The following is a 55,994-nucleotide window of genomic DNA, read 5'->3' on the forward strand; positions in this document are numbered from 1 at the left end:
ATCGCGCGCAAACTCCTGCGGATCGCGTACGGGGTATGGCGAACAGGTCAACCCTTTGATCCAGAGAAATTGCGACCTACGACTGCTTGACCGAGACCATAGAATCTCGTCCGCCTTCGGCTCCCTTCGGTTTCCGTCGGGCGCATCTAAACGCCCCGCCCACCCCAGGCCCACGCCACACCGGGCTCGAGTTGCTTGAGCTTTACGGGAGCTGGGGCGGCTTGAGTTCTTAAGGTTCTTGCACACACTTGAGAGGAAGAGAAGCATCTTGCGGGGCCCGCCCCCGGGCGGCCGCGCGGGCGGCCTTCGTGGGCTTACGCTGCGTCTTGCGTCGAAGCGATGACGCTTCGCGCGTAGCTGCTCCTGCGCCAGGTGTCTGACACCCTGGCGAAATTTGCGTCATGCCAAGTCCGACTCCCAAAGGTGTCAGACTGAGCTAACCCGGGTTTTCCGGACACTCGTAAAAGTAGACAATACTTGAAGGAGGTGTCCCATGGATAAATCCACTCCCGACGGCAAGCCCGACGATGCCGAGCGCCAGCGCTATAGCCGAGAGTTCAAGATCGAGGCGGTCCGCCAACTGGAAGAAGGTAAGGTCAGTGGCGTCCAGCTGGCGCTGATGCTCGGCGTCAAGCGTTCGATCCTTTACCGATGGAAGAAGGAACTGGCCACGCACGGGCCCGATGTTTCGTTCCCCGGTACGGGTAAAGTGCGCACTGACGAGCAGGCTGAGATCCGACGTCTCAAGCGCGAGTTGGCTCAAGTTACTGAAGAGCGGGACATCCTAAAAAAAGCGGCAGCGTACTTTGCGCGGGAACTGCCGTGAGGTACGCCTTTGTGCAGGCTCATCAGCAGCAGTTCCGAGTCGCACGGCTATGCCGAGCTTTGCATGTGAGTCGCAGCGGATACTACGACTGGCTGCGCCGAGTACCTTCGGCACGACAGCAAGAGGACGTAAAGCTGCTCGCCGCCATTGAACAGGCTCATCGTGCCTACCGACAAGCGTATGGCGCAGAGAAGACTTGGCGTGCACTTAATGCCAATGGCATCGCTTGTGGCAAGCATCGCATAGCGAGGCTGCGGCGTCAGGCCGGCATCGAGGCGCTGCGCAAGCAGCGTTTCCGCCGCCTCAAGAAGCACTCGTTGCTAGACCCGGCGCCTAACCATCTTCAACGTCAATTCACCGTGAACTGCCCAAACAAGGTCTGGGTGGGCGATATCACGGTGATACCAACGCGGGTGGGTTGGTTGTACCTCGCAGTGTTGTTGGACCTTTACTCCAGATCCGTAATTGGCTGGAGCATGGCTGAAAAGGCAGATCGCAGCTTGTTGATTCATGCGCTCGAGATGGCTCTTGCTCGGCGCAACCCCGCACCAGGCTTGATGCACCACAGCGATCGCGGCGCCCAGTACAGTTCTGCGGAGTACCGACGGTTACTGACCGAAAACGGGGTGACCATCAGCATGAGCGCGACGGGCGACCCCTATGACAATGCCGTCGCGGAAAGCTTCTTCAGCAATCTGAAAAATGAGTTGACGCATCATCAAGTCTTCCAGAGCCGGGAACACGCGCGACTGGCGATCTTCAACTACATAGAGGTCTTTTACAACCGCCAACGACTGCACCAGGGGCTAGGCTATAAAACCCCAGCCCAGGTCGAGGCCAATGTGTCCTAACCAAACTGTCCGAGAAATCCGGGTTAGCTCAGACACCGGCAGCGATGACGCTTCGCGCGTAGCTGCTTCTGCGTCAGGCGTCTGATACCGGCAACGGCAGACGTTCTCGCCTACCTCAAGCGGCGCGTCCCCAATCGCCACTTGAACTCCAGTGCCCGATGGGCGGCGCGAACAGGTCGGCAGGTTGTGGCGAATCGTCGCGGCGCCGCCCATCACCGCCCCACCCTCCGTGACGGCGGACCATTAGCAAACCAATCCCCGCCAGCGCGAAGCGCACCCCGCCACGACGCCCCACCAACCCAATGCCGGGTTGCCGCCGCCCGGGCGGCAGCAACCCGGCGGCCCCGCAGATCTCCTTCCCTGACCACAGGTCTTGTAGCGCCCCAAACCAAAGACCCTCGTAGCACGGCGTCGTGGTCACCGGGGAGGCGAGCGCCGTCGATGCGCCCGAGGGAATCTGAAGGCAGTCGCCGAAGGCGACAACGAAGATGACGAAGGGGGAGTCCGGAGCGAAGGCTCCGGACCGCAATCGTGGGCGATCGCCTCCCCGGTGACCACGGCGTCGGGCGACCTACGGAAGCCACTGCGTCGGGCGACCCGCTGCGCCCTAAACCTCGGCCGACCTACAAACGTTGGTGCATACCAGGCAACACCGTGATCCCCTGAACGGACCTACCGCCCCGCCCCCCACGCTCCTACGATAAGACCCATCACCCCACCAAGGACAAACCATGTCAAAGCTCACAAAATTCGTCTTGCCCTTCATCGCCACAGCGACGTTGCTCAGCCAGCCCACCCAAGCCGCCTCCCATCACGCCCAAGCCACCCCCAAGCCAACCGACCCCATCGTCACCGAAGTAATGACAAAGGCCCTTCCCGACATCCCCGGCAAGGAAGCCCTGATGCTCGTCGTCGACTACCCGCCCGGCGGCGCCGACCCCGTCCACCGCCACGACGCCTCCGCCTTCGTCTACGTCCTGGAAGGCACGATCGTCATGCAGGTCAAGGGCGGCAAGGAAGTCACGCTCAAGCCCGGCCAGACCTTCTATGAAGGCCCCGAAGACATCCACACCGTCGGCCGCAACGCCAGCCAGACCGAGCCGGCCAAGTTCGTGGTCGTCCTCATCAAGAAGCAAGGCGCGCCCGCTCTGACACCAGTCAAATAGGGACGCCGGGCGGACCCCGCCCTTCAGAACGCCAGCAGGCCTTCCCAAAGCGGAAGGCCTTCTTTTTTTTGCGCCCCATGTCACAAGATTGCGGCGCGCGCCGTCTTAGCTGTAGGATCAACCCACTTGCGGCGCCGCCACCATGTCGACACCCTACCCTCCCTCCTCCGACACCCCTTCGAACGGACCGGATTCCCTGGCCGACAGCTTTGCCACCAGCTATGCCGGTGTCATGGCTTTCATTGCCGTCGCCGCCGAGGGCAACTTTGCCAAGGCGGGCGACCGGCTCGGCATCGGCCGCTCTGCCGTCAGCCGCAGCGTCCAGAAGCTCGAAGACCAGCTTGGCACCCGCCTCTTCGTGCGCACCACGCGCAGCACCTCGCTCACGCCCGAGGGCCAGCGTTTTTACGAACAATGCCACCCCGGCGTCGAGCGCATCATCCAGGCCCTGGACGACATGCGCGATCTGCGCGAAGGCCCGCCGTCGGGCCAGCTTCGGGTGTGCGCCACCGTGGGTTTCGGCCGCAAGGTCGTTGCCCCGCTGCTCATGGGGTTTCGTGAGGCCAATCCCGGTATCTCGGTCGAACTGCTGCTGGACGACGGCCCCACCGACTTCACCACCGACCGGGTTGACGTCTCCTTCCGCAACGGCCGCATGGAAGACAGCCAGGTGATCGCCAAAAAGATCATCCCGATGCAGATGATGCTGTGCGCCTCGCCCGCCTATGCCGCCGCGCACGGCCTGCCCACCAGCGTCGACGACATCGCCGATCATGCCTGCGTGAACTTCAAGCTGGCGTCGGGCCGCGTTTTCGAGTGGGAATTCAAGGTGGCCGGCCAGCTGCGCAAGGTGGCGCCGCCGGGCATGCTGACGTTCAACGATGCCGACCTGGTGCTGCAATCAGTGCTGGATGGTCACGGCATTGCGCAGATGGCCGCTTACCAGGTCTGCGACCACCTGCGCGCCGGCACGCTGGTCGCCTGCCTGCCGCAATATGCGCCCGAGGACCGCGGCCATTACCTTTGTTTCCTGAGCCGCCAGCACTTGCCGGCGCGCATGCGCGTGTTCATCGATTACATGACCGAACACATCCGCGCAATGGACCTGCAGATACTGGACAGCCTGCTGGCGAAGCAGGCGTGAAGAAAGACGCGCTACTGCGTCAGCGCGACCACGCTTTCAATGCCGCCCTGCGCCATCTTGGAATACGGACAGAGGCGTTCCGTATTGCGCACCAGTTCTTCGGCAAGGGCCTTCTCCAGGCCGGGCAGGTGGATGTTGACGTCGGCGGTCAGCGCAAACAAGCCATCGACCGGATCTCGCCCGAACGAAATGGTGGCCGTGACCGAGGCTTCGGGAATCGACAGGCCCGACCGCTCGGCCAGCATGCTCAACGCGCCATGGAAACACGCCGCATAGCCGGCGGCAAACAGCTGTTCGGGGTTGGTGCCCCCGCCCGTGCCGCCCAGCTCCACCGGCAGCCGCAATTCCACGATCAGTTCGCCATCGTCCGAGATGGCAATGCCGGAGGCGCGCCCGTGCGCGGCCTCCCCGCCGCGCACCGTCACGCTGGTGGTGTACAGGGGACGGAAGTCGCCGCCCCGGTACTTGTCCAGGAGGCTTTGGGGAGGAGGCCGCAGTTTGCTCATGTGGGTCCTTGTGCCCGCCGCTACTTTCTTGCGCCCGAACGGCTGAACCAGGTTTCGAAGTCGATCTTGCCCAGGCGGGGGCCGGATCCCGGCACCAGCGTGTCGTCGTCGAGCAGCGCGCCAAAGTAGCGCACGCCGGCGTCCGCCTGCACGGTGCGAGTGTCCCCGATTCTACCCATGTACCGTTGCGCCAGTTCCGACAGCCTGACCTTTTCGGGACCGGCGATCTCCACGATGCCGTTCACGGGCGCGCCCAGCGTGGCGTCGGCCATGGCGAGCGCCACGTCGTCGGACGCGATGGGCTGCACGTAGGCGGACGACAGCCGCACTTCCTCGCCCTGCGTGCCGGACTGCACGATGCCGCCCAGGAACTCGAAGAACTGGGTGCTATGGACGATGGTGTACGGAATGCCCGCCGCCTCGATCAGATCTTCCTGCGCGATCTTGCCGCGGAAGTAACCGCTTTCGGCCAGGCGGCGGGTGCCGACGACCGACAGCGCGACGTGATGACGCACGCCGGCGCGCTTCTCGGCGGCCAGCAGGTTGCGGCCCGAGGTCTGGAAGAATTCCAGCACGGCCTTGTCTTCGAAGGACGGCGAGTTGGCGACGTCGACCACCACGTCAACGCCGGCCAGGGCCGCATCCAGGCCTTCGCCCGTGATGGTGTTCACGCCGGTCGCGGGCGAGGCGGCAATGGCCTCATGACCGCGTTCCGTAAGCAGCTTGACGAGCTTGGAGCCGATCAGGCCCGTGCCGCCGATGACGAGGATTTTCATGATCGTTCCTTAGTTGAATTGGGCCTTGTCCAGCCCGTATGCCTTGTCGGCGGAGCCCGGCACCGTCTGGAAGCCCACGTTCAGGCGGTTCCAGCCGTTGATGGCCATGATGGCAAAGCTGAGGTCCGAGATTTCCTTTTCGGACAGTTCACCGCGCACGCGCTCGTACACCTCGGTCGGCACGCCGTGAACGCCCAGCGTGGTCAGCGCTTCGGTCCAGGCCAGGCATGCACGCTCGCGCGCCGAGAACTGGTTCGATTCGCGCCAGATGGCGACGTGATGCAGGCGCAGTTCGCGTTCACCCGCAATCTTGGCCTGCTTGATGTGCATGTCCAGGCAGAACGCGCAGCCATTGATCTGCGAGGCGCGAATGTCGACCAGGGTCAGGATGGACTCCTCGATCGCGCCGGCCTTGGCCAGCATGCTGAATTCGACAAATTTCTTGAACAGTTCGGGCGACTGGGCAAAGGCGTTGAGACGTTGGCTCATGGTGACTCCTGGGTGGGTTGGGCGCTGCCCCGATGGGGTTATCGGGTTTTGCGCTGGCTTGTTCGACGCCCAAATCGTAGGCCGGCGCGCAGCGCGGCAGTAGCCCCGGCGCAGGGACCACGATGTTGCCGCAATGACAACAATCGCCCCGCGCGATCACCCCGAAAATACCCAGGCAATCAAGGCTCGCGCCCGGAAATCACCATGAACAGAAACGTTATCTCGATGCAGGACATCCATTACTTCGTGGAAGTCGCCAAGCGCGGCAAGCTGTCCGCCACCGCCGCCGAACTCGGCCTGCCCGTGGCTACGCTGTCCCGGCGCTTGACACAGCTTGAGCAGACGCTGGGGTACAAGCTGCTGAACCGCACCACCCGCAGCGTCAGTCTGACCGCGATCGGCCAGCAGTATTTCGACCAATGCGCGACGCATGTCCAAGCCGCCCTGTCCGCGCACGAAAGCATCCATTCCGGCCTTAACCATCTGGCCGGCACCCTGCGCGTGTCGGTGATGCCGGGACTGACCATGATCCTGCCGGCGGTGCTGAAGGACTGCGCGAAACCTATCCGCAGATCTCCTTCGAGGTGGAGCTAGGCTCGGCCGGCGCCGCCCGCAGCGGCCATCCCTTCGACCTGATGCTGCGCACGGGAGAGCTCGAGGATTCCGCGCTGATCCAGAAACACGTGGCGCAGGTGCAGTGGATTCTCGTGGCGGCCCGCAGCTATCTGGACCGCTTCGGGCGTCCGACCTGCCCGGAAGACCTGGGCCTGCACGAGCGCATCGTCACGGGCGGCCTGCCGGACTGGACGCTGGGGGAAGGCGAAAGCCTGCTGAATGTTCGCGGACCGACCCACATCGGCACCAACAGTGCGGCGCTGGGCGTGCAGCTGGCCACCGCCGGGCTGGGGATCGCCTGGATGCCCAGCCATCAGGCGCTGTCGCAAACGCTGCAGGAACTGGCGCTGGAACAGATCCTGCCCGATTGGAAACTGCCGCCCGCCACCATCTACGCCCTATCCGACAACCGCGTGACGCCGGCGCGGGCCAAGGTGTTTCTGGATACGCTGCAACGGCATTTGCGGGTGAATTAGGCCCTGCCCGCCTACCCCAGCAGATTCTCCCTGACGTGCACCAGATGCCGCCGCACGGCCGCCATGGCGCGGTCCGCGTCGCGGTCGTGCAGCGCCTCGACGATCTCGCGGTGCTCGACCTGATATGCCGCGCGCCGCTCGGGCGTCAGGCTCTTGCGCTTGAGTGCGCCCCACGTCGCCTGCGAGCGCGCCGCGGTCATCAGCGCAAACACCTTTTCGATGAAGAGGTTGTGCGTGGCCGTGGCCATCAGTTCGTGCAGTTTCGCGTCCCAGACTTCGAATTGTTCAAAGCTGGCCGCGGCCTCCGCTTCATCACAGGCGTTCTGCATTGCGGCGAAGTCCGCCGGCGTGCCGTGCTGCACGACCAGCGCCGCGATGGCCGGCTCCAGCACCAGCCGCGCCGCCATCAGTTCGGCCGGACTGGTGGACAGCACCTCGCCGCGCAGCAGCGCCTCGGTCTGCGCCAGCGCCGAGGGCGGGTTGGCGTAGGTGCCGCTGCCCACGCGCTGCGAAATCAGGCCCTCTTCCTTCAATTGCGTCAGCGTCCGGCGCACGGTTGACCGGCTGATGCCGAATTGCTCGCTCAACGCGCGTTCGGTCGGCAGGCGGTCGCCCGGCGCCCATTCGCCCGACTGCAGGTTTTCGATGATGACCGCCCGCATGGCGGAGGCTTTGTCCATGGATACTCCCGGATGATGACGCCGCGAATGATACCAAAACAGACCAATAAATTCTTTTCATCCGCGAATTAGCCGATTCGCCAAGGCACGATTTTGGTTTATCCTGCCCAGCACCAGCAATTGGGCCTGAGAATCGGCCGATTGGTATCTTTTGGTATGTCATCACGGGCGGCCCCGGCCGCCGTAGGAGCAAGCATGAAAATCGCGGTATTTCGAATCAACGGCGAGCGGCGCGTGGGCGTGGTGTCGGACGAGGGCGGCACGGTCACCGCGCTGGATTTCCCGCCCCAACTTGCGGCAGCCGGCGCGCTGACGGCGGTGCAATGGCTGGCCGAGGGCCGCGCCCTACCCGCGCAAACGGGTCCGGCCTATCGCTGGGATCAGGTCGAGCACGAAGCGCCCCTGCCCGCGCAGCCGCGCAACCTGTTCTGCGTCGGCCGCAACTACCACGCGCATGCCAAGGAACTGCGCGATTCCGTGTTCAAGGACAACGACGCCAATCCGGAATCCTGGCCCATCGTTTTCACCAAGGTGCCGCAGACCGTGGTCGGCCCCTGGTCCGACGTGACGCTGCCCACCGGCATTTCCGACAAGATCGACTACGAGGCCGAACTGGCCGTCGTCATCGGCAAAGGCGGCCGCAACATTTCGCGCGCCGAAGCCATGAGCCACGTCATTGCCTACACCGTCGTCAATGACGTCACCGCGCGCGACGTGCAGATGCGCCACCAGCAGTGGGACCTGGGCAAGTCGTTCGATACCTTCTGCCCCATGGGTCCGTGGCTGGTCACCGCCGACGAACTGGACGGCCGCCAGACGCGCGTGCGCTGCTGGGTCAATGGCGAACTGCGCCAGGACGGCAACACGGAAGACCTGATCTTCGACATCCCCACGCTGATCGAGACCTGCTCGCGCGGCATCACTCTGTACCCCGGCGACGTCATCGCCACCGGCACGCCCGCGGGCGTGGGCCAGGGCCTGAACCCGCCGCAGTTCCTCAAGCACGGAGACGTCGTCCGGATCGAAATCGACGGCATTGGACGCATCGAAAACCGATTCGTCTGACGCCCGCGTAAACGAGCGCCGGTCACAAGAAACCGGCGCCGCGCAGCAAAAAACCTAAGGAGTGAGACATGAACCTGCGCTGCAAGCATGTAGCCAGACGGGCGGCCGCGGCCGCCTTGCTATGCCTCGGGGCCACGGCCGCGACGGCCGCCGGGTATCCCGAGCGGCCCGTCACGATGGTGGTGCCCTTCCCGCCCGGCGGCGTCGCGGACACCATCGCCCGGCCGCTGGCGCAGGCCCTGGGCGACAAGCTGGGCCAGCCCATCGTCATCGAAAACAAGGGCGGCGCGGGCGGCGCCATCGGCATTGGCCAGGCGGGCCGCGCCAAGCCCGACGGCTACACGCTGTTGCTGAGCCTGTCGTCGATCTCCATCCTGCCCGCCGCAGACCGCCTGCTGGAACGCAAGCCGGCCTATCAGCTCGACCAGTTCGTGCCGATCGCCCGCATCACGGCCGACCCGACAGTGCTGGTCGTGCGCGCGGACGCGCCATACAAGACGCTGGACGAGTTCATCGACGCCGCTAAAAAACAGGGCGGCAAGCTGAGCTACGGCAGTTCGGGCATCTACGGCACGATGCACGTGCCGATGGAAATGCTGCAGAACGCCGCGGGCGTCAAGATGATGCACGTGCCGTTCACGGGCGCAGGTCCCGCGGTGCAGGCGCTCGTCGGCGGCCAGGTCGACGCGCTGGCAACCGGTCCGTCCAGCGTCATGCAGCTGATCCAGGCTGGTCGCGTGCGGCCGCTGGCGCATTGGGGCGACGGCAAGCTGGACAGCCTGCCCGACGTGCCGTCGCTGACGTCCAAGGGCTACGACGCCAGCTTCGTGCAGTGGTCTGGCGTCTTCGCGCTGGCCGGCACCCCGCCCGCCGTCATCGACAAGCTGCGCCAGGCCGTCAAGCAGATTGCGGCCGACCCGGCCGTGCAGGCGCGCATTGCGGGCACCGGCAGCCCGATGCAGTACCTGGACGCGCCGGCATTCGACGACTACTGGAAAAAGGATTCGGCCTCGTTGGAAGTGGCCGTCAAGCGGATCGGCAAGGTCGAATGACTGACGCTTGAGCCATGCACACGCAAGGGGGGCATCGCGCCCCCCTTTCGCATTTACTGCACCGTCTCCCGCGCCGCCGCCTGGCGCGCCAGCGCCTTGCGGTCCACCTTGCCCACCGCGTTCTCGGGCAGCCGGTCGATCCAGCAGACGTCGCGCGGCACATAGATCCGGCCCAGCCGCGCCAGCACCTCGGCCTGTATCGCGGCCGCATCCGGCGCGGTTTCGCCATTGCGTTGCACGAAGATCACCGGCGTCTCGCCCAGGTCATCGTCCGGCGCCCCCACCACGCAGCAGGCCGCGATGCCCGGCATTCCGGTGACCACGCCTTCGATCAGCGCGGGCGAGATGTTCTCGCCGCCCCGGATGATCACGTCCTTGATGCGGCCGGTGATGGTCAGGTAGCCCTGCGCGTCAAAGCGGCCCAGGTCGCCGGTGCGCAGCAGCCGGGGCGCGCCCGCGTCCGCGCTGTCCACACCCAGATAGCCCAGCATCAGGCTGTCGCCCGCGATGCAGATCTCTCCTTCCGCGCCGGCCGGCGCCACGCTGCCATCGGGCAAGCGCAGGGTTACGTCCTGTCCTTGCAGCACCGTCCCGACCGATCCCACGCGCCGCGCATCGGGCGGATTCATCGTGGACGTGCAGGTGGCCTCAGATAGCCCATAAGACACGACGAGCGGACACCCAAGAAAGGCTTCGATCCGCCGATGCAAGGCCTCGGTGATGGGCGCCGATCCGCACCGCGCAAAACGCAGCACGGCGAGGCTGTCCGGATCGAACGTCAGTTCCAGCATGCGCGCATACATCGTCGGCACGCCGGTGATGATCGTGGGCCTGAAAGCGTCCAGCAGACCGGGCATGTCCTGCGCGCGGAACCGGCCGGCCAGCGCCACACTGGCGCCGGCCAACAGCGGCGTGAAAATCTGGTTGTTCAGCGCGTTGGTGTGATGCAGTGGCATGACGTGCAGCAGGCGATCCGAAGGCGTCAGCCCCGTGTGCGCCAGCACGCCGCGCGCGTTGTTGACCAGGCCTTGATGGGAAAGCAGCACACCCTTCGGATTTCCCGTGCTGCCCGACGTGAAGAGCAGCAGCCCCGGCGCCTGCGGCGCAATGTCCGCGCCCGCCCAGTCCGGGGTATTCGACGCCACATTCGACGCCACCTTGGCGGCATCCAGCACGCGAGCTTCCGGCAGGCCGCAGGCGCTGGCCGTGGCGGCGTTGTCGGCGTCCGCCAGCATCCACGTCAAGCCCACCGCCGCCACGCGCCGCGCGGTTTCCTCGACCGACAGCCGCGGCTCGAGCGGACACGGACAAGCGCCCGCCGCCATGACGCCCAATAGGGAAACCACCTGCGCCAGCGAGCGCTCCATCGCCACGCCGACGTAATCGCCCGGCGCGACGCCGGCGGCGCGCAGGCCACCCGCTGCCTGTCCCACGCGGCGGCGCAGGTCCGCGTAGCTGACCGTTTCCTCGGCGGTCACCAGCGCAGGGCGCGCTGCCCATTCTGGCTGGTCCCACAAGCGCGCAAACGCCGCCACGATCGTGGCATCGGCAATCGTCATGATTACTCCCCCTGTACCGAGCTCGTTGATGCGTGGCGCTGTCAGCGCAATGCGACGGCGGCGTCGCGTTCGAACTGTCCGTCGGCATCCAGCTCGCGCAAGGCGCGCGCTTCCTGCTCGGTCGGCGGTTCGGTCGGGCCCGCGCCGCTGGCGTCGAACTCGAAGCCGGTGCGTTCGCGTACTTCAGACAGGCTGGACTCCGGATGCCACGACTGCAGGGCCAGCCGGCCGTCGCGCTTGATGAACACCGCAATCGGCGTCACCACGCCATGAAAACCGCCCCACGACGTCATGAAGTCCAGCGTGGGCACGAACGTGCGGCGCGAATGCTCGGTGCGCCAGGTGCAGGCGCGCTTGGCCGTGGGCAGCATCACCGCCCCGCCGCCCCCGCCCGGCAGCCGGACCTTGGGTTCATGCCAGTCGCCGATGCACGAGTTGTTGGCGCAGCCCGCGCCGTCAATCTGCGCGGCGCCCAGAAAGGTCAGGTCCATGCGGCCGCGCGTGCACAGGTCGTAGAAATCTTCGTTGGAAAAGATCGACGCGGTGTGCTCGGCCAGCACCGGATCCGAACTGGACAACGGAATGTGCGACGGCCGCGGGTTCACGCCGCCCGCCACGTTGATGTACACGAAGTCCCAGTCGTACGCGCGCTTGGCCAGCAGGCACGCCAGCATCGGCATAGTGGAATTCACGCCGCTGAAGGTGATTTCGTCAGGACGGATGAATCGCGCCAGATTGGTGACGATGTACGAAAAGCCCGACCATTGCTCAGCCATGATTCCCCTCCCGCGCTTCGGGCGCCGCGGCCATATGCGCGCGCAGATCGCTGTTCTTGTCCATGTAGGTTTCCACCGCCGGATAGTCGATGGCGTAATCGGGCCAGCACGAACCCGGCCACGCGCCCTGCGGCACGACCGCGAAGGCTTGCACCATGAAATACGGCACCAGCGTGGACTCGGGCTGCGCCTCGAACACGGCGCTGTCCACCTGCTTTTCGGCCACGACCAGCACGCTGCCCGCGGCGCGCGACATGATGCGGTCCCAGTGCGCCGTGCCCTGCACGCGCACGTTGCCCAGCGCATCCACTTCGGACGCCTGGATCACGGCGAAGTCCGGCCGTATCGCCGGCACCACCCAGGTCTTCTCGCCGCTGCCGTACGGATCGTCCAGGCATTTCCAGCCGTTCAGCTCCGGCAAACCGCTGCCATGCAGACCGCCGCAGGGCTGGAACGGCACGCCAAAGGCCGCCGCGCGCAGCCCGGCCGTCAGGCTGGCGCAAGCGTGTTCCTCAAGTTCGATCTCGTGGCGCTCCACGGCGCGCCGATACCACGGCGCCAGCCCGAAGTTGCCTTCCATCGCGACGATGCCCGCGCGTACGCGGCGCAGCACGCCCGCGCGGCACAGGATGTCCACGTCATAGCCCGGCGACTGCTTGATCAGTTCAAGATCGCGCTTTTCCTGGCGGATCAGTTCGCGCACGAAGGCGAACGGTCCGCGGTGCAGAAAGCTGCCGCCCAGCGCGATGGACGCCCCGTTGGGCACCAGCGCCGCCAGTTCCTGCAGGCTGCACTGCTTGTTCTTCTGGTTGAATCCTGAAGCCATTGTCTTCCTCCTGCTTGATGGGACGCGCCTAGCGCGCCTGCAGATACGCCGCCACGCGGTCCTTCAGGCCGGGCGCCGCCGCCGAACGCACCAGCCGCGCCAGATCCGTGTCGGGCGTCTCCTGCGACAGGGCCGCGTAGAGCTGCGTGCGGCTCGCGTCGGTCAGCGCGCTCGCCGTTTCCAGCGCAGCCTCGCTGATCTGCGGCCATTCCTGCGGCGTGGCCAATCGGCTGACGAAGCCATCGCGCAACCCGTCTTCGGCGTTGAAGGTGGCGGCCTGTTCAAGAATCGTGCGCGCGCGCTCCGCGCCCACCAGCGACGCGAAACGCCGCGTGCCCAGCACCAGGCCAAACTTCAACCCGGGCATGCGGAACGTCGCGTCCGGCGCGCTGATGCGCCACTTGCACGCGCCGAACACATCCACGCCCGCGCCGAAATTGCGCCCATGCGCCAGCGCCACCGTCAGGCACGGCGAGGCCGCCAGCCGCTGCAGCAGCGTCTCGATCCGCACGAAGCGCAGCAGCAGATCGCCTTCGCTCTGCGTCTGCCAATCGCCAAAGTCAAAGCCCGCGCTGAAGTTCTTGCCCTCGCCTTGCAACACGATGACCTGGGCACGTGCGCCCTCGGCCTCGTCCAGCGCGGCGATCAGCGCCTCGACCAGGTCGGCCGACAGCGCATTCATCTTTTCGGGGCGCGCCAGCGTCAGCACGTGGCGCGGCCCTTGCTGGTCGATACGCAGGACGCTCATTGCTTGCCTCCCTTGGCAGACACGCGCAGCGGTCCCAGCACCTCGTCGTTGTGCTCGCCCAGCGCGGGCGGCCGGCGGCGCAGCGCCGTGGTCTCGCCGTCAAACCGCACAGGCAGGCCAAACGTGCGGGTCTGCACGCCATTGGGCAGCTCCAGCGCCTGCACCCAGCCCATGTGCTCGACCTGCGGATCGGCCAGCACCTCCGAATACGTGTTGATCGGCGCGCACGGTACGCCGGCCGCGCGAAAGCGTGCCAGCCAGTCCTGTGCTTCGTGCTCAGCGAAGATCGCTTCCAGGATGTCGCGCAGCGCCGTCTGATTGCGAGCGCGGGCGCTGGTATCGGTAAAGCGCGGATCGCCCAGCAGGTCTTCACGCTCCACCGTCGCGCACACGGCCTTCCACAACGCCTGGTTGCCCGCGGCCATGCCGAAGTATCCGTTCTTGCAGCGAAACGCCTGATACGGCGCATTGCGCGGATGGGCCGATCCCAGCTTGACCGGATCCTTGCCGCTGCCGAAGAACTCGGACGTCTGCAAGGCGGCGATGCCCAGCGTGGCGCCCAGCATCGGCACGTCGATGTGCGTGCCCTGCCCGCTGGCCTGCGCCGCGCGCAGCGCCGATGCGATGGCGAACGCGCCGTACAGTCCCGCGGAAAAGTCCGCCAGCGGCACGCCGCATTTGACCGGTTCGCCGCCGGGCTCGCCGGTGACGCTCATGATGCCGCTCATGGCCTGGATGGTCAGGTCAAAGCCGCCTTCCTGAGCGCGCGGTCCCGACTGGCCGTACGCCGAGATCGAGCAGTACACCAACCGGGGATTGGCCTCGCGCAGTTGCACGTAGCCCAGGCCCAACCGCTCCATCACGCCCGGCCGGTTGTTTTCGATGAGCACATCGGCGCGCAAGGCCAATTCGCGCGCCAAGGCCAGATCGCCGGGGTCCTTCAGGTTCAACGTCACCGACCGCTTGTTGCGGTTGAGCGAGGCGAAGTTCTCGCTGTAGCCGTCCGAGATGGGCGGCCAGCTGCGCAGCGTATCGCCGCCTTCCGGGTTCTCCACCTTGATCACGTCCGCGCCCATGTCCGCCAACAACATGCCGCAAAAGGGTCCCGCCGCGACGTTGCAAATCTCCAGCACCGTAATGCCGGTTAGCGCCGAACTGGGTGTCATGTCTGACCTCTCGTTATGAAAATTCAATATTTGGGATGCGGAAAACAGTATAAGACGCGGCCTTCAACGATGGCATCATCCAGACGCGCCGCCCGGGAAAGCCGCTGGTGTCCGGGCGAATCCTAGTGCAATCCCTAGGTGCCGCGGTTAATTGTTGACCAGCATAGCACCGTGTGGAATTCTAGGTAAACCATTTATTGAAACGTCAATCCTAATATTCAGGATTCACAAAAGAGGACTGCAGCGGCCCCGGCGCCCCGCAATCGCGAACCGCCTCCGTCGCATGCTGGCCCGTCCACCGAGGAGAGTTGCATGAGACTGTCGTGGCGTATTGCCCTGGCCAGCACGGTGCTGGCGCTGTCGGCCAACCCCGCATCGGCCGACAACTGGCCGACCAAACCCGTCCGCATGGTGGTGCCGTTTCCGCCGGGCGGCGCAACCGATGCGGCCGCGCGCATCTATGCGCAGCATCTGGGAGACTTCCTGGGACAGAGCGTGGTCGTCGAGAACAAGGCCGGCGCGGGCGGCGAGATCGGCGCCGAATTTGTCGCCAAGTCCGCAGGCGACGGCTACACCCTGCTGATGGGCGCAGTCGGCAGCCATGCCATCCACGCCGCCATGCCCGACAAGCCGGGCTACGACTTCGGCACGGCATTCGTTGGCGTGTCCATGGCCACCAGCATGCCGATGGCGGTGGCCGTGAACAGCAGCAAGATTCCAGCCAGGAACGTGCAGGAACTCATCGCTCTGGCCAAGAGCAAACCCGGATCTATCACCTTCGGGTCAGCCGGACCCGGCACTTCGCAGCACATGGCCGGCGAGCTCTTCCAGGCGGTCACCGGCACGCGGCTCATGCACGTGCCTTACCGCGGCAGCGGTCCCGCCATTACGGATCTTCTGGGCGGCCAGATCGACATGGTGATCGAAACCCTGCCTGCGCTGCTGCCGCAGGTCGCCAGCGGCAAGATCCGGCTGCTGGGCGTCACGACGGCCAAGCGCGCCACCGCGTTGCCCGACCTGCCGACGCTGGCGGAACAGGGGGTGAAGGATTATTCGGTTGCCACCACGTATGCCCTGCTTGCGCCGGCAGGCACCCCGCCCGCGGTCGTGGACAGGCTGTCGGACGGCATGCAAAAGGCCGCGGCGATGGAATCCGTGCAGCAGGCCGCGCTGAAGCTGGGCGCCGACGCCATCGCCACCTCGCCCGCCGACACCAGCGGGATGCTCAAGCAGGAAGTCGCGCGCTGGGCCGACGTGGTGCGTCTGTCGGCGGCGAAATGACGCGCGCCACCGCACTGGCCCAGCCGGCCACCTCCGAACTCGCCATTGTCGGCGGCGGCTCGGTTGGCGTCAGCTTCCTGTATCAGTTCCTGTTGGCGCTGCAAGCCGCGCCGGCCGTGCGCCCGCCGACGGTCCATCTCTTCGAACCGCAGGCCGACCCCGGTCCGGGCGGCGCGTACCAGGACGACCTGCGCAGCAACCTGCTCAACATTCCCGCAGGCAACATGTCCGCGCGCGCCGACCATCGGCTGGACTTCGTCGACTGGCTGCGCGAACAGGATGCGGACTGGCTGCACGGCTACGGCGTCACGGCCATCGACCCTGCCGACTTCCTGCCGCGTCCGCTGTTCGGCGCCTACATGCGCGCGGTTTACGAGCGCTGCCGCCGGCTGGCCGAAACGCTGGGCGTGACGCTGGCGCATGTGCCTGACCGCGTGCACCTGGTGGTCCCGCAGCCTGATGGCCGTGTGCACGTCCAGTCCGATCATGGCGTGCCGATCGCGGCGCGCCACGTCGTGTTGTGCAACGGCAACCTGCCTTCGCAGGCGTTTCCTGCGCTGGATGGCGTGGCAGGCTACTTCAACAGCCCGTATCCGGTGTCGGCGCTGGCACAAGCCATCGCGCCCGATGCGTCCGTGTGCGTCGTCGGCACCAGCCTGAGCGCCGTGGACGCCGTGGCTGCATTGCAGCAGGCCGGACACCGCGGCCCCATTCTGTGCGTCTCGCGCAACGGGCGGCTGCCATCGGTGCGCAGTCCGCACAACCGTGCGCCCGGCACGCTGCAACAGCTGAGCGCCGACGGCGCGCTCCAACTGGCGGCTCGGCATGGCGGCGCGCTGACGCTGGACGTCATCTGGCAGGCGCTGCGGGACGAGGTGATGGCGTTGCACGGCTCGCTGGACGACGACGATGTGTTGGGCATCGACGGCGACGCGCGTGCCGCCTTGGATGATGAAATCCGCCGGTCGGCCACGGCGCCGCGTCCGTGGCAGGCGGTGGCCGCCGCCACCAATGGGGCGGTGGAACGGATCTGGCATCTGCTGCCGGACACCGAACGGCGCCGCTTCCAGTCGACTTGGCGTTCGCTATGGATGGCTCGGCGCGCGACCTTCCCGATGCGCAACGCCTTGAAGTTGCAGGCATTGTTCGGCGCCAAGCAGCTCCACGTTGCCGCCGGCTTTGCCGGCTGCGATCACGATCCGGCCACCGGCCTGTTCCGCACACGGCTGCGCACGGCAGGTGAGCACGTCGAACACACAAGCCAGTATCTGATCAATGCCACGAGTTTTTCCGTGGATGCGCAGCGCACGGCCGATCCGCTGGTGTCCCAGTTGCTGCGCGACGGTCACGCGCAGGCCGATCCGCATGGCGGCCTGGCGCTGGACTACGGCACCGGCTGCCTGAAGAACGCCGGTGGCCACATCGTGGCGGGCGTCTCGGTGCTGGGCAGCCTGGCAGGCGGCACGTACTTCTGGACCACGTCCATGGACGTAAATGCCCGGCTGGCGCGCGATCAGGCCGAACGGATCGCGGCCACCCTGCGCGCCGCGCCCGCTACTGATCCAGAAATCCCCGGCGATATCCCATCCCCTGAGAGATGGACTGCGCACAGGCCGCCACATCCGGCGCAAGCTGCTTCATCCTAGCGGCGCTCAGACGATCCAGCGGCCCTGAAATGCCGACCGCGGCCACGGGCTGGTCCAGGCTGTTGAACACGGTCACGGCCAGCCCGCCCACCCCTTCACGCCATTCGCCGCGATTGATCGCGTAGCCGGCACGCGCGATTCTACGCAGTTCGTCTTTCAAGAGCGGCATGGACACGATGGTGGACGGCGTGTGCCGCACCATCTGCTCCGCGTAGCGTTCGACGTAGCCTTCGGGCTGGTAGGCCAGGAGCGCCTTGCCGGTCGCCACCGCGTAGGCGGGCGCGCGGCCGCCCACCATGGAGTACGCGCGAATGGGCTGCGGGCTGTCGATCTTGTCCACGTACACCACGTCAAAGCCGTCCAGCACCGACAGGTGCACGGTCTCGCCGGTCTGGTCCGCCAGCGTGCGCATGTAGGGCGCGGCCAGCTTGCGCACGTCCAGTTGCGCCAACTGCCTCGCCGCCAGTTCAAACAGGCGCACGGCCCCGCGGTATCCGCCGCCGTCGTCGTCCTTGATGACGTAGCCGGCGTGAATCAGCGTCTGCAGGGTGCGATGCGTATTGCTGCGGGTCAGGCCCACGCGCGCGGCCAGCGCGTCGATGGTGCGCGGCGGATTGTCCACATCGGTCACCGCTTCCAGCACCATCAGCCCTTTAAGCAGCGTCTTGTCCATTCGTGATTTTTCCTAATATTTAGGACGGGAACATAGCACGAGACACGCCGCGGGAACAGCGGATTTGCCGCAATGTCCGCGCTAGGCCAGCGTGGCGCGCACAGCGGCAGAGCGGTCCCACAAATTGGGCAGGGTGGGCGACGAATAGCCCGAGACGAATGGCTTGGCGACGCCGGTGACCGGGTCGTACACATGGCGCGACACGGCGCCGATGTTGCCGCCGTACAGATGCACGCTGATGGAGACGCGGTCGGGATACGCGTTGGACACCCGGTGGATGTCGCCCTCGGCCGGCGACAGGCGCTCCACATCGCCGGGCCGCAGCGTCGTGGGCTCGCCCGCCATGGCCAAACGCCCGTCGACGTCCCGCGTGAACCGCTGATTGATCTCCGAGCCGCGCAGCATGCCGACATAGCCCCAGACCTCGTGATCGTGCACGGGCGTCAACTGGCCGGGTCCCCAGACAAAGCTCACCAGCGAGAAGCGCTCCAGCGGATCGCAGTGCAGCAGGTACTGCTGATAGAACTGCGGGTGCGGGGCGGTACAGGCTTCGGGCAGCCAATCGTCGTGGCTCACCAGGTCCGAGAACGCTGCCTCAAGTTCGGGGCTCTGGTCGAGCGCCTGCGGCGTGGCCAGCCGCGTCGCGGTGGCGATAAAGCGGCGCAGCCGTTCCAGGCCGGTGGTCGATTCAGGCATTGCAGGTCTCCAGGCGGGATCAAATCCCAGAATGAAAAAAGAGTATCCACGATTCAGGACGGCGACGCACGCGTCTGCCGCTTCCGGCTCGGCCGGACATCGCGCAACCACGCTTGACATCCCCGTGGCGGCGCGTGCAGCGTATCGGACTGTCTGCAAGGTTGGAAATGAAAAACACGCATCACGATATTCCGCCCCCGCTGGCGCAGGCGCTGCGCGACGCGCGCCGCGTCGTCGTCTTCACGGGCGCAGGGGTCTCCGCGGAAAGCGGCATCGCCACGTTCCGCGATGCCTTGACCGGGCTCTGGTCGCGCTTTGACGCACAGGCGCTCGCCACGCCGGAAGCCTTTCAAAAGCATCCCGACATCGTCTGGGGCTGGTACGAATGGCGGCGCGCGCAGGCCCTGCGCGCTTCGCCCAACGCCGCGCACCATGCCATCGCGACGCTCGCCCGCCATGTTCCCCAACTGACCGTCATCACGCAGAACGTGGACGACCTGCACGAGCGCGCGGGTAGCCGCGATGTCACGCATCTGCACGGCAGCCTGCATGCACCGCGCTGTTCGCGCTGCGGCGCCCCCCAGTCCTTTGCCACGGAAACACCGGAAGAACCCGATGCCGGCCGCCGCATCCCGCCGCCTGCCTGCACGGCTTGCGGCGCCCCGGTCCGGCCGGGCGTCGTCTGGTTCGGCGAAAGCCTGCCCGCGCAGGCCTGGCGCGACGCTACCGTTGCCGTGCAACAGTGCGACCTGCTGTTCAGCATCGGCACCTCGTCGCTCGTGTACCCCGCCGCAGAACTGCCCCAGCTGGCCATCGCAGGCGGCGCCACGGTCGTGCAGGTCAACCCGGCCGCGACGCCCCTGGACGGCCTGGCCCACCACAACCTGCGCGGCGCCGCGGCCGAAATGATGCCCAAGGTGCTTGCCGCAGCGAGGTTTGGTGAGGATCCGTCGTAACCGGATCACACGTCTATGACACTTGCGCCACACTCGCGGGGAAACCCTCACTTTCACCATTACAACCGCGCTATACAGTGGTGTAATGAGCTTCGCTTGTGGAGATGATCATTCCGTTTTCCTGGAGACTTCCCGACGTCTTCGTACGTTCGCCAGACGGTGTGCTGCACCGTGTGGTGCGTCACGCCACGACCACGGAAACCATCGCCCTGCTTGAAGGCATGCCAAGCAATACCCATCTGGATTGCGAATGCAAGCTCGATAACGGCGAAACGCTGTGCTGGGTGGGCAACGACGAATACCGCCAGTTGAATGGCGGCGCCGTCTTTCTCGCCGTCACCGCGCACACCACACCTCGAGGCGAGTCGCGGCACAGCGTCTCCGCCCCGAGCGATGAAAAGCCGGCCACCGCGCCGCGTGCCTCTCGCAAGACATTTGCCGGGGCTCAAGCGCGCCTGCCGCCCGCTGTAGTCAATCTAAAAACCGGCAACGATTGGAGCCTGATCCGCGCCTGGCGCGAGCACCTGAACATCAGCACTGCTGACATGGCTGCCCGGCTTGGCGTCGATCACTCCATCTATATCGATTTGGAACGGCCCCGCCCGCGGCCCAGGCAGGTCATTCTTGACCGCGTGTCCGAAGCCCTCGGCGTTTCGCCGGAACAACTCGATGATTCATTGTTAGGAGGACAGTTTCATTAGCGCAGCGCGCGACGGCATTGCCCCGCGCCCGCGCCATGAATTGTTCAAACGACTTTGGCGCCGACACCTGACGGCCCGCGCATGGAGGTATTGAATATGCTCGGCACCGCAAGACGATTGACCGACGTGCTCGCCACATCGCCGGATGGCACGTTGTATCGCATTGAACGCTTCGTTTCCGATCCTGGCGCATATTCCGCGCTGGGCACGCCACGCTTCGATCCAAAGACGCACTGCGTCTGCCGCACCAGTTCCGGTGAAAAGGTTGCGTGGCTGGGCGGCCAGACCTACCAGCTTCTCAAAAGCGGCACATCCCTGACCGCAGTGGACCGACGACGCGCCTGACAGCCGCCGCCAACGCATTCCACGACAGCCCGCCCCGACAGCCCGCCACTACCGCCCGAAACGCGTCACGACAAAATCCACGAATGTCGTGAGTTTCGGCGGAGCCTGGCGGTCCTTCGCATACAGCAGCGTGATGGGCCGGGCCACCGGCCAGTAAGGCTGCAGGATAGGCACCAAGCGGCCGGCGCGCACGTCGTCGGCCAGCAGCAACTCCGGCTGCAGCACGATGCCAAAGCCCGCCAGCGCGGCCTGCCGGAGCGCCTGCCCGTTGTTCGACACGAACCGCCCCGTCGGATACCCCATTTCTCCGCCCTCGTCCGTGCCAAGCCGCCAGCCGGTGCGCCGGCTCCAATGCGAGAAATCCAGGCACTGATGCCGGGACAGATCGCCCGGCACGGACGGGGTGCCGTAACGCGCTAGATACGCGGGCGCCGCGCAGATGATCATCTGGTAAAGGCCGATGCGGCGCGCCACCAGGCCGGAATCCGCAGGCTCGCCGATGCGCAGCGCCACATCGAAACGCGACGCCACCACGTCCTCCACCATGTCGCTTAGCGACAGCTCCACGCTGACGTCCGGGTAGATCGACAGGTACTCGGCGATCGCCGGCGCCAGCGCAAAGGATCCGAACGATACGGACGAGGTGATGCGCAGATGCCCGCGCGGCGTCGAGCGCAGCGCTTCGGCCCCCTGCTCTGCGTCGCGGATGTCGGCAAGGATTGTCTTGCAGCGCGCGAAGTAAGCCTGGCCCGCCTCCGTCAGACTCTGGCGCCGCGTCGTGCGGTTCATCAGCCGCAGCCCCAGCCGGTTTTTCAGGCCTTTGACATGCTTGGCCGCCATCGCAGGCGACATATCCAGCTGCGCTGCTGCGGCAGACAGGCTGCCCAGTTCCACCACCGCCACAAAGACTTCCATGCTGAGCAGGCGATCCATGGATTACACACTCCGAGTGTTGACTGATCCAACAATTCTAGGATTTTTCGGGCGGAATACGGCGCGCAGAATGCGTCCATGCGTCGGCGTCCTGCCGGCGCGCTTTATCGGCATTCCCGGAGAACCTCATGAAGATCATCCTCATCGGCGCAAGCGGCACCCTCGGAAGCGCGATCGCCCGCGAGCTGGGCCAGCGGCACGACATCATCACAGTGGGCAAGACCCGCGGCCAGTATCAGGTCGACGTGACCCGCAGCGACAGCATTCGCGACCTGTTTGAACGCGTGGGCAAGGTAGACGCGATCGTTTCCGCTACCGGCAGCCTGCATTTCGGGCCGCTTGCCGAGATGACGGCGGATCAGTTCAAGATCGGCCTGCATGACAAGCTGCTGGGCCAGGTCGACCTGGCGCTGATCGGCCAGCACTACGTCAACGCGGGCGGCTCGATCACGCTGACCAGCGGCATCCTGAGCGATGAACCCATCCGCTTTGGCGCCAATGCCGCCGCCGTGAACAGCGCCATCGACGGTTTCGTGCGTGGCGCGGCGGTAGAACTGCAAGGCGTCCGCATCAACGCAGTCAGCCCCACGGTCTTGGAAGAATCGCTGGACAACTATGGTCCGTACTTCCAGGGTTTCGAAGCCGCGCCGGCCAGCCGTGTCGCGCTGGCGTACAGCCGCAGCGTGGAAGGCGCGCAGACGGGGCGGGTGTATCGCGTGTGGTGATCGCGGGCGTCGCAGCTGCCAAGAATGCGCAAAATCTGCGACAAAAAACGCGGAGAAAAAAAAGCGGCTTGATGAATTCATCAAGCCGCTTTTCGCGTACGCATTGCTGCGTCTTTCTGGCTGAAACCATGCTGTGAAGCATGACCTCGAATAAGTTGGCGCGCCCGGCAGGATTCGAACCTACGACCCCCTGGTTCGTAGCCAGGTACTCTATCCAGCTGAGCTACGGGCGCCCCGAAAGAGGCGTGTTTATAACACGAAAGAATCGTGCCATGCAAATCGGCCCCGTTTAAATGGCGTACTGGCACAGACAGCGCCCTGGCCTTTGCGGGATGTCAATGAAACACACGGCCAGGCAGCAGTACGCTGAGTTCAACAAGAACACATCAGGCAGACAGCATGGCCAAGAAATTTCCCCTGCACCCCAAACATCCCGAACGCATCTGCTGGGGTTGCGACCGATACTGCTCCACCGATTCCATGGCCTGTGGCAACGGCTCGGGCCGCACCATGCACCCGGCGGAATCGCTCGGCGAAGATTGGTATCTATTCGGAGATTGGGGCTTCGATGAAGCGGACGACAAGCCGCAATCGAAAGAAAAGGAAGAGGCTGCGCATTGAAGCGATGGGGCTGTATTGGATGTATCGATGGGATGCGCAGTTATTGGATGCGCATCGGTGTGATGCCCCACCTATTGATGCCCACCTATTGATGCCCACCGATGTACCTCCACCAATTTGACGCGCAAAACAAAAAGGCCTTCGATTCAAGATCAAAGGCCTTTTCATTTTCTTTGCCGCTTTTACATCGCGGTGTTTAGACCGTGAAGTTTGGCGCGCCCGGCAGGATTCGAACCTACGACCCCCTGGTTCGTAGCCAGGTACTCTATCCAGCTGAGCTACGGGCGCTCCGGCAAAGAGGCAAAATTATATCAGAATAATCGTGCCATGTTTGTAGTGCAGTAAAACTTATCGCAGAACTTCTTGCGGCAACTTGTACTTCACTACGCCTGCTTTTTATTCCCTTTCCGGCAGGTCTGCGTAAAACGCAAACAACCCAAAAAAGAACTTGGCGCGCCCGGCAGGATTCGAACCTACGACCCCCTGGTTCGTAGCCAGGTACTCTATCCAGCTGAGCTACGGGCGCTTGAAAAAGCAAGCCTTGAATAATAGCGTTGTTTCACGCGTTGCGCAAGTCGGAAGGCGCGCGGATGTCTGCGTACAGCTTCCCGACAGCGGATGGTCACATCGATAGAACGTTGTCTCTTTAGCCTAGCGGCCGTTAACGATGCCGGCTGTCATCCGGCGATCTTCGTGACGCAATGACAGTGCGCCACGTCATCCGCAAGCTCAAGAGACCTTTCATGTCCGACAAAGACAAAAGCACTGGAGAACCTTCCCAGGACGCCCCCAGCACGACGCCGGTGCGCGCCACGCGCCGCGGCTTTCTGACCGGCATTGCCGCACTCGGCGCGAGCGCAGCCGCGATGGGCGCGCTGTCCGGATGCTCCAACGACGACGACGATGACAGTCCTGCGGCGCCCGCCCCAGCGCCTGCGCCCGAACCCACGCCCGCCCCTGCTCCTGACCTCACCACGCAGCTGCGCGACAACGTCAAAACGCTGGTGGTGATCTTTGCCGAGAACCGCAGCTTCAACAATCTGTTCGCCAACTTCCCCGGCGTGGAAAAGCCGCTGTCCGCGCTGACGCCGGCCGACTACACGCAGCTCGATCGCGACGGCACGCCGCTGCCCGTGCTGCCGCCGGTCTGGAACGGCATGGTGCCTACGTCGCAGCAGGCCAACCACATCACCTATCAGGTGGATCAGGCCGCGGCCTACATGAATAACCTGCCCAACGCGCCCTTCGCGTTGCAGGGACCGCAAGGCGAGCCGCTGCCGCAAGGGGTGGTGACGCGCGACCTCTGGCACGTGTTCTACCAGAACCAGATGCAGATCAACGGCGGCAAGAACGACAAGTTCGTCGCGTGGGCTGATTCCGGCGCGCTCGTCATGGGGCACTACAGCGATTCAGCGTACAACCTGCGGCTGTGGAAGCTGGCGCAGGAATTCGTGCTGTGCGACAACTTCTTCCAGGGCGCCTTTGGCGGTTCGTTCCTGAACCATCAGTACCTGGTCGCGGCGCGTCCGCCTTTCTATCCCGACGCCGCCACGTCGGTCGCCAAGACGCAGATCGCACAACTGCAAAGCGCGGACCCCACCGATCCGCGCCTGGAACCCAAGGCCACGTCACCCGCCAGCGCGCTGACCGGCATCCCGCAGTTCGGCGCCAGCGCGCTCACGCCCGACGGCTATGGCGTCAATACGATGGCCCCGCCATACTGGCCGTCGTTCAGCCGCGATGCCACCGATCCGACACTGGCGGATCCGGCCAGCCCGCAAACGATGGTTCCGCAAACGCACGCCAACATCGGTGATCTGATGAGCGCCAAAGGCCTGGACTGGGCCTGGTACGCCGGCGGTTGGAAAGCCGCCGTCGATTCGACGGCCAGCACGGGCTTTCCGTCGTCGCCGAACTTCCAGGCGCATCACCAGCCGTTCAACTATTTCAAGAGCACGGGGCCGGGCACGGCGGCCCGCACGGCGCACATCCGCGACGGCGGCCTGGGTGATCTCAATTCCACCAACAAATTCCTGGCCGACGCCGAAGCGGGCACGCTACCGCCGCTGACCTTTTACAAGCCGCAGGGCAACCTGAACATGCACGCGGGATACGCGGACGTGGACTCGGGTGATCGCCACATCGCGCACATCGTGGACAGCCTGAGGAAGAGCAAGCAGTGGGAGAACATGGTGGTGGTGATCACCGTGGACGAGAACGGCGGCTGGTGGGATCACGTTGCGCCGCCGCAAGGCGACCGTTGGGGCCCGGGCACGCGTATCCCGGCGGTGATCGTGTCACCCTTTGCCAAGAAGGGCACGGTGGACCACACGATCTACGACACGGGCTCCATCCTGCGTCTTGCCACGCGGCTCTTCGACCTGCCGATGCTCGATGGTTTGAAGGCGCGCGATGACGCCATGATGGCGCGAGGACAAGCGGCGATGGGCGATCTGACGAATGCGCTGACGTTCGGCGCCTGACGCGGGCTGGCGGGGCGGCGATTCGTCGGGCGGCGATTCGTCCGGCGAATCACCCTCTCTACGCCGCGCCCGCCTGCCCGTGCACCAGCAGCGCATAGATCTCCGCAACGCGGCCGGTCGTGAGCCCCTGGCGTTGCTCGACCGCCAACGGATGACTCGTGGGCTCCAGCTCGATGTACGGCCGGATGCCGTCGTTCCGAAGATGCACGTGCGTCTTCAGTCCGATCGTGTCGGGATACGGATCGAGCCGCGTCGTAAGCCAGCCGAACAACGGCGGCGTGTGCGAACGCTTTGCCTCGTCCGACATCCGCACCCACGTCTCGTAGCTTTGCAGACTGAGCGAGACCCACACGCCCCACACGAAGGGTTCTGGGTGGCCCGCGATCGGCAGCTCGATGCAGCCGCGCACATAGAAGTGCTGCTCGTCGATTACGCAATCGTCACTGCCCAGATCGCAACGATGGTTGCGTTCTTCGGGCGGTACGGCGTAGTACGTTGCGGGCGCATCGGCGCCGAAGCTCGGCAGGCCGTGGTGGAACTCGCCGCAGGTGGTGCACTTGAAGGAAAAGTCCATTGCTACTTTTTCGGTGTGGGTTCTTGAGGCGTCCGGCACGGTGGCGTCCCGGGGTGCGCGGGGCCACGATTGCGGTCCGGAGCCTTCGCTCCGGACTTCCCCTTTGTCATCCTCGTCCTCGCCTTCGGCGACTCCTACGGATTCCCTCGGGCTTATCGACGCCCCGCGCACCCCGGGCCGCCACCGCACCGGACTCTAGCATTTGAAACCTGTCGGGCGCTGGGGCGGTCTGTGTGCTTGGCATTCTTGCGCAGAGGTTCTTGGGCCAGAAGCATCTTGCGTCGCCCGTCCCCGTTCGGCCGCGCGGGCGGCCTGCGGTGACTTACGCAGTGTCTTGCGTTGGGGGGATGACGCTTCGCGAATAGGTGGCCTCGGTGTCTGGCACCCGCATCGATGGACTACATGCTTGAAACTGCGCCCTCCCAGGGTGTCAGACACCCATCCTGGCGAGGGCTGCCATTCTATCCATCCTCAATGGGATCCAGCTCGACACCGCAGCGCAGCGTGCGAAAATTGCAGATCGACTTACCGAGGGGCGGTCCGCGTGAAACACCTGCTTGTCAGTCTGGACAGACTGCATGATTTCGACGAAATCATCGACGTGCGCACCCCGCTGGAATACGCCGACGATCACATTCCGGGCGCCCGCAACGCGCCAGTGCTCGACAACGAAGAACGCGCCCTGATCGGCACGATGTACAAGCAGGTATCTCCCTTCGAAGCATCCCGCGCGGGCGCGGCCATCGTCGCTCGCAACATCGCCCGCCATTTGGAAACCACCTTCGCCGACCGCCCGCAAGGCTGGCGTCCGCTGATCTACTGCTGGCGAGGCGGCAAGCGGTCGGGCTCGATGACGTTGATGTTCAACATGATCGGCTGGCGCGCCCGGCAACTCGACGGCGGCTACAAGACTTACCGGCGCGCCACCCTGGACGGTCTGCAAACGCTCCCACAACCGCTGCGCTTCGTCGTACTGACCGGCCCCACCGGCAGCGGCAAGACGCGCCTGTTGCACGCGCTGCGCGACGCAGGCGCGCAGACGCTGGATCTGGAAGACCTCGCCTCCCATCGGGGTTCGCTGCTGGGCGCATTGCCAGACGCGGAGCAGCCCACGCAAAAGCGCTTCGATACCCTGCTCGCAGTCAGGCTGCGCGAACTTGACGCCAGCCAACCGGTGTTCGTCGAAGCAGAAAGCCGCAAGATCGGCGCGGTGGAACTGCCCGCATCCTTGCTGCATGCCATGCATCAGGGTGACTGTGTCGAAGTCCGCGCCAGCCGCGACGACCGCACGCGCTTCCTGCAGCAGGATTACGCGCGACTGTTCGACACGCCGGATTGGCTCAAGGCGCAGTTGCAGCGCATGTTGGGACTGCACAGCCGAGAAACCATCAAGGGCTGGATAACGCTGGTGGACGAAGGGCGCCGCGAAGACCTGGCGCGCGAACTGATCGACAGGCACTACGACCCGGCGTACGCGCGCAGTTCGCAATCGCACTTCGTGCACCTTGCGCAAGCAGTGCAGATGGATTTCCGGCCGAACGACGCGGATGTGGTGGAACAGGCGCGGGCGTTGATCGGAAGAAAGACGTAGATCACCGCAACCGTATCGAGACTAGGACTACAACTACAACCAGGACGACGGCTACGCGTGGTCAAACGCGCACAATTACCGCGTAGAAAACAAAAAACCCGCAGAGCAATAAGCTATGCGGGTCTTGAGGCAACCTTGGTTCACTGGTGCAAGTGTCTTTGGCGGAGACGGTGGGATTCGAACCCACGATGCAGTTTTTAGCCACATACTCCCTTAGCAGGGGAGCCCCTTCAGCCTCTCGGGCACGTCTCCGAAAAGAGAACGAGATTCTAGCACGATTTTTTTGGCTCTTGCCCGCGATCGGGGCGTTCACGCAAAAAAATCGTGCCGGACCTGATTCATCAGACCTTGGTGGCCGGCGCCTGGTCCAGACCGAAGGCCTTGTGCAGTGCGCGCACGCCCAGTTCCATGTACTTGTCGTCGATGATGACCGAGGTCTTGATTTCGCTGGTGCTGATCATCTGGATGTTGATGCCCTCTTGCGAGAGCGTCTGGAACATCAGGCTGGCGACGCCGACGTGCGAGCGCATGCCGATGCCGACGATGGAGACCTTGGCGACCTTTTCGTCGGTGGACAGTTCACGGGCACCGACGGCGGGGATGACTTCGCGCTTGAGCAGGTCGACGGCGCGCGTGAATTCGTTGCGGTTCACGGTGAACGAGAAGTCGGTCGTGCCGGCCACGGACTGGTTCTGCACGATCATGTCGACGTCGATGTTGGCGGCGGCGACGGGACCCAGGATGGAGAATGCGATGCCGGGTTTGTCGGGAACGCCCAGCAGGGTGATTTTGGCTTCGTCGCGGCTGAAGGCGATGCCGGAGACAACGGCGGCTTCCATTTTTTCGTCTTCCTCAAAAGTAATCAGCGTGCCCGAGACCATTTCTTCGTCGAGCGGGATAAGGGGGTCGGTCAGCGAGGACAGAACCCGGACCGGAACACGATATTTGCCGGCGAATTCGACCGAGCGGATCTGCAGGACCTTGGAGCCCAGCGAGGCCATTTCCAGCATTTCCTCGAAGGAAACGACGGACATGCGGCGCGCTTCGGGCACGACGCGCGGATCAGTCGTGTAGACGCCGTCCACGTCGGTGTAGATCAGGCATTCGTCGGCCTTGATGGCGGCCGCCACGGCTACAGCCGAGGTGTCGGAGCCGCCGCGGCCCAGCGTGGTGATGTGGCCGTCAGGGTCGATGCCCTGGAAGCCCGTCACGATGACCACACGGCCGGCGTCCAGATCAGCGCGCACGCGGGCGTCGTCGATGGACGTGATGCGGGCTTTCGTGAACGACGAGTCGGTGCGCACGGGCACTTGCCAACCAGCATAGCTGCGCGCGGACACGCCTTCGGCTTGCAAGGCGATGGCCAGAAGGCCGCTGCTGGCTTGCTCGCCGGTGGCGGCGATCATGTCGAGTTCGCGGCCGTCGGGCTGGGGCGAGAGCTCGCGCGCCAAGCCCAGCAGACGATTCGTCTCGCCCGCCATGGCGGACGGAACAACAACAACCTGGTGGCCGGCGGCGTGCCACTTTGCGACGCGACGCGCCACGTTTCTGATGCGCTCGACCGAGCCCATCGAAGTACCGCCATATTTGTGAACGATCAGGGACATCTCGTACTCTGGCTGGACACCCGCCGCAAGTGTTGACGGGCAAAACCATATATTCTAGCGCGACGGTAAAAATTTGCGCAGTTTGCGCAGATTTATGTCCATTTTGTGGCTGAATACGGCGTCGGGCTTGTCGATACCGCCCCAAATCGGAATAGCTGACCTCCTGCCGCAAACCGGCTTCCGATCCGGCTTACGAACCGGCCTGGCCCCGGCGCTCCACCCACACGCGGCCGCGGTGACATCGAATCACGTGGCCCGCCTGCTCCACTCGCAATTGCCGGTCATGGCCCAGGCTGTGCAGGCCACGCAACTGCCTCAGCAGGTCCGCCATGCGCGCGTCGGTGGGCATCCGCGCCCCATTTCGCTCCAGCCAATACCGCAACACCTGCGACTGACGGGCGGGCGATAGTCCGCGCCACGCCTGCAACGAAAAACTGGCGTTATCGGCACCGGGATCCAGCCGCGCAAAATCTTCACGGGCGACTTCGTCCAGAATCTCTGCCGCCTCTGCCATGTGCCGCGCATGGCGCGCGACGATGCCGCGCCAGCCGGGCCAGCGTGCATCCAGCACGGGCGCCAGCAATTCACGCAGTGCGGCACGGGTGTAGCGCGGATCGGCATTGGTGGGGTCCTGCACGGCGCGCCAGCCGATGGCTGCCTCTACGTCATCTGCCGCCTGAAGAATCGCGCTGCGATCCTGCTCAAGCCACGGGCGCACGTACGACACGCCATCGCGCTGCGTCACCGGCGCCATGGCCGCCATGCCCGACAGCCCGGTCCCGCGCAGCAGGCGCAGCAACACGGTTTCCGCCTGATCGTTGCGATGGTGGGCGAGCAGGATGTGGTGGACGCCGTGCTCCTGCGCCAACCGGGCGAGCGCGGCATACCGCGCATCGCGCGCGGCGGCTTCGATGCCCTTGCCGCTGGCCGGCTCGACCTGCACGCGCGCCTCGATAAGCGGAACCGACAGTCTTGCGGCCAAGGCTTGGCCGTGTTGCGCCCACTCGTCGGCCTGCGCCTGCAAACCGTGGTGCACATGGAAAAGCATCACCTCGATGCCCAGCAGCGGCGCGACGGCGGCCGCATGTACAGCCAGCATGGCCGAGTCCGCCCCGCCGCTGAACGCCACGGCGATGCGGCGCGGACGCTCGGGCAGTGCCTGGAGCATCTGGCGCAACGCCGTGGCCAGCGCGGTGGAGATGGGCAGGGAGGGAATGGCGCCCGCGTCGGCCCGGGGATGGCTGCCGGGCGGCGGGACGTCAGTCATGAGCGTGCAAGGGCGCGGGGGCCGCGGCGCCGGCTGAAGGGCCGGCGCCCTGCCCGCTTTACGCGCGCACTTCCTGGAAGGCGCCGTACGAGCGCACGCGCTGGAGACGCTGCTCGACGAGCTGTTCGGGGGTCAGGCCCTGCAGCTGGCGCAGGGCGTCGCCGAGCGCGCGGCGCAGCAGGCGGGCCATGACGCGGGGGTCGCGATGAGCGCCGCCGACGGGTTCGTTGACCACGCGGTCCACCAGACCCAGATCCTTGAGGCGGGGCGCGATGATGGCCAGCGCGTCGGCGGCCTCGGGGGCCTTGTCGGCGCTGCGCCAGAGGATCGAGGCGCAGCCTTCCGGCGAAATCACGGCGTAGGTGGCGTATTGCAGCATCAGCACGGCGTTGCCGACGGCAATGGCCAGCGCGCCGCCCGAACCGCCTTCGCCGATGATCGTGCAGATCAACGGGACTTTCAGTTCGGCCATGGCGTAAAGATTGTGGCCAATGGCTTCGGACTGGCCGCGCTCTTCGGCGCCGATGCCGGGATAGGCGCCCGGGGTGTCCACGAAGGTGAAGACGGGAATGCCGAATTTTTCGGCCAGGCGCATCAGGCGCAGGGCCTTGCGATAGCCCTCGGGGCGCGGCATGCCGAAGTTGCGCGCAGCGCGCTCCTTGGTGTCGCGGCCCTTCTGGTGGCCGATGACCATGCACGGCGTGCCGTTGAAGCGCGCCAGGCCGCCCACGATGGACTGGTCGTCGGCGTACATGCGGTCGCCGTGCAGTTCATGGAAGTCGGTGAACATTTCGCGCACGTAGTCCAGCGTGTAGGGACGCTGGGGGTGACGCGCAACAAGCGCTGTTTGCCAGGGCGTGAGCTTGGCGTAGATCTCCTTGGCGAGCGTCTGGCTCTTCTGCTGCAGACGTCCGATTTCATCGGAAATGTCTACCGCCGAATCGGCCTGCACATAGCGCAGCTGCTCGATCTTGTTCTCAAGCTCGGCGAGCGGCTGTTCAAATTCCAGAAATGTATTGCGCATGTAGTGTGGTTCCGTAGATGGGCTGCCTGGTTTGCGTCAGTATTGGACCGGCGTCGGTTCCAGACTGCGCCACAGATACCAGGTCGCCACGGTACGCCAGGGCTGCCACGCCAACGAGACTTCGCGAGCCTCGAAGCGAGAGACAGGCTCGCCGCTGAAATAGTGTAGCGAGATTGCCTTGAGCAACCCGGGATCATCCAGCGGCAGGACATCAGGCCGCTGTAGATTGAAAATCAAAAACATCTCCGCCGTCCAGCGTCCGATGCCGCGGATGGCGACCAGTTCCGAAATGACGGCCTCGTCGTCCATGGCCGCCCATTTCTCGGGATGGACCCGGCGCTCGCCGAAATGCACGGCCAGATCGAGCACATATTCGGCCTTGCGTTGCGACAGTCCGGCCTTGCGCAGGCCGTCCAGGCCAACGCGCAGCACGGCGACGGGCGTGGGGCGTTTGCCCACGGCGTCGATGAACTTGGTCCAGACGGCATCGGCCGCCTTCGGGGAAATCTGTTGCCCGATGATCGCCCGCGCCAGCGTGATGAACGGCGTGCCGCGCGAGGTCAGCCAGACCTCCGGGTGCTGGGGGATGATCTTTTTCAGAATGCGGTCGCGGCGCATCAGGTGCGCCACGGCGGCCTCCCAGTATTCAGGCTTGGGAATCTCGAGATCTGCGGTGGACATGTCCGGCGTATCCTGCGGGGTCACGCGCGGCGCCATTGCGTCAGGCCGCCCGGTTTGTCGTCCAGCTCGATGCCGGATTCGCGCAGCTCGGCGCGGATGCGGTCGGCTTCGGCAAAGTTGCGCGCAGCCTTGGCGGCCGCGCGCGCGTCGATCAGAGACTGGATGGCGTCGGCATCCAGCGTGCTGCGCGCGCCTTGCTCGATAGCGGCCGCGGAATAGCGGGTGGCGGATTGGAAGTACGTGGCGGGCGCCTGCTGCAGCAGGCCCAGAAGCGAAGCCAGGGCTTTCATCTGACCGGCGCTGCGCGCGCTTTTGGTGCGGTTGGCCTCGGAGGCCAGTTCGAACAACGCGGCCACGGCGCCCGAGCTGTTGAAGTCGTCGTCCATCGCGGCCTTGAAGGCCTGTGCCTGCGGCTCGTTCCAGTCAATGCCCTGATCGTCGGCCGGCACGTTCTGCAGGGCCTGGTACAGGCGATCCAGTGCGTTCTGCGCGTCGATCAGGTTGTCCGGCGTGTAGTTCTGCGGGCTGCGGTAATGGTTGCGCACAATGAAGAAGCGCACCATTTCCGCTTCGCGCGGGTTCACCTGGTACTCGGACTGGTCAGCCGCCGGGTCATTCTGCGCGACGGTCTGGCGGATGGTGCGGAAGTTGCCCAGGGACTTGGACATCTTGTCCGAATCGACCATCAGCGGGCCGCAGTGCATCCAGATGTTGGCCAGCGTGCCGCCGAACGCGCCCTCGGTCTGGGCGATCTCGTTTTCATGGTGCGGGAATTTCAGGTCCGGACCGCCACCGTGGATGTCCAGCGGCAAACCCAGCAGCGACTTGCTCATGGCCGAGCACTCGATGTGCCAGCCCGGGCGGCCCAGGCCGTACGGCGATTCCCACTTGGTGTCGGCGGGTTCTTCGGCCTTGGCGGATTTCCAGAGCACGAAATCGAGCGGGTCGCGCTTGCTGGATCCCACCGCCACGCGCTCGCCGGCGCGCAGGTCATCCAGCGTCTTGCCGGACAGCTTGCCGTAGCCGGGGAAACCGCGCACGGCGTAATTCACGTCGCCGTCTTCGGCCTGGTAGGCCAGCCCGTTGGTTTCGAGCTTGCCGATGATGTCGAGCATCTCGCCCACGTACTGCGTGGCGCGGGGTTCGCGATCAGGCGATTCGACGCCCAGCGCGCGCTCGTCGGCATGCATGGCCTCGATGTAGAACTCGGTGACTTCGCCGATGCGGCGGCCCGTTTCCACGGCGCGGCGGATGATCTTGTCGTCGATGTCCGTGATGTTGCGCACGTAGTCCACCGACAAGCCGCTGGCGCGCAGCCAGCGCTGCACGACGTCGAACGACACCAGCATGCGGGCGTGGCCCAGATGGCAGAAGTCATACACGGTCATGCCACACACGTACATGCGCACCTGGCCGGCCTGGGCCGGTTTGAACGGTTCTTTGGTACGCGATAACGTGTTGTAGATTTGCAGCATGGCGCGATAGGTTTCGTTTAGTGTTCCGTGGCGGTTTCGGAAAGTTGCTGTCGACGGAAAATACCGTCAACGCGTGCCGCCCAATTCGCCGCCCCATTTACATTGCCGCCCCGATGGCAGTGCAGTCCATTGGCAGTGCAGTCCATTGGCAGCGCTGTCCTGGCAGTCTGTCCCGGCAGTGCTGTCCCGGCAGCCTGTTCCGGCACAGCTGTCGGTGCGGGATCGATGGCCCGTATTCTTCCGGTGGCCCCTATTCCCTACTGCCTTGAACGCGATGGTCGAGCCAAAAACGCAACCGGGGCTAAAATGGCGGTCGTCAAGTATAGCAAGCGACCCGGTCGCGCGCGTAAGCGCCAGCCGGCCAAGACTTTTAACGGAAAGCCCACGTGACTATCAAGCCGCGTTTTTGCGTTGCCCTGCTCGCCCTGGCCTTGGCCGGCGCGCCGGCGGGCGTCGCCCTTGCCCAGTCGATGAGCGGGGGCGCGGGAGAAAACCCCAACGCCACCCGCACCACCCTGGACCCGATTCCGCCTGAAGGCGGCTGGGACGCTCTGGCCAATCTGCTGGAAGCCGCCAAGCCCAGCGTGGACACCCGGCTGATCCCCTCCGCGTCGCAGATCACGACGCACATCGAGCGCATGCTGAACCGTGGCGAAAACGCGGAAGCGCTGGCGATGATCGAAAAGCGCCAGGCCGAGATCAAGGACCAGCGCGGCACCGACGTGCAGCTCATGTTCCAGCATGCGCGCGCCCTCGCCGCCCTGGACCGCACGAACGAAGCCATCGACATCTACAACGATATGACCACGCGGTTCCCGGAATTGCCGGAACCCTGGAACAATCTGGCAGCTCTATATGCTGGACGCGGCGAACTGGACCGTGCGCAGGATGCCCTCCAGATGGCATTGCGCGCAGATCCGAACTACGCCGCCGCCCGCGCCAACCTCGGCGACCTGCAATTGCTGCAGGCCTTGCGAACCTACAAGGAGGCCGCCGGCGACGGCGTGCCTGGCATGCGGGAAAAGGTCCGCGAAGTTGAAACAATGTTGAAGGATAAACAAGGCAAATGATGTCCCGTTACTCCCCTCTTCACCTGCTGCGCCTGACGGCGTGCTCGTTCGCACTGGCTGCATTCGCTCCGGCGTTCGTCAGCGCCGCCCCCGCAGCCTCTTCTTCTCCCTCCACCTCCGAAGGCACCAAAACCATGAGCACCAATCCCCGCGTCAAGCTTCAAACGAACCAAGGCGACATGGTCATCACCCTGGACGCCGCCAAGGCGCCCAAGTCCGTTGAAAACTTCCTGACCTACGTCAAGGAAGGCTTCTACAACGGCACCGTGTTCCATCGCGTGATCGACGGCTTCATGGTCCAGGGCGGCGGCTTCGAACCCGGCATGAAGCAGAAGCAGACCCACGCCCCGATCGAAAACGAGGCCAACAACGGCCTGAAGAACGACAAGTACACCCTGGCCATGGCCCGCACCAGCGATCCGCACTCGGCCACCGCCCAGTTCTTCATCAACGTGTCCAATAACGACTTCCTGAACTTCACGTCGCCCACGCCGAACGGCTGGGGCTACGCCGTGTTCGGCGCCGTCACCGAAGGCCAGGACGTGGTCGACAAGATCAAGGGCGTGAAGACCGGCAACAAGGGCTTCCACCAGAACGTGCCGAACGAAGACGTCATCATCGAGAAGGCCGAAGTTCTTGAATAAGATCTCCCTGCCCGGCCCGGTCTGGCTGGCATCCGACCTGCACCTGGGGCCGGCCACGCCGGCCACCTCGGAGGCCTTCCTGGCCTTTCTGCAGGCGGCAGAGGAAGAGGCGGCAGCCCTGCTGCTGCCCGGCGACATCTTCGACGCCTGGATTGGCGACGACGTGATCCGCGCCGCCCCGCCGTGGCTTGCCACGGTGCTGGTGGCGCTGCGCAATACGGCCGCCCGCATCCCGGTCTGGCTGGGGCGCGGCAACCGCGATTTCCTCATCGGCGAGGAACTGGCAAAGGCCGTGGGCGCCAGCCTGCTGCCCGAGCCGGCCCTGCTGGAAACCGATTTCGGCCAGGTCCTGCTGACGCACGGCGACGAGTTCTGTACGGACGACGCCGCCTACCAGCAGTTCCGCAAGATGGTCCGCAACCCGCAATGGCAGGCCGAATTCCTGGCCAAGACCATTCCCGAGCGGCTGACCATGGCGCAGCAGGCACGGGGCGAGAGCCAGGCGGCCAACCAGACGAAGTCCATGGAAATCATGGACGTCAACGCGGACGCCATCGAATCGATCTTCCGCGAGACGGGCGTGCGCGTGCTGGTGCATGGCCACACGCATCGCCCTAACCGCCACGTGCTCGATGTCGACGGCCAAAAGCGCGAGCGCTGGGTGCTGCCCGACTGGGACTGCGATCACGTGTCGCCGCCGCGCGGCGGCTGGCTGGTCATTGACCGCGACGGGCTGCAGTTCTACGACCTGGAAACGGAAGCGTAGACGCCACCCGTCCCACGCCGGACAAAAAACAAGGGCCGCTTGAGAAAGCGGCCCTTTTTCTGTCTGCGATCGCCGTGTGGCGGGAGGAATCAGCGCGTGAAGATCCAGGCCGCCACGATGCCGCCGAAAATGATCCGGTACCAGGCGAACACGCGGTACGTGTGGTTGGCCACGAAGCGCAGCACGGCCCGCACCACCACCATGGCGCTCAGGAACGCCGCGATGAAGCCCACGGCGATGCCCGACAGGTCGTGCTGGGTCAGCAGGCCGAAGTTCTTGTACATGTCGTAGGCCGCCGCGCCGAGCATGGTCGGCATGGCCAGGAAGAACGAGAATTCGGTGGCCGTCTTGCGCTGGATGCCGGCGATCATGCCGCCGATGATGGTGGCGCCCGACCGCGAGGTGCCGGGAATCATCGCAAAGCACTGCGCCACGCCCACGCCCAGCGCCTGCTTCCAGGTGATCTGCTCCAGCGTGTGGGCCGACGCGCGCTCGTCCGAGGCGGTGTCGTCAGCAGCGCCCGGCGCATCGCCCGGCGTGTGGCGCGTGCGGCGTTCGACGTACAGCATGATCAGCCCGCCCAGCACCAGCGTCACCACGACCACCGCCGGGTGGTAGAACACCGATTTGATGGTCTTGATGAAGATCGCGCCGATCACCGCCGCCGGCAGGAACGCCAGGATCAGGTTGCGGGTGAAGGCCACCTCGCTGGGCACGCCCGTCAGCGTGCCGCGGATCAGCTTGAGCAGCCGGGCTCGGAAGACCCACATCACGGCAAGGATCGATCCCAGCTGGATGACCACCTCGAACACCTTGCCGTCGCCCGAATCGAAATTGAGCCAGTCGCCGACCAGGATGAGGTGGCCCGTACTGGACACGGGGATGAATTCCGTCAGGCCTTCCAGGATGCCCAGGATGAATGCTTTGATCAGATAGAGCGAGTTCTCGGTCACGGGCTGGGGTCTCTCTCTGTTAGTCGTTGGCTAGGGTTGCTTCGTCAGGAAAATGCTCTTCGGGGCGCTTCTCGACGCGCACCAGCGCGATGCGGCGGCCATCCATTTCCAGGACTTCGAAGCGGAAATGCTGGTGATGGATCTGGTATTCGCACACGTCGCCCGGCTTGGGCAGGTGTCCGAAGCGCGAGAGCAGATAGCCCGCAAGCGTGGAAAAGTCCTGGGCGTCGTCGACCAGGCCTTCGGTTTCAAGCACCTGCTCGACGTGGTGCAGGTCGGCCGCGCCGTCGATCTTCCAGGTGTTGTCGCCGTCCGCCACGATGTCGGGCAGCTCGTCTTCGTCGGGGAATTCGCCGGCGATGGCCTCGAAAACGTCGATCGGCGTCACCAGCCCCTCGATGGCGCCGAACTCGTCAGCCACCAGCACGAGCTGGCCGCGCGAGCGCTTGAGGGTGTCCATGAGGCGCAGGATGCCGATCGACTCGTGCACGATGATGGGATCGCGCAGGCGGTTGCGGCGCACCCTGCCCTCGGTGATCAGGTCCGCGATCAGATCCTTGGCGCGGCCGATGCCCAGCACTTCGTCCAGCGAGCCGCGGCACACCGGGAAGAAGCTGTGCGGCGCCTCGGTGAGCTGGCGGCGGATGTTGTCGGGATCGTCGTCGATATTGATCCAGGAAACGTCCGTGCGCGGCGTCATGATGGAACGGATGGAGCGCTCGGCCAGCGTCAGCACCCCGCTGACCATGTTGCGTTCTTCGACCCCGAAGGCCTGTACTGCCGGGCTGCCGGCGTTGGGCAGGTCGGGTTCGTCGCTGGCCGGCGGCCGCTTGCCCAGCATGCGCAGCACGGCAGAGGCGGTGCGTTCGCGCATGGGAAACCGGGCGTCGAGCTTGAGCAGGTTGCGGCGCGCCACCTGGTTGAGCGCCTCGATGGCAACCGAGAACCCGATGGCGGCGTACAGATAGCCCTTGGGCACCTTGAAGCCGAAGGCTTCGGCCAGGAGCGAAAAGCCGATCATCAGCAAGAAGCCCAGGCACAGCACCACCACCGTCGGGTGGGCGTTGACGAAGCGCGTCAGCGGCTTGGACGCGATCAGCATGATGCCGATGGCAATGATGACCGCGATCATCATGATGGCCAGGTGATCCACCATGCCGACGGCGGTAATGACCGAGTCCAGCGAGAACACCGCATCCAGCACCACGATCTGCGTGACGATCACCCAGAAGCTGGCATAGACGCGCGGGCCGGACGAGCCGGTGTGCATGCTGCCTTCCAGGCGCTCGTGCAGTTCCATGGTGCCTTTGAACAGCAGAAACAGGCCGCCCACCATCAGGATCAGGTCGCGCCCCGAGGGCGATAGCGGACCGATATTGAACAGGGGGGTAGTCAGCGTGACCAGCCATGACATGACGGACAACAGGCCCAGGCGCATGATCAGCGCGAGGCTCAGGCCCATGATGCGCGCGCGATCGCGCTGCGCGGGCGGCAGCTTGTCCGCCAGGATGGCGATGAAAATCAGGTTATCAATGCCCAGGACGATCTCAAGGACGACCAGGGTAAGCAAGCCGACCCACGCAGCGGGGTCCAGCAGCCACTCCATCAGGAGCTCCAGAAGTTACACGACCGGTAATCGTACATGGAAAATCCATGACATGCCGGTGACGCATCCCCTCCGTAAGCCTGATGGACAGAGGCTTTGAGCCGTATGGACTAAGGCTTGCAAGCGCCTGAAACGGGCCGTGTGTCCCGGTTTACGCGCGCCGCGCGTCAAACGTTGCGGGCATGAAAAAGCCGGCCCCCCGGCCGGCTCTTGCTTGTCTCAACAGACCCGTCGGGGAATCAGCCGCCGACTTTGAGCGTGCCCTTCATCATGGCCCAGTGGCCGGGGAAGGAGCAGAAGAATGCGTAGTTTTCGCCAGCGGCGAGCTTGGAGACGTCGATCTTGACGGAGTCGGATTCGCCACCGCCGATGACCTTGGTGTGGGCGATGACGCGGGTGTCGCCCGCCTTGACGTAGTCTTGTGCCAGCCCGGCGCCCATGCCGTCCGTGGCGACGGCCTGCTTGTCGGCTTCCTTGGTGAGGACCCAGTTGTGGCCCATTGCGACCTTGGCCATCTTGCCGACGTGCTTCAGGTTGACCGTGAATTCCTTGCAGCTCTTGTCGACCACGATTTCCTTGACGTTGAACTGCATGGCGTCGTTGCTTTCGACGGTGGCTTCACATTGCGCGGCCAGCACGGGCAGGCTGGAGGCGGAAAGAAGGATGGCGAGGGTGGCTTTTGCCAGCATGAAATTCTCCGATGACACAGCGGTCGATGCACGTACGCCAGCCAGATGCAGACGCCGTTGCCGCCGCGGATCAGTGTAGGACTGCCTTCCCCTCGCTCTCTTGACATCCATCAACACCCCCTGCGGATACCCCTCAAAACTCAGGAACTTCCCCTACATTTCGTAGGGCTATTAGGCCTTCGACTCTGGCAGATTGACAAACCGCAATCCGGTCCTGGGTGCATGTTCGTAGGATGGCCGTAAGCAAACACGACGAACAGAGTTCAGCATGCGCGGCAGTACCGAAGTACCCCACCGGTTCACCAAACACATTCAGGCCGCGTTCTTTGTTTTATGGCTTTCCTGTCTGTTCCTGGCGCAAACCGCGCAGGCGCAGCGCCTGCCTGACTTTCTTGCCAGCACACCCATCACAGACGTGTTCCCCGGCGCCGACCGCACCGGTCCCGTCGAAGGCAAGCCCGCGATTGCCCGCGTGTTTGCAGGCAACAAGCCACTGGGCCTTGTCTACCTGACCACCGACGTCGTCAACACCCGCGGCTACTCCAGCAAACCCATCGACGTGCTGGTGGGGCTTTCCGACAGCGGCCGCATCATGGGCGCAAAGCTGGTCGAACACCACGAGCCCATCGTGCTGATCGGCATCCCGCAAGCCAAGGTCGATCACTTCATCCAGGGCTATGTCGGCCTGAACTTCGTCGACGCCCCGCCCCGTCACGGCGCACCGCCGCCCGTCGATATCGTCAGCGGCGCTACGGTCACGCTGATGGTGATCGGCGACACGATCACGCGGTCCGCCATTGCGGTGGCGCGCGCCCACGGCATCGACAAGTCGGGCGCGCCGCGCCAGACCGCGCAACCAGCGGCGACCCGCGTCATCGACGAAAGCAAAGACACCGTGCAGACTTGGCAGGAACTGCTCGACGCCGGCGCCGTGAAGAACCTGCGCCTGACGCCCGACGACGTCAACCAGGCGTTTCTGCGGTCCGGCCGCAAGGACGCCGCCGAACACGGCGAAGGCGGCCCCGACGACACCTTCATCGACCTGTACGCCGCACTGGTCAGCGCCCCGTCCATCGGCCGCAGCCTGCTGGGCGACATCGGCTGGCAGCGCCTGAAAGAACGCCTCAAGCCCGGCCAGCAGGCCGTGCTGGTCGCCGGCAACGGTCTCTATTCATTCAAGGGTTCGGGCTACGTGCGCGGCGGCATCTTCGACCGCATCGAGGTCATCCAGGACGAAAGCGCCTTCCGGTTCCGCGACCGCAACCACCAGCGGCTGGCCGACGTCAACGCCAAGGGCGCGCCCGCGCTGCGCGAAGTCGCCCTCTTCGTCGTGCCCGAGGACGCCTCGCTCGACCCGGTCAAACCGTGGCGGCTGCAACTGATGGTGCAGCGCGTGCTCAGCGTGTCGGACAAGGCGTTCGTCACGTTCGATCTGCCGTATGACCTGCCCACGGCCTACACCCGCGCCGTCGCGCCGCCGACCGCACCCGCAGCAGCAGGCCAACCCGCCACTGCACCCGCGCCCTCGCCCGACGTCGAAACCGCCCCGCCCGCGTTGTGGAAGCAAATCTGGCAAGGCAAGGCTGGCCAGATCGCCATCCTGACCGTCGCCCTGACGGTGCTGGTCGGCATCTTCTTCTTCCAGGATCAACTGACGTCGCGCCCGTTGCTGCACGACCGCCTGCGCCTCGCGTTCCTGGCCTTCGCGCTGTTCTGGATCGGCTGGTACGGGCAGGCGCAGTTGTCCATCGTGAACGTGCTGACGTTCTTCTCGGCCCTGCGCACCGACTTCCGCTGGGAATACTTCCTGATGGACCCGCTGGTGTTCATCCTGTGGTGCGCCACCGCCATCTCCATGGTGTTCTGGAACCGCGGCGCATTCTGCGGCTGGCTGTGCCCGTTCGGCGCACTGCAGGAACTGACCAACCGCATCGCCCGGCGGCTTGGCGTGCGCCAACTCAAGATCCGCCACGGCGTGGCGCAGCGCCTGTCCACGTTCAAGTACGTGATCTTCCTGCTGCTCTTCGGCTTCTCGCTGTACGACCTGGCGGTCGCCGAACAACTGGCCGAAGTCGAACCCTTCAAGACCGCGATCATCCTGCATTTCGTGCGCCACTGGCCCTTCGTGCTGTTCGCCGTGGCGCTGCTGGCCGCGGGCCTCTTCATCGAACGCTTCTTCTGCCGCTACCTCTGCCCGCTGGGCGCCGCGCTGGCCATCCCCGCCCGCCTGCGCATCTTCAATTGGCTCAAGCGCTACCGCGACTGCGGCAACCCCTGTCAGCGCTGCAACATCGAATGCCCCGTTCAGGCGATCGACCCCTCCGGCGAAATCAACCCGAACGAGTGCATCCAGTGCCTGCACTGCCAAATGCTTTACCACCACAAACAGAAGTGCCCTCACCTGATCCAGAAGCAGGCTAAGCGTGAGCGGCGCCCGGCTCCGCCCCCTGAGCCGTCGGTGCAGGAAGTCGTTCTGCACCGCATGCCGACGCCCAACTCGGCAAATCGCCCCAACCGGGAATCGTGAAACACGGTTTTCGTACCGCGGCGCTCTGCGCCGTCCCTACCTAGGAGTTATCCATGTCCGACAAGACCCCCGAAAAAGCCGGCCTCACACGCCGAAGCTTCCTGGGCACCGCAGCCATCACCGGCGCGGCCGGCCTCGTAGCCGGGGCGCAGATTTCCACCGCGCACGGCAAAGAGGGCAAATCAGGCAACGGCGCCGTGCTCGGGCATGTCGCACCGGGCGAGCTCGACGAATACTATGCGTTCAACTCCAGCGGCCAGTCCGGCGAAGTCCGCGTGCTGGGCCTGCCGTCCATGCGCGAACTCGTGCGCATCCCCGTGTTCAACCATTGCAGCGCCACCGGCTGGGGCCGCACCAACGAGAGCCGCAAGGTGCTGACCGAAGGCCTCACGCCTGAAACCCGCGAGTACCTGAAGGACAAGGGCGGCGTGTTCCCCAACGGCGACGCCCACCACCCCCACCTGTCGTTCACCGACCAGACCTACGACGGCCGCTACCTCTTCATCAACGACAAGGCCAACAACCGCGTGGCCCGCATCCGTCTGGACGTGATGAAGACGGACAAGATCGTTGAACTGCCCAACGTGTCGGGCGTGCACGGCCTGCGTCCGCAGCGCTATCCGCGCACCGGCTACGTGTTTGCCAACGGCGAGCACATTATCCCGCTGCCCAACGACGGCAAGGTGCTGGACGATCCCAAGAAGAACTTCTTCTCGGTGTACTCGGCCATTGATGGCGACACCATGAAGGTGGCGTGGCAGGTGCTGGTCGACGGCAACCTGGACAACGGCGACGCCGACTACCAGGGCAAGTATTCGTTCGCCACCTGCTACAACTCCGAGAAAGGCGTCACTGTCGAGGAAATGTCCGCCAACGAGCAGGACTGGGTCGTGGTCTTCGACCTCAAGCGCATCGAGAAGGCGGTCAAGGACGGCGACTTCAAGACGATGGGCGGCGTGCCGGTGGTCGACGGCCGCCACGGGTCCAAGTACACGCGCTACATCCCGGTGCCGAATTCGCCGCACGGCTGCAATGCCGCGCCCGACGGCATCCACCTCATGCTGAACGGCAAGCTCTCGCCCACGGTCACCGTGATCGACGTGCGCAAGCTGGACGACCTGTTCGCCGACAAGATCAAGCCGCGCGACTGCGTCGTGGCCGAACCGCAACTGGGCCTGGGCCCACTGCACACCGCGTTCGACGGCCGCGGCAACGCCTACACCACGCTGTTCATCGACAGCCAGATGGTCAAGTGGAACATCGACAAGGCCAAGCGCGCGTACAAGGGCGAAAAGGTTGATCCCATCCTGCAGAAGCTGGACGTGCACTACCAGCCGGGCCACAACCACTCGACCATGGGCGAAACCAAGGAAGCTGACGGCAAGTGGCTGGTGTCGCTGAACAAGTTCTCGAAAGACCGCTTCCTGAACGTGGGTCCGCTCAAGCCCGAAAACGACCAGCTCATCGACATCTCCGGCGACGAGATGAAGCTCGTGCATGACGGCCCCAGCTTTGCCGAGCCGCACGACATGTGCCTGGTGCACCGTTCCAAGATCAACCCGATCAGCGTCTGGAAGCGCGACGACCCCATGTGGGAAGACGCCCGCCAGATCGCCAAGAAGGACGGCGTGTCGCTGGAAGACGCGGCCAAGGTCGTGCGCGACGGCAACAAGGTCCGCGTGTACATGATGGCCGTCGCGCCGATGTTCAGCCTGAAGCAGTTCGAGGTGAACCAGGGCGACGAGGTCACCGTGTTCGTGACCAACATGGAAGTGATCGAAGACTTGACGCACGGCTTCACGCTCGAAGGCCACGGCATCGCCATGGAAATCGGACCCCAGGCCACGTCGTCAATCACGTTCAAGGCGGATCGCCCCGGCATCTACTGGTACTACTGCCAGTGGTTCTGCCACGCGCTGCACATGGAAATGTCCGGTCAGATGATCGTGCATCCCAAGAAGTCTGCGTAACGATCCATGGCTGCCATCGCAACCTTGCGAAACGCGGCGTGGGCCGCGGCCGGCTTCGTGCTGGCCGGCTTCGGCCCAGCCCTGCACGGGGCGGCCGCGGCCGCCACCCTGGAGGTCGCCGCAGGCGCCGACCTGGCGCAGGCCGTGGCCGCGGCGCAGCCCGGCGACACGCTGCGGCTGGCGCCAGGCACCTACCCCGGCGCCATCGTCATCGACAAACCCCTCGTCATCGAAGGACCGCAGGACCGCTCCGCCATCATCGCCGGCACCCGCGAAGGACGCACGCTGTGGGTCAAGGCCACGGACGTGTCGCTGCGCAACCTGACCGTCACGCGCTCCGGGCTGGACCTGCCCGCCATGGACGCGGGCATCTTTCTGGACCGCACCGCGCACCGCGCGGTGGTCGAACACAACGACATCCTGGATAACCTGTTCGGCGTTTATGTATGGGGCCCGCAGGACGCGATGGTGCGCGGCAACCGCATCGTCGGCAACCAGGAACTGCGCGTAGCCGAGCGCGGCAACGGCGTGTCGCTATGGAACACGCCGGGCAGCGCGGTGGTGGACAACGACATCTCCGCCGGCCGCGACGGCGTTTTCGTGAACACCAGCAAGCAGAACCGGTTCACCGGCAACCGTTTCCATGACCTGCGCTATGGCGTGCACTACATGTACACGAACGACAGCGAGATCAGCGGCAACGTGTCCACCGGCAACGACATCGGCTACGCCATCATGTACTCGCACCGCCTGGTCGTTACCGGCAACGTGGCGGTGAACAACGTGGAGCAGGGGCTGATGATGAACTACGCCAACAACTCCGACATCTCCGGCAACACCGTCGATGGCGCGGGCAAGTGCGTGTTCATCTACAACGCCAACAAAAACCGCTTTGCGGACAACCATTTCTCCAACTGCGACATCGGCATCCACTTCACCGCCGGCTCCGAGGGCAACCGGATCTCAGGCAATGCCTTCATCAACAACCGCAACCAGGTCAAGTATGTGGGCACGCGGGTGATGGAATGGTCGGACAACGGCCGCGGCAACTACTGGAGCGACAACACGGCCTTCGACCTGGATGGCGACGGCATCGCCGACACGGCCTACCGCCCGAACGACGTGGTGGACCAGTTGTTGTGGCGGGCGCCCGCCGCGCGGATTCTGCTCAATAGCCCCGCCATTTCGGTAGTGCGCTGGGCGCAATCGCAGTTCCCCGCGATCCTGCCAGGCGGCGTGATCGACAGTAAGCCGCTGATGAAGCCTGTGCGGGAACGAATCGATTATGGCGGTGCGATGGCCAACGCGAAGCCCGGTGCATCGCCTGATGCAAAAAGCGCCGCCAACTCCGTCGCAAAAAACGGCGCGAAGCGTGCCGAGGACAATCAATGAGCAACCCACTGGTGACGCTTGCGGGCGTCAGCAAACACTATGGCGGCCACAGGGCGATCAGCGTCCTGGACCTGGACCTGCGCGAAGGCGAATGCGTGGCGCTGGCCGGGCACAACGGCGCGGGCAAAAGCACCCTCATCAAGCTGATCCTCGGACTCATCCGACCCACGCACGGGCGCGTCACGCTCTTCGGCCAGGACGCGCACAGTCCGGCCGCCGCGCGCCTGCATGACCGGATCGGCTACCTGCCCGAAACCGTGGCGCTGCATCCCGCGATGACGGGCGCCGAGACCCTGGCCTTTTACGCGCGCCTGAAGCGCCAACCCGTATCACGCAACGCGGATCTGCTCGAGAAAGTGGGGATCTCCGGCGCGGCGCACCGCCGCGTGGGCGGTTATTCAAAAGGCATGCGCCAGCGGCTGGCGCTGGCCCAGGCGCTGCTGGGCGCGCCCCGCATCCTGCTGTTCGACGAGCCCACCACCGGCCTGGATCCGGCGTCGCGTCTCAAGTTCTACGAGATCGTGCACGAACTGCGCGCAAGCGGCGCCACCATTCTCCTCAGCACGCACGCCTTGTCGGAGCTGGCCGGCCACGCCGACCGCATCGTCGTCATGAAGGCGGGCGTGAAGATCGCCGACGGCGGCATGTCGGCGCTGCGCCGCGACACCGGGCTGCCCATCCGCATCAGCGTCACGCTCGGGCCGGACAACGCATCCGCCCCGCCCTCCTCGGCCTGGCGCCAGGTCGACGCCAACCGCTACGAACGCCTGTGCCACGAATCGGACAAGGTCGAGGCCATCCGTAGCATCGGCGCCATCGGGGCGCCCATCAGCGACCTGGACATCCAGGTCCCGGGGCTGGACGACATCTACGCCCATCTGCTTGAACGGGAAGACGCATGAACGCCGTAAGCACAATCATCGGCAAGGAAATCCGCGACGGCCTGCGCAATCGCTGGGTCCTTGCCACATCGCTCCTGTTGGCCGCACTGGCGCTCGCGCTCGGCCTCTTGGGCAGCGCCCCCACCGGTGCGGTCAAGGTCGATCCGCTGACCGTCACGGTGGTCAGCCTGTCCAGCCTCTCCATCTTCCTGGTGCCGCTCATCGCGATGCTGCTGGCGTATGACGCCATCGTCGGCGAGGTCGACCGCGGCACCATGGCGCTGCTGCTCAGTTATCCGGTGTCGCGTTGGCAGGTCATCATGGGCAAGTTCATCGGGCACCTGGCCATCCTGGCCATCGCGACCGGTGCGGGGTATGGGTCGGCAGGGCTGGCTTTGCAATGGGTCTACGGGGGCATGGACGCAGGCGCCTGGCGGCCCTTCGCCATGCTGATCGGAGCCAGCGTCCTGCTGGGCGCCAGCTTTCTGGCAATGGGCTACCTCATCAGCACGCTGGTGCGGGAACGCGCCACGGCGGCGGGCATCGCGCTGGGCGTCTGGCTGTTCTTTGTCGTCATCTACGACATGGGCCTCCTGGGCGTGCTGGCCGCGGACCAGGGTCGCCACGTCACGCCGGGCATGCTCAATGCCCTGCTGCTGGCCAATCCGTCCGACGTGTACCGCCTGCTGAACCTGACCGGGTTCGAGAACATTTCCATGTATGCGGGCATGGCCGGCGTCAGCGATCAGGCCCACATGCCCGTGCCGCTGCTGGTGGCGGCGCAATTGCTGTGGATCGCGGTGCCGTTTCTGCTGGCCGCCTTCTGCTTCCGGAGGAAACAGCTATGACGCTGAAACGTTGGGCCGCAATGGCGGCCTTCTCGGCCATCGTGCTGGCGGTCTCGGCCTGCGGCGGCGACGAACCCGCCGCGCCGCCACCCGCGCCGCAGGCCGTCTCCGCCGACGCCGTCGGCCACTACTGCGGCATGATGCTGCTGGACCATGCAGGGCCGAAGGGCCAGATATTCGTAAAGGGCCGCGCCGCGCCGGTGTGGTTCTCGTCCATCAAGCAGGTCTTCGCCTACACGCTGCTGCCCGAAGAACCCAAGGGTCTGGCCGCCATCTACGTCAACGACATGGCAGCCGCCGGTCCCGATGGCGCGGCGGACCTGAAAGCATGGGTCGACGCACGGCAAGCCTTCTACGTCATCAACTCCAGCTTCATCGGCGGCATGGGGGCCGAAGACGCCATTCCGTTCTCGGATCAGACGCGCGCGCTGGCCTTCGCTCAGACCCACGGCGGGCGTGTCGTGCGTTTTGCCGACGTGCCCGAGGACTATGTGTTTGCTCAATAGCGCCAAGCCCTCCGACCTGCCTCATGAGCCCGCGCCAATCGCGCCTTAATCAGTCGATATCGCCATGAACCCTCCCGCCCGCCGCCGCTTCCTCGGCATCATCGCCGCGTCTTCCGCGCTGGCCCTCGCTCCCAGCTTCCTGCGCCGCGCGCACGCGGCCATCTCGCCGACGCGTTGGCAAGGCGTGGCGCTGGGCGCGGACGCGGAATTGCGGCTGTACCATCCCGACCGCCAGGCCGCCGAACAGCTCATCGAGCGGGCGTTGCAGGAACTGCGTCGCCTCGAGGGCGTGTTCAGCCTGTACCGCGACGACAGTGCGCTGTCGATCCTGAACCGCCAGGGGTTTCTGGTCGATCCTCCCTCCGACCTCGTCCGCCTGCTCAGCGAAAGCCGGCACTACGCGGACCTGACGGGAGGCCTCTTTGATCCATCCGTGCAGCCGCTGTGGCGCGTGTACGCAGATCACTTCGCGCGGCCTGACGCGTCCCAGGATGGTCCGGCCCAGGCTGACATCGCCCGGGCGCTGCGATGCGTGTCGTACCAGGACATCAAGATCGACCCGCAGCGCATTGAACTGCAGCCGGGCATGGCGCTGACGCTCAACGGCATCGCGCAGGGCTACATCACCGACCGCGTGACGGACCTGTTTCGCAACGCCGGGCTGGAACGCGCGCTGGTCGACATGGGCGAGATACGCGGACTGGATGCGACGGCCAACGCAACGGGCTGGCGCGTCGGGCTGGCTGACCCCATGTCGCCGGACCAGATCCTGGCGCAGGTGCCGATCAGCAACCAGGCGCTTGCCACTTCCGGCGGCTACGGCACGCCGCTGGATGCCGCGGGACAGTATTCGCACCTGTTCGATCCGCACTCCGGTCGGGCGCGGCCGCTCTATCGCAGCGTGTCGGTCATGGCATCCACCGCCACAACTGCCGATGCCCTGTCCACGGCGTTCTCGAACATGCCGTTGGAACGCACCGCCGCGCTGGTGCGCAGCCTTGGCGTGCAGGCGTGGATGGTGTTGCCAGATGGACAACTGGTAGCGCAGACCGGCGAAGCCTGATTGCGCGCCGCATGAAAAAACCGGCCGCCAGGGCCGGTTTGCTTTGACCATGAAAAACCGGCCTTCACGGCCGGTTTGCATTGACCACGAAAAACCGGCCTTCACGGCCGGTTTTTACTGCCCGCCGCGCCGATCAGGCCGCCGAGGGCGGGTTCAGCGTCGAGAGCATCTGCGTGAAGATCTTGGGGCTGGCGGCCAGGACGTTGCCGCTGTCCATCCAGCCTTGTTCGCCGTCGAAGTCAGCGACCAGACCGCCCGCTTCCAGCACCATCAGGCTGCCCGCCGCCACATCCCACGGCTTCAGGCCTACGCCGCAGAACCCATCCAGGCGGCCGGTGGCCACGTAGGCGAGATCCAGCACGGTCGAGCCCAGGCGGCGCACGCCGGTGGCGCCTTCGGCCATCTGGCGGAACCGCTGCGAGCCTTGTTCGGGATCGCCGGCGTTGGGCCAGTGCGCGCCCAGCAGCGCGTCGTGGTAGCGGGTGCGGCCCGAGACGCGCACGCGGCGGTCGTTCAGGAACGTGCCGCTGCCACGGCTGGCGGTGAAGAGTTCGTTGCGCGAGGGATCATAGATGACCGCTTGCGTGACCTGGCCGCGCTGCGTCAGCGCGATCGACACGGCATAGTTGGGCAGGCCGTGGATGAAGTTCGTGGTGCCGTCCAGCGGGTCGATGATCCACTGGAATTCCGCCAGGTCCGGACCCTGCAGACCGAACTCCTCGCCCAGGACGGCGTGGTCAGGGTAGGCAGCGCGCAGCGTTTCGACGATGGACTCTTCGGCGGCCCGATCGACTTCCGTGACATAATCGCGCGGCCCCTTGCGAGCCACGCTGAGTCGTTCCAAATCCATGCTGGCACGGTTGATAATGGTGCCGGCACGCCGGGCCGCCTTGATGGCGATGTTGAGCATCGGGTGCATAAAATTCCGTACGTATGCGATGAGTTGGCTTGATGATAGGCCGCTTGCCGCCCCCCGGCACGCCGTCGCCCCCGCGGGGAAATCGACTCAAAAAACCAGGAAGGCACGAAGCCAAACGTGCCATTTTAAATGACTCAAGCATTTTCACGTGTTCGCTTCGTAATGGTGAACCCCAGCCACCCCGGAAACGTCGGTTCCGCGGCCCGTGCGATCAAGACGATGGGCTTCTCGGAACTGGTCCTGGTGGACCCCAAATTCCCGGATGTAACAAGCCAGCCGGAGGCCGTGGCGCTGGCCAGCGGCGCGCTGGACGTGCTTGAGAACGCCCGCATTTATCCGTCGCTGGAAGAAGCCCTGGCGCCCGTCACGCTGGCATTCGCGCTAACCGCGCGGGTTCGCGACCTGGGTCCCCCGCCCTGCGACATCCGGCAGGCAGCCGACCTGGCCTGCGCCCACCTGGCGGACACGGCCGAGGGCGTGACCGCCGTTGTGCTGGGCACTGAGCGCGCCGGTCTGACGAACGCGCAGATCGCGCTGTGCCACCGCATCTGCCACATCCCTGCCAATCCCGAGTACAGCTCGCTGAACGTCGCCCAGGCGCTGCAATTGGCCGCCTGGGAGTTGCGGTATGCGCTGCTGGTGGACCAGGGCGCCGAACTCTTGCCGCGTTCCACCGCGCAGGAGCCTTCGCGTGGCGCGGAGCCGGCTTCCAGCGAGGCGGTCCAGGCGTTTCTGGCGCACTGGGAGGAAGCGCTGGTCGGCGTGCAGTTCCTCGACCCGGCCCATCCCAAGAAATTGATGCCGCGCATGCGCCATCTGTACTCCCGCCAGGCGCTGACCCGCGACGAGGTCGACATGATGCGCGGGGTCTGCACGGCGATGCTGAACGCGGCCAAGAAAAAATAGCGGGTCCGAAGAACCGGCTGGATTCGCCCTTGGCGGGCAACGCAGTAAAAAGGGACGGCCCATGACCGTCCCTTTTTACTGCGCCAACTGCCGGCGTGTAACCGGCAGGGACGCCGATCAGTCCACCGTGGCGCCCGAGGCCTTGATCACGGGTGCCCAGCCTTCGACTTCCGACTTGATGAATTGGCCGAATTCGGCCGGCGTGGTCTTCACGCCCACAGCGCCCAGCTTTTCAAAGCTGGTCTGCACGGAAGGCTTGTCCAGCGCCTGCTGCATGGCGGCGTTGAGCTTGTTGATGACTTCCGGCGGCGTGCCGGCCGGGGCCAGCAGGCCGAACCACGAAGACACGTCGAAGTCCGTGAAGCCCGATTCCTTCATGGTCGGCAGATCCGGCGCGCTCTTGGAGCGGTCGGCGGTGGTCACGGCCAAAGCCTTCAGCTTGCCCGATTGCGCGTGCGGCCAAGCCGACGGCATGTTGTCGAACATGAACTGCACCTGGCCGCCGATCAGGTCGGTCATGGCCGGGGCGCTGCCCTTGTACGGCACGTGCAGAACGTCGATGCCCGCCTTCATCTTGAAGAGCTCACCCGCCATATGGATGGAGGTGCCGCTGCCGGACGAGGCGAAAGCCAGCTTGCCCGGGTTCTTCTTGGCGTAGTCGACCAGCTCTTGCACGGACTTGACCGGCACCTGGGGATTGACCACCAGGATGTTCGGGACCTTGGCGCCCAGGGCGACCGGAGCAAAGTCCTTCGTCAGGTCGAACGAAACGTTCTTGTACAGGGTCTGGTTGATCGCGCTGGTCACTGCGACGAACAACAGCGTGTAGCCGTCCGGCGTGGCGCGCTGGACCTGGTCGGTCGCGATGTTGCTGCCGGCGCCCGGCTTGTTTTCAACCACGAAGGACTGGCCGAGCGACTCGGTCAGTTCCTTGGCCATGATGCGGGCGATCACGTCGGTGGTGCCGCCGGCCGAGAAACCGACCACGATGCGGACGGGCTTGTCGGGATAGGCGGCGTGGGCGGAACCCATTGCAAATGCGCTTGCGGCGGTGGCCAGAAGGGTGGCGGCCAAACGCCGCATGCCAGGCTTGTGACCTGTAGTCATAGTGTCTCCGTGCAGGTACTGTCCATTAGATGGACGATTTGAATTATTGGATGAACGCATTCTGCGCTATACATGCGCTGGCCATCAAGGTAGAGTCCACCCTACGGACGATGGTTTTCCCTCGTCCGTACGTTGATAACCCTTAGTTTTCAGAGATCTGCATGCAAGACAGCGATGCCGCGGCCGCCGGCCCACGTACTCTGCGACGCGGCCTCGCCGTTCTGGCCGCCCTGCGCGACCAGGGTCCGGACGGCCTGAGCGTCACCGATATCGCCCGGTTGACCGGCATACAGCGGCCCACCATCTACCGGCTGCTGGCCGCCCTGCTCGACGCGGGTCTCGTGCTGCCGGTCGCGGGCACCAAGAAGTACCGTGCCCAGCTCGCCGTCGATCCGGACACGCGTTCCCGCGATCCGCGGGTGCGCCAATTGCTCCCCGTGCTGCGCCGCCTGGCCGACCGCACCGGCGACGCCGTGTTCCTGGTGGTGCGCGAGGAAGACGATTCGATCAGCCTGCATCGCGAAATCGGCAGCTATCCCGTGCAGATCCTTGCCACCTATGCGGGCAAGCGCCAGCCGCTGGGTGTGGGTTCGGGCGGGATGGCGCTGCTGGCTGCCCTGCCCGACGACATCGCGCGCGGCATCGTCGAACGTAATTCGGGCAGGCTGGACGAGTACGGCGGCATGACGCCCCAGGAAATGTTCCGCCTCATCGAAAACACGCGCGCGCGCGGTTATTCGGTGGTGGGCAACCACGCGGTGCGCGGCGCGCTGGGCGTGGGTTGCGCGCTGCTGGACGCGCAGGGCGCGCCTCTGCTGGCCGTCAGCGTCACCGCCATCATCGACCGCATGCCCGCGCAGCGACAGCGCGAGATCGCGGGCTGGATCAAGACTGAACTGGCGCGGCTTGCGATGCCGGCCTGATTGGCAGGTTGCCGGGGCGACGCGGGGACGACGTCACGCATCAAGCCGTCACCCCGGGAAGCCGAAAAATCCAGAAGCGGTCATGCCGTCACGCCTTGCTGGTTCACGCCATCTCGCCGTCGAATAAAAATGGGCGCCTCCAACGAGGCGCCCATTTTCATGACTGACAAAACAAGGCCCGCAATCAGGTAGCGGCCGCGCCCGTCTTGGGGTTCTGGATCTCGCGCAGCGGGATCGGGGCCTGGAAACCGGCCTCTTCGAGCGAGCGGCGGATCTCCTGGTACAGGCTCCAGCGCAGCTCCCAATACTTGCTCGATTCGGCCCACACGCGCACGTTCACCGTGACGCCGTTTTCCTTGTAGTCGAACACCTTCACCTGCGGGGCCGGGTCCTTCAACGCATCGGGACGCGCGTCCACGATCTGTTGCAGTTTGGCGACCACCGCATCCAGGTCATCGCCATAGCGAACCGGCACCGGGATGTCCAGGCGGCGCGTCTTGTTGCGGCTGTAGTTGGTGATCGTGGCGTTCCAGACCGTGCTATTGGGCAGCGTCATGTGAATGCCGTCACCCTGCACGAGGCGCGTCAGAAACAGGCCCACTTCCTCGACCGTGCCATCCGCGCCAGAGCTGAGCGCGATGTACTCGCCGGCGCGGATCGGACGCAGGATCAGCAGCATGATCCCGGCCGCAATGTTCTGCAGCGTGCCCTGCAAGGCCAGACCGACGGCAAGACCGGCGGCGCCCAGCACGGCGATCAGGCTGGCCGTCTGCACGCCAAAGCGCGCCAGCACCGCGATCACCGTAAAGATGCGCACCGCCCACATCACGGTCGTGGAGAACATGGGCACGATCGTGGGATCGATCTTCGGCGACCGCGTAGCGGCCCGGCGAACCCAGTTGCCCAGCAACGACGACACCCACCAGCCAATACCGAGAATGAGCAAGGCGACGAGCAGATTGATGCCCATATCCATCAGCCTCGGGGCCCAGATATAGAACTCTTTTACGGCCTCATCCATGGAACCTCCTGCGAAAAAAATCGACGGCAGAATGTATCAGAAGCGGCTGGCACAAAGCGGCGCAGCGCCCGACGGGAGTGTCAGGCTTTGTAAAGCGGAGCAGCGCGTGCCGCCGCGGCGTACGGCGTAAGACTGATTCCGGTGTCTGACACCCGAAATCGGTCAGACATGCAGCATAGGTCTTGCCGCGCCGGCAGGCAAAGCGGCGTTACGCCGGCACGATGCGGAAATGGTTGTCCCAGGACATGTCACGCGATGGCGGCAGGACCGGCCTTTCCTTGCCTGGCGCGTCAACGCGGATCATCGCGCCCAATCCGCTACTGACCAGAAAGCCCCCTTGCGCGGCGGGCGCGACGCCGCAGCCGTCGGCGAGCGCGGTGACGCCCAGGCATTTGCCGCTGGCGGCGTCCCAGTAGATCACCTGTCCGCCAACCGGGCTTGACGTGGCCACAATGACACCGGCGGCGTCGACCGTGACGGAGCCGACGTAGTTGCGCATGTTGCGCAGCGTCTCGGCTGGGCCGTCGAACAGTTCCAGCGCCGCGCCGCGGCGATGGCGGCCGACCAGCGCCGGACGATCCGCGGCCGGGCCCATGTATTGGCAACCGAACCACACCGCGCCATCGGCCGCCAGGGCCAGGTGCCGGATCGACAGCCGGTGCAGCGCCGGCGCAAGCTCCACCTTCTCCAGCAGTTGTCCCGAGGCCGCGTCGATATACGCGAGCGACGGCCGCATGGTGTCCAGGTTCAGTTCCAGCTTGCCGTAGTCAGGGTGCGTCAGGATGCCGCCGTTGGCCACGCACAGCGTCTTGCCGTCGGGCATCAACACGACCTCGTGCGGTCCGATGCCCCCGGAATCGAACTCCCCCACGCGCCGGTAGCCGCCGCCGGGGGTGGCGTCGTACAGACCCAGCACGCCGCGTCCGCCTTCGAAGTCGTTTTCCGTGGCGGCCAGCAGGCGGCCGCCTTGCACGAAGGCGCCGTGACCGAAAAAATGCCGGTCATCGGGCAGCGGCAAGGCCGCGGGCTCGCCGCCTTCCAGCGAAAAGCCCAGCGCAAAAAAGCCGGGTTGGCGGCCGAACACCACGGCGCGCTGCGCGGTGGCGTCGATCGCAAAGCTGTGGCCGCGCGCGGGCATGGGGATCGTGAGGCGATCGCGGCCCGTCCCGTCCAGCACCACGGCTTCATCGCGGCCGCCGCGCTTGCGCGCGGTCAGGTACAGCTGCCCGCCATCGGCCGGCAGCGCGGCGCGCGCCGCAGAAGGCGACAGGCCCAGCGCCGCGGCCAGCGCCAGGAAGCGGCGCCGGTCAATCTCCATCGAGCGCGTTGAAGCCGATGGTGACGCCCAGAGCAGGCGCCAGGTTCTCGTCAACGATGGCCTTCGCGTTCTTGAGCGTCAGAGACGCCAGGACCAGCAGGCGGCGCCCTTCCTCGCCCGCCAGCGCCTGGTCCAGCGGCGCCGGCACCGCACGCAGCGTCTCTGCGGCGCTGGACAATTCGCCGCGCACCGACGCATCCATCCATTCCTCGCCCGCGGGCAAGGGATAGCCGCCCGCCACATAGAACGCCTTCAGCGCATCCAGGTTGGCCGCCAGCAGGCGCATCGACAGGCCGCTGCGCCAGAACGCCGCGCGCTTCGGACGGGCGGCCTGCGGCGAATCGCCCAGCACCGGCTCGATCTTCACGTCGCGCGCGAACTGCAGGCCGGTGGACAGGGCCTTCATGGCTTCGGCGGCAACTTCCTGCGAACTGCGATAGAGGTCATTGCCCGGTTGGGGCTTGGCAAACTGCCGCCCGAATTCGCCCTGCGCATCCCAGGCCTCGCCCAGGTCGCGCGAGATCGTGGCGACATTGGCGGATACGGCCGTGGCGTAGCCGCAGGCATACGCAAAGCTGGGCTCGCCGGTCTGCTTGAGCAGGTCGGGCTCGCCGTACAGCACGTACTCAAGCGCGGGCAGGCCCTGCACCGCGACGCTGCGGCCAGCCAGCGCGCCGGGCTTGAGCAGCGCGTCATCCTTGGCCGCGATCAGCGTCTGCACCTGGCGGGGCATCACGCCGCGCGTGTCGGGCCAGAAGGCCAGGCGTTCAAAGCGGTTGGCCTGCACCAGCGGGCCGAAGCGCAGGATCTCGACGCCCGACCATGCGTGCGCCAGCGTCTTGAACGCATCGCCGACGCGCCCGGCGCCGGCCGCATCGGGCTTGG

At 65.3% G+C, this 55,994-nt stretch carries 55 protein-coding genes and 4 tRNA genes (1 of these 59 running past the window's edge); 29 read left to right on the plus strand and 30 right to left on the minus strand.

Annotated features, from left to right (window positions below; translation table 11 throughout):
- Positions 1–493: 493 nt before the first annotated feature.
- From HV681_RS17180 to HV681_RS17195, 4 genes are all read left to right on the plus strand, one after another.
- Positions 494–826, plus strand: coding sequence for a transposase (locus tag HV681_RS17180; protein ID WP_175124205.1), 333 nt, complete (start codon positions 494–496; stop codon positions 824–826).
- A gap of 11 nt (positions 827–837) precedes the next feature.
- A complete protein-coding gene (locus HV681_RS17185) occupies positions 838–1,677 on the plus strand; it encodes an IS3 family transposase (protein WP_254595013.1) in 840 nt (279 codons plus the stop codon).
- Positions 1,678–2,408: 731 nt separating this feature from the next.
- Positions 2,409–2,843, plus strand: coding sequence for a cupin domain-containing protein (locus HV681_RS17190; protein ID WP_175124207.1), 435 nt, complete (start codon positions 2,409–2,411; stop codon positions 2,841–2,843).
- A gap of 142 nt (positions 2,844–2,985) precedes the next feature.
- On the plus strand, positions 2,986–3,987 hold the full coding sequence (locus tag HV681_RS17195; protein WP_175124208.1) for a LysR family transcriptional regulator: 1,002 nt from the start codon (positions 2,986–2,988) through the stop codon (positions 3,985–3,987).
- An 11-nt stretch (positions 3,988–3,998) separates the two neighbouring features.
- Here the strand turns inward: HV681_RS17195 and HV681_RS17200 are convergent, their stop codons facing one another.
- From HV681_RS17200 to HV681_RS17210, 3 genes are read right to left on the minus strand one after another with little or no spacing between them, the layout of a single operon-like run.
- Positions 3,999–4,493: an Ohr family peroxiredoxin gene (locus HV681_RS17200; RefSeq protein ID WP_175124209.1), complete on the minus strand. Its 495-nt coding sequence runs from the start codon at positions 4,491–4,493 to the stop codon at positions 3,999–4,001.
- 20 nt (positions 4,494–4,513) lie between these two features.
- The gene (locus HV681_RS17205) at positions 4,514–5,269 is read right to left on the minus strand and encodes an SDR family oxidoreductase (protein ID WP_175124210.1); all 756 of its coding nucleotides are present in this window, start codon (positions 5,267–5,269) and stop codon (positions 4,514–4,516) included.
- A 9-nt stretch (positions 5,270–5,278) separates the two neighbouring features.
- Entirely contained in the window at positions 5,279–5,758 is a 480-nt protein-coding gene (locus HV681_RS17210; protein ID WP_056563450.1) for a carboxymuconolactone decarboxylase family protein, read from the minus strand.
- A gap of 204 nt (positions 5,759–5,962) precedes the next feature.
- Between HV681_RS17210 and HV681_RS17215 the strand changes: the two genes are divergently transcribed.
- Together HV681_RS17215 and HV681_RS17220 are read left to right on the plus strand one after the other, a co-directional pair.
- Positions 5,963–6,352 carry a LysR family transcriptional regulator gene (locus tag HV681_RS17215; protein ID WP_175124211.1) on the plus strand — a complete coding sequence of 130 codons (390 nt, stop codon included), beginning with the start codon at positions 5,963–5,965 and terminating at the stop codon, positions 6,350–6,352.
- Entirely contained in the window at positions 6,343–6,849 is a 507-nt protein-coding gene (locus tag HV681_RS17220) for a LysR substrate-binding domain-containing protein (protein WP_175124212.1), read from the plus strand. Before HV681_RS17215 ends, HV681_RS17220 begins: the two co-directional genes overlap by 10 nt.
- An 11-nt stretch (positions 6,850–6,860) precedes the next feature.
- On the opposite strand, the gene HV681_RS17225 is transcribed toward HV681_RS17220, so the two are convergent.
- A complete protein-coding gene (locus HV681_RS17225; protein ID WP_175124213.1) occupies positions 6,861–7,529 on the minus strand; it encodes a FadR/GntR family transcriptional regulator in 669 nt (222 codons plus the stop codon).
- A gap of 195 nt (positions 7,530–7,724) precedes the next feature.
- Between HV681_RS17225 and HV681_RS17230 the strand changes: the two genes are divergently transcribed.
- Entirely contained in the window at positions 7,725–8,594 is an 870-nt protein-coding gene (locus HV681_RS17230) for a fumarylacetoacetate hydrolase family protein (RefSeq protein WP_175124214.1), read from the plus strand.
- A gap of 68 nt (positions 8,595–8,662) precedes the next feature.
- Positions 8,663–9,646 carry a tripartite tricarboxylate transporter substrate binding protein gene (locus HV681_RS17235; protein WP_175124215.1) on the plus strand — a complete coding sequence of 328 codons (984 nt, stop codon included), beginning with the start codon at positions 8,663–8,665 and terminating at the stop codon, positions 9,644–9,646.
- Positions 9,647–9,699: 53 nt separating this feature from the next.
- On the opposite strand, the gene HV681_RS17240 is transcribed toward HV681_RS17235, so the two are convergent.
- From HV681_RS17240 to HV681_RS17260, 5 genes are read right to left on the minus strand one after another with little or no spacing between them, the layout of a single operon-like run.
- On the minus strand, positions 9,700–11,205 hold the full coding sequence (locus HV681_RS17240) for a class I adenylate-forming enzyme family protein (protein ID WP_175124216.1): 1,506 nt from the start codon (positions 11,203–11,205) through the stop codon (positions 9,700–9,702).
- A 41-nt stretch (positions 11,206–11,246) separates the two neighbouring features.
- Positions 11,247–11,981: a CoA-transferase subunit beta gene (locus tag HV681_RS17245; RefSeq protein ID WP_175124217.1), complete on the minus strand. Its 735-nt coding sequence runs from the start codon at positions 11,979–11,981 to the stop codon at positions 11,247–11,249.
- Entirely contained in the window at positions 11,974–12,807 is an 834-nt protein-coding gene (locus HV681_RS17250) for a CoA transferase subunit A (protein ID WP_175124218.1), read from the minus strand. The genes HV681_RS17245 and HV681_RS17250 overlap by 8 nt, the downstream gene beginning before the upstream one ends.
- Before the next feature lie 28 nt (positions 12,808–12,835).
- Positions 12,836–13,555: an enoyl-CoA hydratase/isomerase family protein gene (locus HV681_RS17255; RefSeq protein WP_175124219.1), complete on the minus strand. Its 720-nt coding sequence runs from the start codon at positions 13,553–13,555 to the stop codon at positions 12,836–12,838.
- Positions 13,552–14,721 (minus strand): CaiB/BaiF CoA transferase family protein, encoded by a 1,170-nt coding sequence (locus HV681_RS17260; RefSeq protein ID WP_175124220.1) that lies wholly within the window; start codon positions 14,719–14,721, stop codon positions 13,552–13,554. The genes HV681_RS17255 and HV681_RS17260 overlap by 4 nt, the downstream gene beginning before the upstream one ends.
- A 312-nt stretch (positions 14,722–15,033) precedes the next feature.
- Here HV681_RS17260 and HV681_RS17265 point away from each other — a divergent pair, with 312 nt between their 5' ends.
- Together HV681_RS17265 and HV681_RS17270 are read left to right on the plus strand one after the other, a co-directional pair.
- Positions 15,034–16,002 carry a Bug family tripartite tricarboxylate transporter substrate binding protein gene (locus tag HV681_RS17265; protein ID WP_175124221.1) on the plus strand — a complete coding sequence of 323 codons (969 nt, stop codon included), beginning with the start codon at positions 15,034–15,036 and terminating at the stop codon, positions 16,000–16,002.
- Entirely contained in the window at positions 15,999–17,648 is a 1,650-nt protein-coding gene (locus HV681_RS17270; RefSeq protein WP_175124222.1) for an FAD/NAD(P)-binding protein, read from the plus strand. The genes HV681_RS17265 and HV681_RS17270 overlap by 4 nt, the downstream gene beginning before the upstream one ends.
- Here HV681_RS17270 and HV681_RS17275 read toward each other — a convergent pair.
- Entirely contained in the window at positions 17,557–18,321 is a 765-nt protein-coding gene (locus tag HV681_RS17275) for an IclR family transcriptional regulator (RefSeq protein WP_175124223.1), read from the minus strand. The two genes, HV681_RS17270 and HV681_RS17275, sit on opposite strands and share 92 nt — an antisense overlap.
- Positions 18,322–18,402: 81 nt before the next feature.
- Positions 18,403–19,017 (minus strand): cysteine dioxygenase family protein, encoded by a 615-nt coding sequence (locus HV681_RS17280; RefSeq protein ID WP_175124224.1) that lies wholly within the window; start codon positions 19,015–19,017, stop codon positions 18,403–18,405.
- Between the two features lie 167 nt (positions 19,018–19,184).
- Between HV681_RS17280 and HV681_RS17285 the strand changes: the two genes are divergently transcribed.
- The 3 genes from HV681_RS17285 to HV681_RS17295 all read left to right on the plus strand — a co-directional run bounded on the left by HV681_RS17285 (position 19,185) and on the right by HV681_RS17295 (position 21,019).
- The gene (locus HV681_RS17285) at positions 19,185–19,973 is read left to right on the plus strand and encodes an SIR2 family NAD-dependent protein deacylase (protein WP_175124225.1); all 789 of its coding nucleotides are present in this window, start codon (positions 19,185–19,187) and stop codon (positions 19,971–19,973) included.
- A 98-nt stretch (positions 19,974–20,071) separates the two neighbouring features.
- Positions 20,072–20,674, plus strand: coding sequence for a helix-turn-helix domain-containing protein (locus HV681_RS17290; protein WP_175124226.1), 603 nt, complete (start codon positions 20,072–20,074; stop codon positions 20,672–20,674).
- Between the two features lie 96 nt (positions 20,675–20,770).
- Positions 20,771–21,019 (plus strand): hypothetical protein, encoded by a 249-nt coding sequence (locus tag HV681_RS17295; protein ID WP_175124227.1) that lies wholly within the window; start codon positions 20,771–20,773, stop codon positions 21,017–21,019.
- 48 nt (positions 21,020–21,067) lie between these two features.
- Here the strand turns inward: HV681_RS17295 and HV681_RS17300 are convergent, their stop codons facing one another.
- Positions 21,068–21,952, minus strand: a complete 885-nt coding sequence (locus tag HV681_RS17300) for a LysR family transcriptional regulator (protein ID WP_175124228.1) — start codon at positions 21,950–21,952, stop codon at positions 21,068–21,070.
- Between the two features lie 128 nt (positions 21,953–22,080).
- Here HV681_RS17300 and HV681_RS17305 point away from each other — a divergent pair, with 128 nt between their 5' ends.
- Complete coding sequence (locus tag HV681_RS17305) at positions 22,081–22,677, plus strand: short chain dehydrogenase (RefSeq protein WP_175124229.1); 597 nt, start codon at positions 22,081–22,083, stop codon at positions 22,675–22,677.
- A gap of 156 nt (positions 22,678–22,833) precedes the next feature.
- Here the strand turns inward: HV681_RS17305 and HV681_RS17310 are convergent.
- Positions 22,834–22,910, minus strand: a tRNA-Arg gene (locus HV681_RS17310).
- Between the two features lie 166 nt (positions 22,911–23,076).
- Here HV681_RS17310 and HV681_RS17315 point away from each other — a divergent pair.
- Entirely contained in the window at positions 23,077–23,298 is a 222-nt protein-coding gene (locus tag HV681_RS17315) for a DUF3079 domain-containing protein (RefSeq protein ID WP_175124230.1), read from the plus strand.
- Positions 23,299–23,509: 211 nt separating this feature from the next.
- Here HV681_RS17315 and HV681_RS17320 read toward each other — a convergent pair.
- Together HV681_RS17320 and HV681_RS17325 are read right to left on the minus strand one after the other, a co-directional pair.
- A tRNA-Arg gene (locus HV681_RS17320) sits at positions 23,510–23,586 on the minus strand.
- 161 nt (positions 23,587–23,747) lie between these two features.
- Positions 23,748–23,824 (minus strand) — tRNA-Arg (locus tag HV681_RS17325).
- 217 nt (positions 23,825–24,041) lie between these two features.
- Between HV681_RS17325 and acpA the strand changes: the two genes are divergently transcribed.
- Positions 24,042–25,781 (plus strand): acid phosphatase, encoded by a 1,740-nt coding sequence (gene acpA, locus HV681_RS17330; RefSeq protein ID WP_175124231.1) that lies wholly within the window; start codon positions 24,042–24,044, stop codon positions 25,779–25,781.
- Positions 25,782–25,839: 58 nt separating this feature from the next.
- Here acpA and HV681_RS17335 read toward each other — a convergent pair whose 3' ends face one another.
- The gene (locus HV681_RS17335; protein WP_175124232.1) at positions 25,840–26,355 is read right to left on the minus strand and encodes a DUF2199 domain-containing protein; all 516 of its coding nucleotides are present in this window, start codon (positions 26,353–26,355) and stop codon (positions 25,840–25,842) included.
- Positions 26,356–26,899: 544 nt separating this feature from the next.
- On the opposite strand from HV681_RS17335, the gene mnmH reads away from it, so the two are divergent.
- A complete protein-coding gene (gene mnmH, locus HV681_RS17340) occupies positions 26,900–27,946 on the plus strand; it encodes a tRNA 2-selenouridine(34) synthase MnmH (RefSeq protein ID WP_175124233.1) in 1,047 nt (348 codons plus the stop codon).
- Positions 27,947–28,105: 159 nt separating this feature from the next.
- On the opposite strand, the gene HV681_RS17345 is transcribed toward mnmH, so the two are convergent.
- From HV681_RS17345 to cysS, 6 genes are all read right to left on the minus strand, one after another.
- Positions 28,106–28,198: transfer RNA gene (locus tag HV681_RS17345), tRNA-Ser, on the minus strand.
- 89 nt (positions 28,199–28,287) lie between these two features.
- The gene (locus HV681_RS17350) at positions 28,288–29,553 is read right to left on the minus strand and encodes an aspartate kinase (protein WP_175124234.1); all 1,266 of its coding nucleotides are present in this window, start codon (positions 29,551–29,553) and stop codon (positions 28,288–28,290) included.
- Between the two features lie 190 nt (positions 29,554–29,743).
- Positions 29,744–30,730, minus strand: a complete 987-nt coding sequence (gene tilS, locus HV681_RS17355; RefSeq protein ID WP_496349919.1) for a tRNA lysidine(34) synthetase TilS — start codon at positions 30,728–30,730, stop codon at positions 29,744–29,746.
- A 148-nt stretch (positions 30,731–30,878) separates the two neighbouring features.
- Complete coding sequence (locus HV681_RS17360; protein ID WP_175124236.1) at positions 30,879–31,844, minus strand: acetyl-CoA carboxylase carboxyltransferase subunit alpha; 966 nt, start codon at positions 31,842–31,844, stop codon at positions 30,879–30,881.
- 36 nt (positions 31,845–31,880) lie between these two features.
- Positions 31,881–32,525, minus strand: a complete 645-nt coding sequence (locus HV681_RS17365; RefSeq protein WP_175124237.1) for a DNA-3-methyladenine glycosylase family protein — start codon at positions 32,523–32,525, stop codon at positions 31,881–31,883.
- Between the two features lie 20 nt (positions 32,526–32,545).
- Entirely contained in the window at positions 32,546–34,000 is a 1,455-nt protein-coding gene (cysS, locus tag HV681_RS17370) for a cysteine--tRNA ligase (RefSeq protein WP_175124238.1), read from the minus strand.
- 386 nt (positions 34,001–34,386) lie between these two features.
- On the opposite strand from cysS, the gene HV681_RS17375 reads away from it, so the two are divergent.
- From HV681_RS17375 to HV681_RS17385, 3 genes are all read left to right on the plus strand, one after another.
- On the plus strand, positions 34,387–35,070 hold the full coding sequence (locus HV681_RS17375; RefSeq protein WP_175124239.1) for a tetratricopeptide repeat protein: 684 nt from the start codon (positions 34,387–34,389) through the stop codon (positions 35,068–35,070).
- Positions 35,071–35,204: 134 nt separating this feature from the next.
- The gene (locus HV681_RS17380; RefSeq protein ID WP_175124240.1) at positions 35,205–35,714 is read left to right on the plus strand and encodes a peptidylprolyl isomerase; all 510 of its coding nucleotides are present in this window, start codon (positions 35,205–35,207) and stop codon (positions 35,712–35,714) included.
- A complete protein-coding gene (locus HV681_RS17385) occupies positions 35,707–36,480 on the plus strand; it encodes a UDP-2,3-diacylglucosamine diphosphatase (protein ID WP_175124241.1) in 774 nt (257 codons plus the stop codon). Before HV681_RS17380 ends, HV681_RS17385 begins: the two co-directional genes overlap by 8 nt.
- Before the next feature lie 89 nt (positions 36,481–36,569).
- On the opposite strand, the gene HV681_RS17390 is transcribed toward HV681_RS17385, so the two are convergent.
- From HV681_RS17390 to azu, 3 genes are all read right to left on the minus strand, one after another.
- On the minus strand, positions 36,570–37,433 hold the full coding sequence (locus HV681_RS17390) for an undecaprenyl-diphosphate phosphatase (protein WP_175124242.1): 864 nt from the start codon (positions 37,431–37,433) through the stop codon (positions 36,570–36,572).
- A 19-nt stretch (positions 37,434–37,452) separates the two neighbouring features.
- Positions 37,453–39,039 carry a TerC family protein gene (locus tag HV681_RS17395; protein WP_175124243.1) on the minus strand — a complete coding sequence of 529 codons (1,587 nt, stop codon included), beginning with the start codon at positions 39,037–39,039 and terminating at the stop codon, positions 37,453–37,455.
- Positions 39,040–39,278: 239 nt separating this feature from the next.
- Entirely contained in the window at positions 39,279–39,728 is a 450-nt protein-coding gene (gene azu, locus HV681_RS17400) for an azurin (protein WP_175124244.1), read from the minus strand.
- A 268-nt stretch (positions 39,729–39,996) separates the two neighbouring features.
- On the opposite strand from azu, the gene HV681_RS17405 reads away from it, so the two are divergent.
- From HV681_RS17405 to HV681_RS17435, 7 genes are all read left to right on the plus strand, one after another.
- Positions 39,997–42,255: a NosR/NirI family protein gene (locus HV681_RS17405; protein ID WP_175124245.1), complete on the plus strand. Its 2,259-nt coding sequence runs from the start codon at positions 39,997–39,999 to the stop codon at positions 42,253–42,255.
- 53 nt (positions 42,256–42,308) lie between these two features.
- Positions 42,309–44,225 (plus strand): TAT-dependent nitrous-oxide reductase, encoded by a 1,917-nt coding sequence (nosZ, locus tag HV681_RS17410; RefSeq protein WP_175124246.1) that lies wholly within the window; start codon positions 42,309–42,311, stop codon positions 44,223–44,225.
- Positions 44,226–44,231: 6 nt separating this feature from the next.
- On the plus strand, positions 44,232–45,617 hold the full coding sequence (locus HV681_RS17415; protein WP_254595004.1) for a nitrous oxide reductase family maturation protein NosD: 1,386 nt from the start codon (positions 44,232–44,234) through the stop codon (positions 45,615–45,617).
- Complete coding sequence (locus HV681_RS17420; RefSeq protein WP_175124247.1) at positions 45,614–46,519, plus strand: ABC transporter ATP-binding protein; 906 nt, start codon at positions 45,614–45,616, stop codon at positions 46,517–46,519. Before HV681_RS17415 ends, HV681_RS17420 begins: the two co-directional genes overlap by 4 nt.
- Positions 46,516–47,346, plus strand: a complete 831-nt coding sequence (locus tag HV681_RS17425) for an ABC transporter permease (RefSeq protein WP_175124248.1) — start codon at positions 46,516–46,518, stop codon at positions 47,344–47,346. Before HV681_RS17420 ends, HV681_RS17425 begins: the two co-directional genes overlap by 4 nt.
- Positions 47,343–47,852: a nitrous oxide reductase accessory protein NosL gene (locus tag HV681_RS17430; protein ID WP_175124249.1), complete on the plus strand. Its 510-nt coding sequence runs from the start codon at positions 47,343–47,345 to the stop codon at positions 47,850–47,852. Before HV681_RS17425 ends, HV681_RS17430 begins: the two co-directional genes overlap by 4 nt.
- Before the next feature lie 64 nt (positions 47,853–47,916).
- Complete coding sequence (locus HV681_RS17435) at positions 47,917–48,915, plus strand: FAD:protein FMN transferase (protein WP_175124250.1); 999 nt, start codon at positions 47,917–47,919, stop codon at positions 48,913–48,915.
- A gap of 133 nt (positions 48,916–49,048) precedes the next feature.
- On the opposite strand, the gene HV681_RS17440 is transcribed toward HV681_RS17435, so the two are convergent.
- Positions 49,049–49,834: an inositol monophosphatase family protein gene (locus tag HV681_RS17440; protein ID WP_175124251.1), complete on the minus strand. Its 786-nt coding sequence runs from the start codon at positions 49,832–49,834 to the stop codon at positions 49,049–49,051.
- A gap of 129 nt (positions 49,835–49,963) precedes the next feature.
- On the opposite strand from HV681_RS17440, the gene HV681_RS17445 reads away from it, so the two are divergent.
- Positions 49,964–50,740 carry an RNA methyltransferase gene (locus HV681_RS17445; protein ID WP_175124252.1) on the plus strand — a complete coding sequence of 259 codons (777 nt, stop codon included), beginning with the start codon at positions 49,964–49,966 and terminating at the stop codon, positions 50,738–50,740.
- 117 nt (positions 50,741–50,857) lie between these two features.
- Here HV681_RS17445 and HV681_RS17450 read toward each other — a convergent pair whose 3' ends face one another.
- On the minus strand, positions 50,858–51,847 hold the full coding sequence (locus HV681_RS17450; protein WP_105239792.1) for a Bug family tripartite tricarboxylate transporter substrate binding protein: 990 nt from the start codon (positions 51,845–51,847) through the stop codon (positions 50,858–50,860).
- 161 nt (positions 51,848–52,008) lie between these two features.
- Between HV681_RS17450 and HV681_RS17455 the strand changes: the two genes are divergently transcribed.
- Entirely contained in the window at positions 52,009–52,770 is a 762-nt protein-coding gene (locus HV681_RS17455; RefSeq protein ID WP_105239793.1) for an IclR family transcriptional regulator, read from the plus strand.
- Positions 52,771–52,954: 184 nt separating this feature from the next.
- Here the strand turns inward: HV681_RS17455 and HV681_RS17460 are convergent, their stop codons facing one another.
- The 3 genes from HV681_RS17460 to HV681_RS17470 all read right to left on the minus strand — a co-directional run.
- Positions 52,955–53,791, minus strand: a complete 837-nt coding sequence (locus HV681_RS17460; RefSeq protein ID WP_175124253.1) for a mechanosensitive ion channel family protein — start codon at positions 53,789–53,791, stop codon at positions 52,955–52,957.
- A gap of 208 nt (positions 53,792–53,999) precedes the next feature.
- Positions 54,000–55,109: a DUF1513 domain-containing protein gene (locus HV681_RS17465; protein ID WP_175124254.1), complete on the minus strand. Its 1,110-nt coding sequence runs from the start codon at positions 55,107–55,109 to the stop codon at positions 54,000–54,002.
- A protein-coding gene (locus HV681_RS17470) for an imelysin family protein (RefSeq protein ID WP_175124255.1) crosses the window boundary here: on the minus strand, positions 55,099–55,994 show its 3' portion. Its footprint extends 193 nt past the window's final position; 896 of the gene's 1,089 nt are visible here — the last part of the coding sequence; its start codon lies off the right edge, out of view; it ends in the stop codon at positions 55,099–55,101. Before HV681_RS17470 ends, HV681_RS17465 begins: the two co-directional genes overlap by 11 nt.

Origin of the sequence: Achromobacter animicus (assembly GCF_902859585.1) — a bacterium.
GTDB lineage: Bacteria > Pseudomonadota > Gammaproteobacteria > Burkholderiales > Burkholderiaceae_B > Achromobacter > Achromobacter animicus.

Bases quoted from the DNA above. Each gene is read 5' to 3' on its own strand.
- HV681_RS17180 (WP_175124205.1), top strand. From the start codon at position 494: ATGGATAAATCCACTCCCGACGGCAAGCCCGACGATGCCGAGCGCCAG.
- HV681_RS17190 (WP_175124207.1), top strand. From the start codon at position 2,409: ATGTCAAAGCTCACAAAATTCGTCTTGCCCTTCATCGCCACAGCGACG.
- HV681_RS17195 (WP_175124208.1), top strand. From the start codon at position 2,986: ATGTCGACACCCTACCCTCCCTCCTCCGACACCCCTTCGAACGGACCG.
- HV681_RS17200 (WP_175124209.1), bottom strand. From the start codon at position 4,493: ATGAGCAAACTGCGGCCTCCTCCCCAAAGCCTCCTGGACAAGTACCGG.
- HV681_RS17205 (WP_175124210.1), bottom strand. From the start codon at position 5,269: ATGAAAATCCTCGTCATCGGCGGCACGGGCCTGATCGGCTCCAAGCTC.
- HV681_RS17210 (WP_056563450.1), bottom strand. From the start codon at position 5,758: ATGAGCCAACGTCTCAACGCCTTTGCCCAGTCGCCCGAACTGTTCAAG.
- HV681_RS17215 (WP_175124211.1), top strand. From the start codon at position 5,963: ATGAACAGAAACGTTATCTCGATGCAGGACATCCATTACTTCGTGGAA.
- HV681_RS17225 (WP_175124213.1), bottom strand. From the start codon at position 7,529: ATGGACAAAGCCTCCGCCATGCGGGCGGTCATCATCGAAAACCTGCAG.
- HV681_RS17230 (WP_175124214.1), top strand. From the start codon at position 7,725: ATGAAAATCGCGGTATTTCGAATCAACGGCGAGCGGCGCGTGGGCGTG.
- HV681_RS17235 (WP_175124215.1), top strand. From the start codon at position 8,663: ATGAACCTGCGCTGCAAGCATGTAGCCAGACGGGCGGCCGCGGCCGCC.
- HV681_RS17240 (WP_175124216.1), bottom strand. From the start codon at position 11,205: ATGACGATTGCCGATGCCACGATCGTGGCGGCGTTTGCGCGCTTGTGG.
- HV681_RS17245 (WP_175124217.1), bottom strand. From the start codon at position 11,981: ATGGCTGAGCAATGGTCGGGCTTTTCGTACATCGTCACCAATCTGGCG.
- HV681_RS17250 (WP_175124218.1), bottom strand. From the start codon at position 12,807: ATGGCTTCAGGATTCAACCAGAAGAACAAGCAGTGCAGCCTGCAGGAA.
- HV681_RS17255 (WP_175124219.1), bottom strand. From the start codon at position 13,555: ATGAGCGTCCTGCGTATCGACCAGCAAGGGCCGCGCCACGTGCTGACG.
- HV681_RS17260 (WP_175124220.1), bottom strand. From the start codon at position 14,721: ATGACACCCAGTTCGGCGCTAACCGGCATTACGGTGCTGGAGATTTGC.
- HV681_RS17265 (WP_175124221.1), top strand. From the start codon at position 15,034: ATGAGACTGTCGTGGCGTATTGCCCTGGCCAGCACGGTGCTGGCGCTG.
- HV681_RS17270 (WP_175124222.1), top strand. From the start codon at position 15,999: ATGACGCGCGCCACCGCACTGGCCCAGCCGGCCACCTCCGAACTCGCC.
- HV681_RS17275 (WP_175124223.1), bottom strand. From the start codon at position 18,321: ATGGACAAGACGCTGCTTAAAGGGCTGATGGTGCTGGAAGCGGTGACC.
- HV681_RS17280 (WP_175124224.1), bottom strand. From the start codon at position 19,017: ATGCCTGAATCGACCACCGGCCTGGAACGGCTGCGCCGCTTTATCGCC.
- HV681_RS17285 (WP_175124225.1), top strand. From the start codon at position 19,185: ATGAAAAACACGCATCACGATATTCCGCCCCCGCTGGCGCAGGCGCTG.
- HV681_RS17295 (WP_175124227.1), top strand. From the start codon at position 20,771: ATGCTCGGCACCGCAAGACGATTGACCGACGTGCTCGCCACATCGCCG.
- HV681_RS17300 (WP_175124228.1), bottom strand. From the start codon at position 21,952: ATGGATCGCCTGCTCAGCATGGAAGTCTTTGTGGCGGTGGTGGAACTG.
- HV681_RS17305 (WP_175124229.1), top strand. From the start codon at position 22,081: ATGAAGATCATCCTCATCGGCGCAAGCGGCACCCTCGGAAGCGCGATC.
- HV681_RS17315 (WP_175124230.1), top strand. From the start codon at position 23,077: ATGGCCAAGAAATTTCCCCTGCACCCCAAACATCCCGAACGCATCTGC.
- acpA (WP_175124231.1), top strand. From the start codon at position 24,042: ATGTCCGACAAAGACAAAAGCACTGGAGAACCTTCCCAGGACGCCCCC.
- HV681_RS17335 (WP_175124232.1), bottom strand. From the start codon at position 26,355: ATGGACTTTTCCTTCAAGTGCACCACCTGCGGCGAGTTCCACCACGGC.
- HV681_RS17350 (WP_175124234.1), bottom strand. From the start codon at position 29,553: ATGTCCCTGATCGTTCACAAATATGGCGGTACTTCGATGGGCTCGGTC.
- HV681_RS17360 (WP_175124236.1), bottom strand. From the start codon at position 31,844: ATGCGCAATACATTTCTGGAATTTGAACAGCCGCTCGCCGAGCTTGAG.
- HV681_RS17365 (WP_175124237.1), bottom strand. From the start codon at position 32,525: ATGTCCACCGCAGATCTCGAGATTCCCAAGCCTGAATACTGGGAGGCC.
- cysS (WP_175124238.1), bottom strand. From the start codon at position 34,000: ATGCTGCAAATCTACAACACGTTATCGCGTACCAAAGAACCGTTCAAA.
- HV681_RS17380 (WP_175124240.1), top strand. From the start codon at position 35,205: ATGAGCACCAATCCCCGCGTCAAGCTTCAAACGAACCAAGGCGACATG.
- HV681_RS17395 (WP_175124243.1), bottom strand. From the start codon at position 39,039: ATGGAGTGGCTGCTGGACCCCGCTGCGTGGGTCGGCTTGCTTACCCTG.
- azu (WP_175124244.1), bottom strand. From the start codon at position 39,728: ATGCTGGCAAAAGCCACCCTCGCCATCCTTCTTTCCGCCTCCAGCCTG.
- HV681_RS17405 (WP_175124245.1), top strand. From the start codon at position 39,997: ATGCGCGGCAGTACCGAAGTACCCCACCGGTTCACCAAACACATTCAG.
- nosZ (WP_175124246.1), top strand. From the start codon at position 42,309: ATGTCCGACAAGACCCCCGAAAAAGCCGGCCTCACACGCCGAAGCTTC.
- HV681_RS17415 (WP_254595004.1), top strand. From the start codon at position 44,232: ATGGCTGCCATCGCAACCTTGCGAAACGCGGCGTGGGCCGCGGCCGGC.
- HV681_RS17420 (WP_175124247.1), top strand. From the start codon at position 45,614: ATGAGCAACCCACTGGTGACGCTTGCGGGCGTCAGCAAACACTATGGC.
- HV681_RS17425 (WP_175124248.1), top strand. From the start codon at position 46,516: ATGAACGCCGTAAGCACAATCATCGGCAAGGAAATCCGCGACGGCCTG.
- HV681_RS17430 (WP_175124249.1), top strand. From the start codon at position 47,343: ATGACGCTGAAACGTTGGGCCGCAATGGCGGCCTTCTCGGCCATCGTG.
- HV681_RS17435 (WP_175124250.1), top strand. From the start codon at position 47,917: ATGAACCCTCCCGCCCGCCGCCGCTTCCTCGGCATCATCGCCGCGTCT.
- HV681_RS17440 (WP_175124251.1), bottom strand. From the start codon at position 49,834: ATGCACCCGATGCTCAACATCGCCATCAAGGCGGCCCGGCGTGCCGGC.
- HV681_RS17445 (WP_175124252.1), top strand. From the start codon at position 49,964: ATGACTCAAGCATTTTCACGTGTTCGCTTCGTAATGGTGAACCCCAGC.
- HV681_RS17450 (WP_105239792.1), bottom strand. From the start codon at position 51,847: ATGACTACAGGTCACAAGCCTGGCATGCGGCGTTTGGCCGCCACCCTT.
- HV681_RS17455 (WP_105239793.1), top strand. From the start codon at position 52,009: ATGCAAGACAGCGATGCCGCGGCCGCCGGCCCACGTACTCTGCGACGC.
- HV681_RS17460 (WP_175124253.1), bottom strand. From the start codon at position 53,791: ATGGATGAGGCCGTAAAAGAGTTCTATATCTGGGCCCCGAGGCTGATG.
- HV681_RS17465 (WP_175124254.1), bottom strand. From the start codon at position 55,109: ATGGAGATTGACCGGCGCCGCTTCCTGGCGCTGGCCGCGGCGCTGGGC.